Source organism: Micromonospora lupini str. Lupac 08, assembly GCF_000297395.2.
GTDB classification, from domain to species: Bacteria; Actinomycetota; Actinomycetes; order Mycobacteriales; family Micromonosporaceae; genus Micromonospora; species Micromonospora lupini.
Map to the genome: position 1 here is coordinate 3,401,425 of NZ_HF570108.1, position 55,527 is coordinate 3,456,951.

The following is a 55,527-nucleotide window of genomic DNA, read 5'->3' on the forward strand; positions in this document are numbered from 1 at the left end:
CCGGTACGGCGATCGCCCCGCTGATCGAGGCGCTGGACCGCTCCGGGGGCGACCCGGCGTTCGTACCGGCCCGGCACGAGGAGACCGCCTCGTTCATGGCCACCGGGCACGCCAAGTTCACCGGCGGCATCGGGGTCTGCCTGGCCACCCAGGGACCCAGCGCGGTGCAACTGCTCAACGGCCTGTACGACGCGAAGCTGGACAGCAAACCGGTGGTGGCGATCGTCGGCGAGGACGTCACCGGCCCGCTGGGCGGCGCGCACCAGCAGATCGGGTTGAGCCGGCTCTTCGGCGACGTGTGCAACCAGTTCGTCCAGTACGGCCGCAGCCCGGAGAGCGTACCGGCGCTGCTGGACCAGGCGTTCCGTACCGCGGCGGCGACCCGCAGTCCGACCTGTGTGGTGCTGCCGCGGCACCTGCAGGAGGCCCTGGTGCCCGACCTGGGCACGTACGCGGCCGGCGTCATCACGGCGACCCCTGGCGAGCCGCTGGCCCGGGTGCTGCCGCACGAGGTGGACCTCGACGCCGCCGCGCAGGTGCTCGGCAACGGCCGGCGCACGGCGATCCTGGTGGGTCAGGGGGGCCGGGGAGCGGCCGCCGAGATCATCGAGCTGGCCGACCGGCTCGGCGCGGGGGTGGCCACCTCGCTGCTGGGCAAGCCGGTCCTCGACGAGCGACTGTCCTTCCACGCCGGGGTGCTCGGCGAGGTCGGCACGCCGGCCGCCGCCGAGCTGATGGGTGGCTGCGACACGCTGCTGCTGGTCGGCACCAACGACCCGTGGACCGACTACTTCCCGATGCCCGACCAGGCCCGCACGGTGCAGATCGACATCGACGGCACCCGCATCGGCAGCCGGTACCCGGCCGACGTGCCACTGGTCGGGGACGCCGCCGAGACGCTGCGCGCGCTGCTGGCCCGGGTGCCCTCCCGAGCTCATCAGCAGTGGCGTGCCACGGTGGAGAGCGCCGTCGACAGGTGGCGGGCGACGGCCGCCGACCGGGCCGCCGCGCCCGCCGAACCGATCAACCCGCAGCTCGTGCTCCAGGAACTCTCCGCCCGGGTCCCGCAGACCGGCTCGGTCGCGGTCGACGTCGGCTCGGTCCTCTACTGGTACGCCCGGCACCTCGTGCTGCCGCCCGGGGTGAACGCGCAGCTGTGCGGCACCCTCGGCTCGATGGGCTGCGCCCTGCCGTACGCGGTGGCCGCCAAGCTCGCCGCGCCCGACCGGCCGGTGATCGCGCTGCTCGGCGACGGGGCCATGCAGCTCAACGGCCTCGCCGAGCTGATCACGGTGTCGCACCACTGGCAGCGGTGGGCCGACCCACGGTTGGTGGTGCTCGTGCTCAACAACCGCGACCAGAACGGCATGGGCGGTGGCCGGGAGCCGTCGTCCGATCCCACCCACCGTCGCCCGGACGTGCCGTACGCCGGCTGGGCCCGCCTGCTCGGGCTGCACGGTGTCCGGGTGGACCGCCCGGAACTGGTCGGCGCCGCCTGGGACGAGGCGCTCGCCGCGGACCGCCCGTGCGTCCTGGAGGCGGTAGTCGACCCGGCGGTGTCGTTGGCGCCGCCGGAGCCGGCCTTCGCCGACCTGCGCGGTCTGTACGCCGAGGGGGAGCCCGCCCGGCGGGTCCGCGAGCAGGTGGAGCAGGCCGTGGCCGTCGAGGATCTCGTTTAGGCGTATCCGACCGGGGCATCAGTAGCGGCCCGACGACGCTGGAGGTCACATGCCGGAGCCCGCCGACCGACGCTGGGGTCCCGCGTCGCTGCCGCAGCCGCGCGGTCCGCTGTCCGCCGCGGTGACCGATGCGCTGCGTCTGCCGCCGCACGACCTGCCGCCCGACCTGGGCGTCGACCTCGACCCGGCCGACGCGTTCGTCGACGAGGACCTGCAACTGACCCTGTTCCTCTGCTACGAGCTGCACTACCGGGGCTGGCGCGGGGTGGACGAGGGCTGGGAGTGGCAGCCCACGCTGCTGGCTCTGCGGGCCCGCGCCGAGCGGCCCTTCGAGGCGGCACTGCGCCGGCTGGCCGGCGCGCCGACGGTGCCGGCCGGCGGGGTCGCCGCCGGGCTGGGCGAGCTGGTCGCGGCCGACGACGGGCCGCCGCTGGCCGCCACGCTCCAGCGGCGCGCCGACCTCACCCAGTTCCGCGAGTTCGTCGCCCACCGCTCCGTCTACCACCTGCGCGAGGCGGACCCGCACAGTTGGGCGCTGCCCCGCCTCGGCGGTCCCGCCAAGGCCGCCCTCGTCGAGATCCAGACCGACGAGTACGGCAACGGCCGGCTGGACCGGATGCACGCCGAGCTGTTCCGGCGCACCCTCGACCGGTTGGGCATGGACACCGGCTACGCCGCCCACCTGGACCTGGTGCCCGCGGTGACGCTGGCGACCAACAACCTGATGTCGCTGTTCGGGCTGCACCGACGGCTGCGCGGCGCGCTGCTCGGGCACCTGGCGGCCTTCGAGATGACCTCGTCCCTGCCGAACCGCCGATACGGCAACGGCCTGCGCCGGCTCGGCCTCGACGAGGTGGCCACCCGCTTCTACGACGAGCACGTGGAGGCCGACGCGGTGCACGAGCAGATCGCCGCGCACGACCTGTGCGGCGGCCTGGTCCGTGCCGAACCGGCGCTCGCCCCCGACGTGCTGTTCGGCGCGGCGGCGGCGCTGGCGGTGGACCGGCTGTTCGCAGCGCACCTGCTGGACAGTTGGGCGGCCGGCCGCAGTTCGCTGCGGTCACCCGTGCCGCCGCCCGTGCCGCCGGGCGTTGCGCCGATCGTGCCGCCGACCGTCTCGCTCGCCGTGGCGGCGTCCGCCGCCGTGACGCCGTCGGCTGCCCGGCCCGTCGCCGTCTGACGGCCTCGACGGGCTTGCCGCAGCGGAGGCCGGAGAGGCACCCTGCCCGGCCCTTGTGTGCGTCCTTTGCTCTGCTTCAACCCACGCAACGGTTGCGGCCGCCCAGTGTTGCGTCCGTTGAAGCAGAGCAAAGGACGCGGCGCACCTGCCGGGGCCTCTCGTCCTCGCTCTGTGGTCACGGGCGCAACGCCGTCACGAGGCGCGCAACGCCGTCACGAGGCGCGCAACGCCGTCACGAGGCGCGCTCTGTCGTCACGAGGCGCGCTCTGTCGTCAGGAGGCGCGCTCTGTCGTCAGGAGGCGCGGGGCCCTCGCATCACGTCTCGCGACTGGTGCCCGCGCGGAAGTTGACCACCTTGTGCGTGCCGTCGCAGAACGGCTTGAGCGCCGACTTGCCACACCGGCACAGCGCGACAGTGCCCCGGCGCGCGTCGATCCGCTCGCCGTCCGGCGTGACCAGGGTGAAGTCGCCCCGGACCAGCAGCGGACCGTCCTCGTACGGGGTGATCGTGGCGGCGGACTCGCCGGTGTCCTCGGTGCGCATGGGCCCGGAAGTGCCCGCCCCGGCCGCGACGAAACCCGTGCGGACGTCGTGGGTTCCTGCGGTCCGATCGTCCCCGCCGGCCCGCTCCCGCCGCCCGGAGCCGATCGTCGCCGAACGCCGCTGACCTGTGGATTGTTGCCGCCGGGTGGGTGATGCCCCGTTTGAACCCCATCGGGACGGGAAGCCGGGCCGCGTGGTGAGCGAACGAGGCAAGGTGGGCCCGGTGCACAAGGTGCACAAGGGGCTGACGGCCGACGGCGCCGGTCTGGCCGGCGACCGGGTCGTGGCCCAGGGCAGCGCCGCCCGGGTGCTGGTCGCCGCCACCGCCCGGGCGCTGCGCGGTGAGGACTGCGCCGACCTGGGGCACACCGGACCCGCCTCGCGGTTCCCGGGAGCCCCCGAGCCGGTGCGCCGCGCCGCGGTGAGCCGGGCCGCCGGACGGGTCGCCCTCACCGTGGACCAGGTCGGCGAGGTGGACGCGGCCCGGGTCGCCCGCTGGTTCGTCGACCAGTACCCGCGCCGCAGCTACCCCGGAGTGCTCATCGGCTCCCCGCACGGCGCGGCGGCCCATCTCGCGGTGGCTCTCGGCGTGCCGTGGCTGCCCGCCGGCTTCGAGATGACCGCGCACTGGAGCGACGGCGCGGTGGACCGCCCGGAGGCGGCGCTGGAGCACGGCGGCGCGCTCGCCGAACGCCTGCTCGCCGCCAATCCCGACGTGCACCTGCGTCAGGTGCACTGCCCGGCCAGTCGGGGGCCGCTGACCGGGGTCACCGTGTCGCTGGCCGCCCGCTGGCGGGCGCTGCCGGCCGCGTACGCGCAGTTCCTGACCGACCGGCTGAACGCGGGCGCCCCGGTGCTGCTGGTGCGTGACGCCCGCACGTGGCCCGTGTCGGAGCGCGGCCCCGGGCACAGCTTCCAGGTCGGCTGCCCGGCCAGCGGGCTGGACCCGGTGGACTTTCACCCCGACAGCCACGCCCTGCGGCAGGTCCTGCGCGCCGTGGGCGGGAACGCCGCCCAGTGGGCGCCGCCGGAGGTGTCGGCGCCGTCGGGCGACGCCGAGCACGGCATGGAGTCCGGTTTCGAGCTGGCGGCGCGGGACTACGCGGCCCGGCACGGACATCCGCTGCACCAGGTGCTGGTGCCCCGGCCGGCGTCGCTGAGCGCGGGCGTGGCCGACCTGTACCGGCGGTGGCTGCGGGCCGCCGGCAAGACCGGTGACCGGTTGGTGGTCGAGTGCGGCCGGCTGCTCGATCCGTGGCAGGTGGTACGGGCGGGGCTGGTGCCGTACTGGTGTGAGAACGCCACCCGCCGCAGCGTCGACGAGGCCGAGTGGTGGCTGGCCGGCAGTGAGGCGTTCAGCTCGGTGGACGTCCTGCCCGAGCCTCCCGGGATGCGCTCACCCGCCCTGGCCGGGCTGCCGCAGTGGCTGGCCGTCGCGGGCTTCGGCCGACGGCGGCGGGCGCTGGACCGGACCTCGGCCCGGGGCTACCCGGTGACGTCCGTGCCGACGCGCCGGGCCACCGAGGTTCTGCGCGCCCAGCCGTACGACCTGCCCGCTCCGCCCCCGCTGGGGGCCGCTGAGGCCCTGTCGGTGCTCCGCGACAGCGGCGGCCACCAGGGGTTGCTCGTCTCCTGAGGGGAGCACGCCGAAACTTCCTCGCGAACCCGGGGTCCCGTGATTGAGTACCTACGGAGCGGGAACATCGCTGACTGCGACAGCCTGATTGCGCTGCGTAGAGGCGTTGTCGCCCGCTGGCATCCCAGTCACTGACCCACTTTCCGGCCCGGTGCGTGGCCCGACCACGCGCACGACCGGTTTCCCGATCCGGGCGGGGGACCTTCCTGAGGGAGGCGCGGATGTTCGGACAGACGAGCACGACCACGACCACACCACCACCCACCGAGCGTGGTCTGGAGGACCTGGACTCGGCGGCGCTGGCGTACGCGGCCCGGATCGCGGGGCTGCCGCCGGAGCGACGGGGGGAGGCCCGGGACGACCTGGTGCGCTTCGCGCTGCCGTTCGCCGGGCGACTGGCCCGCCGCTACCGGGGCCGTGGAGAGCCGCTGGAGGACCTGGAGCAGGTGGCCCGCCTCGGGCTGGTCAACGCCGTCGACAGGTACGACCCGGAACGGGGTTCGTTCACCGCGTACGCGGCGATCACCATCGTCGGCGAGATCAAGCGGCACTTCCGGGACCGCACCTGGGGCGTGCACGTGCCCCGGCGGCTGCGCGACCTGATCCTCGAGGTGGGGCAGGCCACCGCCGCGCTGACCAGCGAGCTGTCCCGGGCGCCGTCGGTGGCCGAGCTGTCGGCACGCCTGGAGACGCCGCAGGAGGAGATCCTCGCGGCGCTGGAGTCGGCGGCCGGCTACAGCCCGGCGTCCCTGAACGCGCCGGTCGGCGGGGAGAGCTCCGCGGAGTTCGGTGACCTCGTCGGCGAGTCGGACAACGCGTTGGAATCGGTCGACGACCGGGTGACGGTGAGCGGCCTGCTGCACCGGCTGCCCTGGCGCGAACGCCGCATCCTTGCCATGCGCTTCTACGGCAACCAGACCCAGGCGGAGATCGCCGCCCGGTTCGGCATCTCGCAGATGCACGTCTCCCGGCTGCTGTCGCGGGCGCTGACCTGGCTGCGGCAGGCCATGCTCGCCGACGCGCCGCCGCCGTGGCAGAACGGGGCCGCCGAACCGGACCCGGGCAAGACCCGCATCTCGATACGGCAGAACGGCGACGGGGTCGTCGTCGAGGTCGGCGGTGAGGTGGACCGGGACGGCGCGGACCAACTGCGCCGCGCGATGCTGGAGGCCGTCAACGGCCAGCCGAGCGAGGTCGTCGTCGACCTGGTCGGGGCGGGCGGCTTCGACGCCGGCGGAATCGCCGCGCTGATGGCGGGGCGGGACGCGGCGGAGCGTACCGGCGTGCCACTGCGGCTGACCCGGGTGCAGCCCGCGGTGCGCCGCTCGCTCACCGCCGCCGGCCTGGCCCCTGCCCGGGACTGACCGCACACGGACGAACGAAGGGCCGACACCCCGCGGGGTGTCGGCCCTTGCGCGCGTACCCCTGGTCAGCGCTCTTCGGTCTCGCCGTCGCTGTGCGGGTGCCGCCAGCGTTCGTGCGGCTTCGGCGCGTCCTCGGCGTCCTTCGGCGCGTCGCTCTCCTCGAAGCTCGGCCGGCGTACGCCCTCGGGCTCCGGCACGTCGACCGGACGGGCGCCGGACTCCGGCGCCGGCTGGTACGCGACCGCGTCCCGGGCGCCGTGCGCGCCCTCGGCGGCGGGTGACTCCGGCGCGTGGTGCTCCATGCGCAGCTCGTCGCCGAAGTGCTGCGGCGGCTTCGTGGTGCGTTGCGGCAGGTCCCGGCCCAGGTCGGCGACGAGGGGGCCGTACTTCAGGTCGAACGCCGGGCGTTCCGAGCGGATGCGGGGCATCTTGTCGAAGTTGCGCAGCGGCGGCGGGCAGGTGGTCGCCCATTCGAGGGAGTTGCCGAAGCCCCACGGGTCGTCCACCGTGACGATCGCCCCGTACCGCCAGGACTTCCACGCGTTGTAGATGAAGAAGAGCGTGGACAGGCCGAGGATGAAGGCGAAGATGCTGGAAATGGTGTTCAGCGTGGTGAAGCCGTCGGTGGGCAGATAGTCGGCGTACCGGCGGGGCATGCCCTCGGCGCCCAGCCAGTGGTGCACGAGGAAGGTGCCGTGGAAGCCGATGAACATCGTCCAGAAGTGCGCCTTGCCGAGCCGCTCGTCGAGCAGTCGGCCGGTTATCTTCGGCCACCAGAAGTAGTACCCGCCGAAGAGGGCGAAGACCACGGTGCCGAAGACCACGTAGTGGAAGTGCGCCACCACGAAGTACGTGTCGTGGGTGTGGAAGTCGACCGGAGGGCTGGCCAGCAGGACGCCGGTGAGGCCGCCGAGCAGGAAGGTGACCAGGAAGCCGATGGCGAACAGCATCGGTGTCTCGAAGGTGAGCTGCCCCTTCCACATGGTGCCGATCCAGTTGAAGAACTTCACTCCGGTGGGCACCGCGATCAGGTAGCTCAGGATGCTGAAGAACGGCAGCAGCACCTGGCCGGTGGCGAACATGTGGTGCGCCCAGACCGTCATGGACAGCACGGTGATCGCGATGGTGGCCAGGACGATGCCGGTGTAGCCGAACAGCGGCTTGCGGGAGAACACCGGGATGATCTCGGTGATGATGCCGAAGAACGGCAACGCGATGATGTAGACCTCGGGATGGCCGAAGAACCAGAAGAGGTGCTGCCAGAGCATCGGGCCGCCGGTGGCGGCGTCGTACACGTGCGCGTTGAGCAGGCGGTCGGCCGAGAGGGCCAGCAGCGCGGCGGCCAGCAGCGGGAACACCAGGATCACCAGCACGCTGGTGAACAGCATGTTCCAGGTGAAGATCGGCATCCGGAACATGGTCATGCCGGGCGCGCGCAGGGTGAGGATCGTGGTGATCAGGTTGACCGCGCCGAGGATGGTGCCCAGCCCGGAGAGGACCAGGCCGACGACCCACATGTTCGCGCCCACGCCGGGGCTGTTCTCGACGCTGCTCAGCGGGCTGTACGCGGTCCAGCCGAAGTCCGCCGAGCCGCCCGGGGCGAGGAAGCCGCCGACCACCATGAGGCCGCCGAACAGGTACAGCCAGTAGGCCAGCGCGTTGAGCCGGGGGAACGACACGTCCGGCGCGCCGATCTGGATCGGCACGATGAAGTTGGCGAATCCGAAGGCCGCGGGCGTGGCGAACAGCAGCAGCATCACCGCGCCGTGCGAGGTGAAGAGCTGGTTGTACTGCTCCGAGGAGAGGAACTGCAGGCCCGGTCGGGCCAGCTCGGCGCGCATCAGCATCGCCTGCAGGCCGGCCAGCAGGAAGAACCCGAAGGAGGTCAGCAGGTACAGCACGCCGATCTGTTTGTGGTCGGTCGTGGCCAGGAACTTGATCAGGGAGTTGCCGGGGACCGGCGCCCGCAGGGCTCCGGGGAAGCCCCCGAAGCGGGCCGGTGCAAGGATCGCCGGGCCCCGATCGCGACCGGGTTCCGTGGTTACCCGCTTGGGCATGGCTGCTCACCCCGTCGTGACGGCAGAAAGGACGGGCGTGCCTACCCGACCCTCGCACCATGTAACCAGGCTGAAGCGGTAATTTCGGTCAGATCGCCGGTACCGGTCGAAGCCGCCCTCGTGCCTCAGGTCGCCGGAAGCATCGCCCAGACGGCCTTGCCCTGACCCGCGGGCACGCTGCCCCACCGCTGCGCCAGCTCGCGGACCAGCAGCAGCCCTCGGCCGCCCTCGGCCCGCAGATCGAGGCCGGCCGGCTGGGCGGCGGCCCGGCTGCCGTCCACCACGGCCAGGTGCAGGTACGGCCTGCGCAGCGTCAACGTCACCTGCATCGGGGTGCCGGCGTGCCGCACCACGTTGCCGACCAGCTCGCTGAGCACCAGCGCGGCCGGGCCGGCCGCCACGGGCAGGTTCCACCTGGAGCACGCGTCACCGACCAGCTCCCGGGCCCGCCGGCAGGCCCCGGCCACCGGCTCCAGCCGGGCCCGCATCCGCAGCGTCCCGGTCGCGCCGGCCATCCGGGTCGCCTCCGCGCAGTCCTGCGACACCGGCACCACCCGGCACGTCGTCGACTCGGCCAGCCAGCGCGCGGCGGCCGGCGGCGGCGCGCACAGCACCACCGGCACCGCCGGCCACTCCTCGGCCCGCCGGGCCGTCGCCGCGAACACCGACAGCGCCAGCCGGTCCCGCACGGTCACCTGCGCGAGGTCGACCACCAGCGCCTCCGGCTGGGCGGCCAGGGCCCCGTCCAGCGCCTGGTGCACCGAGCGCATCGTGCCCAGATCGAGGGCGCCGGTGAGCCGGACGACCGCCACCGGTGCGACCTCGCGCACCTCGCAGGTGATCCGGCTGGCCATCGGCGTGCCCTCGATTCGCTGGTCGGTCGGGATCTGCCCACTACCCGAGGCCCCCCGGCACCAAACCGGACCGGTCCGTCAGGGGACGCAGGTCACGCCCGGACCCGCAGGTCAGCGGCGTGCCCGCCCGGTCAGCAGACCCAGCGCGATCAGGCCCAGCCCGAGGCCGAGGTGCAGCCAGCCGTCGGCGACGTTGACCGGCAGGACGTTCGCGCCGGTGTCGTGGTCGACAGCCAACCCGTAGAGCCAGAGCACCAGGTACACGGCGCCGCCGCCGATGAGGAAGGTCCGCGCGCCGCCGACCGTCCGCGCCAGCGCCAGGCCGGCCACCCCGAACAGCAGGTGTACGAGGTTGTGCAGCACCGAGACCTGGAAGGCGCCGAACAGGAACGCGCCCGAGCCGTGCCCGGCGAAGCGCAGATTGTCCGTACCGCTGGTGATCCCCGGGACGAAGCCGAGCACACCGACCAGCAGGAACAGCACGGAAGCGGCGCTCGCCGCCCGGCGTACCGGCGGCGTGCCGTCGGCCGGGTTGGCCCGGGCCCGGGAGTGCGCCATCGGTCCGACCATCACCGGCTCCTCGCTGCGCGACGGCGTGAGCGGTGCGTCTCCCCGTTGCCGCCGACGGCAAACGCGCCGGCGGCAACGGGTGCGCTCTCAGACCGGTTGCAGGCGGGGCGCGGTGGCCGGCTCGCGGACCCGCTGGTACAGCTCGACGTAGCGCTGGGCCATCACCGCGGGCGTGAACCGCTGCGCGGCCACCCGCCGGCACTCGTCCGGGTCGAGCAGGTCGGCGGCAAGCACGAGGTCGTCCAGCTCGGCCTCGTCGGCGGTGAGCAGGCCGGTGCGGCCGTGCTCGATCAACTCCGGCAGGCAGCCCCGGGAGGTGGCCACGACCGGCGTGCCCAGGGCCAGTGACTCGACCACCGCCGTGCCGCCCGGCTCCTCCCAGCGCAGCGGGAACAGCGACGCGCGGGCGCCGGCCAGCAGGTCGTCACGCTCCTGGCCGGCCACGGTGCCGATCCAGCGCACCAGGTCACCGTCGACGTGCGGCGCCACCTCGTCGAGGTAGAACCGCACGTCCGGGTTCTGCCGGGCCTCGTCGCCGGCCGCGGCCAGGTCGGCCGGGCGATGGTACGGCCCCACCGGACCGGCCAGCACCAGTGGTACGCCGATCCGGTGCGCGAGCCGCGCGCCCACGTCCTGCCCCTTGCCCGGGTTGATCCGCCCGAGGATGAGCAGGTGCTCGCCCTTCTCCGGGCGGGGCCGGCGGTCGGCGTCCACGGCGAGGGGCGTGGACAGGTGCACGTGACCCACGGAGTGCTCGCGCAGCGCCAGCGGGGCCCGGGCCAGCTGCGACGCCGAGACGCCGTTGACCCGGACCCGGTCGCCGCCGTCCAGGCTGCCGTACAGCGCGGGGTGCTTGGCCAGGTCCCAGTGCAGGGTGTGCAGGGTCGGCGGCCCGGACGGCCCCATCGCGGTGAGGGTGGCCAGCCCGACCGCCTCCACGTGGTCGTGGACCAGGTCGATGTCGTCGCGGGAGTGCAGCTCGCGGACCACCCAGGCCAGGTGCGCCTGGGCGATCCCGCAGACCTGGTTGTACGGCCGTTGCAGCGCCGCGAACTGCCCGTCGGCGAACACCGACACCTTCTCGTCCACCGGCAGACTGCTGCTCTCCACCGAGGCGAGGACCACCCGCACGCCGAGTCGCCGCAGCTCCGGCACCAGGGTGGCGATCACGTTCTCGATGCCGCCGTAGCCGGGCGGGGGAACCGACAGCCACGGGCCGGCGTTCATCAGCACGGTGAGGCTCATCGGTCGCCCTCCCGCGCCGCGGCGGACCGCGGCCGTGCCGCGGCGCTCACGCCGCGGCCACGCGTCGGCGGGGGACCCGGTGGCGCAACTCGGCAAGCGGCGGGCGCTCCTCGATGGACACGTCGCTGACCACGATCTCCCGGTCCAGGTTCGGCAGCGTGTCCGATCCGCCCCGGCGGAACTGCGTGAGCAGCGCCTCCGGCATCGTGCCGGGGCTCGCCCAGCCGCGTCGTTGCAGCCGGGACCAGGCCGTCAGCATGATCTGCGCGGACATCCGGCCGAGCGCCGCCGTGTCCTGGTGGCGGTGCTTGCGCTCGCCCAGGTCGACCTGCGCCAACGCGTCCAGGCCGACCAGGTCCAGCAGGTCGATCATCATCGCCGTCTCCACGCCGTACCCGGAGACGAACGGCACCTGGGACAACACGTCCCGGCGACCGGCGTACTCGCCGGCGAGCGGCTGCACGAAACCGGCCAGCTCGGGCCAGAAGAGGTTGAGCAGCGGTCGCGCCATCAGCTCGGTCACCCGGCCGCCGCCGTCCTGCTCCACACTGGCGGCGCCCACCAGGGGCCGGTGATAGAAACCCTTCACGAAGTCCACCGACGGGTCGGTGAGCAGCGGCCCCAGCAGACCGGTGACGAAGTGCGGGCGGAACTCCCGTAGGTCGGCGTCGATGAACGCCACCACGTCGCCCTCGGCGGCGGCCAGTCCGGCCCAGAGCGCGTCGCCCTTGCCGGTGAGCCGGGGCAGGCCGCGGGTCATCGCGTCCTGGCTGACCACCTCGGCGCCGGCGGCGCGGGCCACCTGAGCGGTGCGGTCGGTCGACCGTGAATCCACCACGATCAGTTCGTCGACGAGAGCGACCCGATCCATCAGGTGTTCCCGGATGGTCGACACGATCGCGCCGACGGTCGCCTCCTCGTTGCGTGCCGGCAGCACCACGCTGACCCGGCTCTCTCCCTTGGCGCGCAGCAGCCGGCGTGCCGGCCAGTCCGCCGCCGTGGTGGTCCGGTACGTGGCCCACGCCTCCACCACCGGTGACACGGTCGTATCCCGCACGGGCACCCCTCCGTTTCGTGCGTGGAACAAGCGGACTCTCTAATTCCCACTCGTCACCACGCGCTAACCGTTCCCAGCGCAACAGCTTGATCACGATGGTGACATCGCCGCGTTCCCAGGTGATGAACGTTTGATTGCGCACACCCCAGGGGACTGCTCCCAGCGAAGTCGAAACGTTCTCGAAAGAGGTTGTCGCATGGGTGGATGCCGGGTGGGTCTCGTGGGAGCCGGCGGGGTGGCACAACGCCATGCGCGGGTGCTGTCCGGGTTCGACGACGTCGAACTGGTCGGGGTGACCGACGTGGTGCCGGAGGCGGCGTCCGCGCTGGCCGCCCAGCACGGCGGGCAGACCTTCCGCGACGTCGCCGAGCTGCTGGCCGCCGCCCCGGACGCGGTGTACGTCTGCGTGCCACCCTTCGCGCACGGCCCCGCCGAGGAGGCGGTGATCGACGCCGGGGTGCCGATGTTCGTGGAGAAGCCCGTCGCCGTCGACCTGGCCACCGCCGAGCGCGTCGCCGACCTCGTCGCCCGGCGTGGGCTGCGCACCGCCGTCGGGCACCACTGGCGCTACCTGAGCGTGCTCGAACAGGCCCGGGAGCTGCTCGCCGACCGTCCGGTGCGAATGGTCAGCGGCGCCTGGCTCGACAAGGTGCCGCCGGTCGCCTGGTGGTCGCGCCGCGACCGCTCCGGAGGCCCCGTGGTCGAGCAGGCCGCCCACGTGCTCGATCTGATCCGGGTGCTGGCCGGCGAGGTCACCGAGGTCACCGCGTACGGCAACGGCACGCCACCGCCTGTCGACGGCGCCGACATCGACTCGGTGACCACCGCCGCGCTGCGCTTCGCCGACGGCGCGGTCGGCACCCTCAGCGCGGCCTGCGTGCTGGGCTGGAAGCACCGGGCGGGCCTGGAGATCCTGGCCGACGGGCTGGTCCTGGCGCTCACCGAGGACGGATTGCTGATCCGCGACGCCGACGGCGAGCGACACGTCCCCGCCGATCCGGAGGCGGCCCGGGTGGCGGTGGACCGCGCCTTCGTCGACGCGGTACGCGGTGTCGGTGACGACGTCCGCGTCCCGTACGCCGAGGCGCTGAAGACCCAGCGGCTGGCCCTCGCGGTGGCCGACTCGGCTCGCACCGGCCAGACGGTGCGGCTCGCCACTCCCGCCGCGCCGGTCGCGCTCACCAGCGGGGTGAGCGTCGATGCGTGATCGGGTCGTCACGGTAACCGCCCCCGGCCGGGTGGAGCTCGTCGAGCAGGAGGCCGCAGCGCTGCGCCCCGGCACCTTTCGCGTCGAGACGCTGTTCAGCGGCGTCTCCGCCGGCACCGAGCTGAGCTACGTCAAGGGCACGAATCCCTACCTGAACGTCACCTGGAACGCCGATCTGGGGCTCTTCCAGCCCGGTGAGGCCAGCACCCCGTACCCGGTGACCCGGCTGGGGTACATGCAGGTCGGCCGGGTGGTGGAGAGCGCCACCCCGGCCATCGCGGTGGGCACGGTCGGCGCGATGACCTACGGGCACCGCACCGGCTGGCTTGCCGACCCGGTCGCCGAGCGGTTCGTACCGCTGCCCGACGACCTGGACCCGCTGCTCGGCGTCTACGTCGCGCACATGGGCCCGATCTGCGCCAACGGCCTGCTGCACGCCGCCGCCGACCTGCACGGCGCGGACGTCCGCTCGCTCGGCGACGGCGTACGCGGCCGGCGGGTCGCCGTGGTCGGCGCCGGCGTGGTGGGTCTGCTGACCGCCCTGCTCGCCCGGCGACACGGCGCCGCCTCGGTGGTGGTGCTCGACCCCACCCCGCGCCGCCGCGAGGTCGCCGAGGCGCTCGGCCTGGAAACCCTCGACCCGGACGCGGACGACCCGGCCGTGGTGCTCAAGACCCGGTGGGCCCACACCGCCGGTGACCGGGGCGCCGACGTCGTGTTCCAGTGCCGGGGTCAGGCGTGGGCGTTGCAGCTCGCGCTGCGGACGCTGCGCCCGCAGGGCACCGTGATCGACCTGGCCTTCTACCAGGGCGGCGCGGACGCGGTCCGTCTCGGTGAGGAGTTCCACCACAACGGGCTGGCGCTGCGCTGCGCCCAGATCGGGCGGGTGCCGCGCGGGCTCGCGCCCACCTGGGACCGGGAACGGCTCTCCGCCGAGACCATCGACCTGCTGCGGGCGTACGGGGACGTGATCCGCAAGCACCTCGTCTCGGCGGTGGTGCCCTTCGACGACGCGCCCACCCTGCTCACCGACCTGGCCGAGCGCCGCCGCCAGGAGTTGCAGGTCGTCCTGTCCGCCTGACCTGCCGGAGCGCGCTCGCCGGGTGACACGGCGGGTTACCGTTCCCGCCATGAGCACCCCGAAGGACGGGCCGGTCGGCGACGCACCCGCGAGCCGGCCGGTCGGTCTGGCCGCGCTGCTGCCGTACCTGCGGGAGCACCGCGGCACCCTCGTCGCGGTGGGCGCGCTGTCGCTGCTCGGCTCGGCGGCGTCGCTGGCCCAGCCGCTGCTCACCCGGTCGGTGCTCGACCGGATCGGCGCCGAACGCCAGGTGTCCGCGCTGGTGGCGGTGCTGGTGGCGCTCGTGGTGCTCGGCGCGGCGATCGGCGGGCTGCGCGACTACCTGCTGCAACGCACCGCCGAGGGGCTGGTGCTGAGCACCCGGCGACGGCTGGCCGGTCACCTGCTGCGGCTGCCCATCGCCGAGTACGACAGGCGGCGCACCGGCGACCTGCTCTCCCGCGTCGGGTCGGACACCACGCTGCTGCGGGCGGTCGTCACCTCCGGGCTGTTCGAGACGGTCACCGGGGCGGTGATGGTGCTCGGCGCCGGCACCGCGATGGTGCTGCTCGACCCGCTGCTGTTCGGTGTCACCCTGCTCGGGGTGGCGCTGGGGCTCGGCTTCGCCGCCACCTTCGCCCGCCGGGTCCGGGCGCTTGCGCGCCTCGCCCAGGAGCGGATCGGCGAGATGACCTCGGCGGTGGAGCGGGCCATCTCGGCGTCCCGGACCATCCGGGCCAGCCGCGCCGAGAGCCGGGAGGCGGAGACCGTCACCGGCAGCGCCCGGGAGGCGTACGCGGCGGGGCTGCGGGTGGCCCGGGTGCAGGCGCTGATCGGGCCGATCGGCTCGGTCACCGTGCAGGGGGCGTTCCTGCTGGTCCTGGGGATCGGCGGGGCGCGGGTCGCCGCCGGGGCGATCTCCGTCGGTGACCTGGTCGCCTTCGTCATGTACCTGTTCCTCCTGGCCCTGCCGCTGGGCCAGGTGCTGCGCGCGTACACCCAGTTGCAGTCCGGTCTGGGGGCGTTGCAGCGGATCGAGGAGATCCTGGCCGTGCCGGCGGAGGGCGCGGCGGACCGACCGGCGGCCCCGACCGCCACGACGACCCCACGCCGGCCGGCCCCGATGATCGAGTTCGACCGGGTCGGGTTCGGCTACCCGGGCGGCGCGCCGGTGCTGCACGACGTCAGCTTCGCGGTGCCGGCCGGCACCCGTACCGCCCTGGTCGGCCCCTCGGGCGCCGGCAAGTCGACGCTGCTGGCCCTGGTCGAGCGCTTCTACGAGGTGAGCGCCGGCGCGGTCCGCGTCGACGGGGCCGACGTGCGGGAGCTGCCCCGCGACGCGCTGCGCGCCCGGCTCGGGTACGTCGAGCAGGAGGCTCCCGTGCTCGCCGGCACGCTGCGCGAGAACCTGCTGATCACCGCGCCGGACGCCACCGACGACCGGCTGCGCGACGTCCTCGCCGAGGTGAACCTGAGTCACCTGGTGGAGCGCACCGCGCAGGGCCTGGACGTCCAGGTGGGGGAGGGCGGGGTGCTGCTCTCCGGGGGTGAGCGACAGCGGCTGGCCATCGGGCGGGCGCTGCTGGCCGGCCCGCCGGTGCTGCTGCTCGACGAGCCGACAAGCAACCTCGACGCGCGCAACGAGGCCGCGCTGCGCCGGGCCATCGACGCGGTGGCCGTCCGCCGGACACTGCTGATCGTGGCGCATCGACTCGCCACCGTGGTGGACGCCGACCAGATCGTCGTGCTCGACGGCGGCCGGGTGGTGGCGGTGGGCACCCACGCCGAGCTGACCGTCACCGACCCCCTCTACCGGGAGCTTGCCACCCACCAACTGCTCGTCGCCTGACCCGGAGACGACGCGGAATCGACATGCCGGCGGATACCCGACCGGCCGGGCCGCGCAAGGCGGCCGGAATCGCGTACCGTTGCCGCTCATGGGTGTGTCGCAACGGTTCAAGAGCAAGTTCCGGCGGTTCCTCCAGCGCCCGGGATCAACCGTGGATCTTGCTCCGCTGGAGAAGCTGCTGCCGGCGATCGAGGCGCGCGAGGATGACCTCGCCGCGCTTGACGACGCCGAGCTGACCGAGGCCGCAGGCTCCGCCTCCGGCTACGAGGAGATCTGCGCCGTCGGCCGCGAGGCCGCCCGCCGGGGCCTCGACCAGCGACCGTACGACGTGCAGTTGCTCGGCGCGATGGCGCTGCTCTCCGGCAAGGTCGCCGAGATGGCCACCGGTGAGGGCAAGACGCTCACCGCCGCCATCGCCGCGTACGGGCACGTGCGGCTCGGCAACGGGCCGGTGCACGTGCTCACCGTCAACGACTACCTGGCCCGCCGCGACGCCCAGTGGATGGAGCCCATCTACACGCTGCTCGGCCTGACCGTCGGCTGGGTCAACGAGGCGTCCACGCCGCAGGAGCGGCGCGACGCCTACGGCTGCGACGTCACCTACGTCTCGGTGAGCGAGGCCGGCTTCGACTACCTGCGCGACCAGCTGGTCACCGACGTGGCCGACCGGGTGCAGCCCGCGCTGACCACCGCGATCATCGACGAGGCCGACTCGATCATGATCGACGAGGCCCGGGTGCCGATGGTCCTGGCCGGCGCGGTGCCGGGCGAGCAGGACCCGGTGCACGCCGCCGCCGCGCTGGTGCGCGGCCTGCGCAAGGGCAAGCACTACACGGTCGCCGAGGACGGGCGCAGCGTCGCCTTCACCTCCGCCGGCCTGGCCGCCGTCGAGGCCAAGCTCGGCATCGACCTGTACGACGAGGAGCACGTCGAGCAGCTCTCCGCGGTCCACGTGGCGCTGCACGCCCAGGCGCTGCTGCACCGTGACGTGGACTACATCGTCCGGGACGGCTCGGTCGAGCTGATCGACGAGATGCGCGGCCGGGTGGCCCAGCGCCGCCGCTGGCCCGACGGGCTCCAGGCGGCGGTCGAGGCCAAGGAGGGCCTGGACGCCACCGCCGAGGGCGAGGTGCTGGGCACCATCGCCGTGCAGGCGTTCATCGCGCTCTACCCGAAGGTGTGCGGCATGACCGCCACCGCGGTGCTGGTCGGCGACCAGTTGCGGGAGTTCTTCGGCCTCGAGGTCGCGGTGATCCCGCCGAACACCCCGTGTGTCCGCGAGGACGAGTCCGACCGGATCTACGCGACCCGTGCCGAGAAGGACGAGGCGCTGATCGACGAGATCCAGCGCTGGCACGCCAAGGGGCGCCCGGTGCTTGTCGGCACCCTGGACGTCAAGGAGTCGGAGGGGCTGGCCGCCGGGCTCAACGCGGCAGGCGTGTCCTGCGTCGTGCTGAACGCCAAGAACGACGACGAGGAAGCGGCGATCATCGCCGAGGCCGGCGCGTACGGCGCGGTGACCGTCTCCACCCAGATGGCCGGCCGGGGCGTCGACATCCGGCTCGGCGGCAGCGACCAGACCGACCAGGAGCGGGTGGCCGAGCTGGGTGGCCTCTACGTGATCGGCAGTGGCCGGCACGACAGCCGCCGCGTCGACGACCAGCTGCGCGGTCGCGCCGGCCGGCAGGGCGACCCGGGTGGCTCGGTCTTCTTCGTCAGCCTGGAGGACGACCTGGTCGTCCGGCACGCCGCCGACGCAATTCCCCCGTCGCCGCGGATGAACGCGGACGGCCTCGTCACCGACGAGCAGGTCGACTACGCGGTCGAGCACGCCCAGCGGGTCGCCGAGGGCGTCAACCACGAGATCCACCGCAACACCTGGCGCTACAGCGTGGTGATCGAGCAGCAGCGCATCGCCCTCGCCGCCCGCCGGGAGCGGCTGCTGACCAGCGACGTGGCCGCGCTGATGCTGCTGGACAAGGTGCCCGAGAAGGCCGGCGAGATGGACGAGGACCTGCTCGCCCGGGTGGCCCGCTCGATCGCGCTCTTCCACCTGGACCGGCTCTGGGCCGAGCACCTGGCCGAGCTGTCGGAGGTCCGCGAGGGCGTGCACCTGCGCGCGCTGGGCCGGCTCGACCCGCTGGACGAGTTCCACCGGGCGGCGGTCCCGGCGTTCAACAACCTCGTCCCGGAGATCGAGGCCCGCACCATCGCCACGTTCACCGAGACCGAGTTCGACGAGGACTGGACGCCCGAGGACGGCACCCTGATCCGGCCGACCGCCACCTGGACGTACCTGGTGCACGACAACCCGTTCGGCTCCGAGCTCGACCGGCTGATCGCCTCGATCGGGCGACGGCTCAGCGGCGCGTCGCGCTGACCTGGCCTTCGGGGCCTCTGCCACGCCCTCCGCGGTGTGGCAGAGGCCCCTCCTTACGCCGTTTCGATCCCGGTTTGCGAGGGTAGTAGGGCGGGTCGGTCACAGCGGAAAGAGGGCAGACCATGGCACAGGTGACGATGTCGGCGGGATGCGCGCGAGGGCGTACGAGGGCAGTGGAACGGTGAACGTGGACACGCGGGAACCGGTGGTCGAGCGACTTGGTGTGCTGGAGACCGCCGCGCTGTTGCGGGAGCTGACCGCCGGCCTGATCGCGCTTACCGATTTCGACGAGGCGCTGCTGGCGCTGGTCCGGGTCACCCGCGACGCGGTGGCCGGGGTGCGCTGGTGCGGCTTCACCGCCCTGCGGGCCGGCGAACCGGCCGGCGTGGCCGCCTCCGACGAACGGATGGCCAGTCTCGACGACCTGCGCCACGGGCCCGACTCGCCGGCGATGAGCGCGATCCGACGCCGCGAGATGATCCTCGCGGTGGACCTGGCCGGCGAGTCACGCTGGCCGGCCTGGACGCCCCGCGCCCGCGACCTCGGTGTCCGTGGGGTCATCTCCGCGCCGGTGGACATCGACGACCAGGTCATCGGGGCGATCAACCTGTACGCCGCCGCACCCGACGTCCTCACCCCGCAGCACCAGCTCACCGCGATGCTGCTCGCCGAGCACGCCGGCCTGCTGCTCGCCGCCGTCCGCGACCGACGCCGCCAGCAGGCGCTCGTCGGCGAGCGGGACGCCTCACTCCTGCACGACGGTGTCGTCGGGCAGGCCATCGGCGTGATCATGACGCAGCGCGGGTGCCCCCCGGCCGAGGCCCTCGACGTGCTGCGGACCGCCGCCTCGTCCCTGGACATCCCGCTGCGCGAGGTGGCCGAACGCCTCATCCGGACGGTCTCCCGCCCCCGCGAAACCTGACGCCGCCGCCGCCGCCGGCGGCGCGGCGCGGCGGGTTGATCGACTCGGTTTCCAGGAAATCGGGGTGTCCGAGCCGAGCGGACAGCGCGATTTCCTGCAACACGAGTGGATCACGTCGCCGGGTGCCCGTTCTCCCGGTCGGCGGCGAGTCGGGCGGCCTCGTTTCGTGCGACGGGGGGTCGGGTAGCACCCTGGTACTGGTGAGCTGCGCCGACCCTGGGGAGGACCGATGCAGAGCCGGCTGCGTGTGCAGGGGCATCCCATCCAACCGATGCTTGTGACGTTCCCGCTCGGGCTCTTCGTCAGCGCCACCGTCTTCGACCTCACCGACGTCGCCGGCGGGCCGACGTTCCTCGGCGAGGTCGGCTACTGGACCGGTGTCGCCGCCCTGTTCGCCGCCGCGATGACGGCGGTCGCCGGCATGGTCGACCTGTGGGACGTGCCGGTCGACGGCACCCGCCGCACCGCCATCGCCTTCAACCTCGTCAACGCGGCAATGGCCGGCCTGTTCCTGGTCACCTGCCTGGTGCGCGCCCACTCGCCGCATCGCGGCGCGACAGTCGCGATCCTGGCCACCGAGCTGGTCGCGCTCACCGCAGGTGGCGTGGGTGTGTACCTGGGCGCGCGGCTCATGCGCCAGTTCGACTCCGGCCGGGCCGACACCGGCAGCCTGGACGCCCTCGCCGGCGGCACCGTCGAGATCGCCCGCCCCCGCCCCTGACGGAGCCGTGCCGGTCGGTGCCGCGCTCGTCCGTGCCGCGCCCCGCGGCGACGTGGCCCCGTCCGTAAGGTGCCGTCCGAGGCGCGCCCGGCGGCGATGCGGCCCGTTCGTGGCGTGCCCGTCCGTGGTTGTGTCCGCCCGGAGGGGCCGGTGGCGGTCGCAAATGGGTTGCCCGTCGGGCGGCTGGCCGGTGAGGCTGCCTCCCATGAGCGCCGAACGGAACGTCGAGGAGTTGATCGCGGAGGCGGCCGCCGCGCCCGTCGACGGCTGGGGCTTCGCCTGGCTGGCCGGCCGGGCCACCGAGGAACGCCCACCCTGGGGGTACGCCAAGCTGGTCGCCGAACGGATGGCGCGCGCCGACGCCGCGCTGGACGTGGACACCGGGGGCGGTGAGGTGCTCGCCGAGGTTCCGTACCCGCCGAAGGTGTTGGTGGCGACCGAGGCGTGGCCGCCGAACGTCGAGGTCGCCCGGCGGACCCTGCGCCGGGTCGGCGCGACGGTGGTGGCGGTCGCCCCGGACTCGGCGCTGCCGTTCCGGGACGGGTCGTTCGACCTGGTGGTCAGCCGGCATCCGGTACGCACCGACTGGGCCCAGACGGCCCGGGTGCTGCGCCCCGGCGGCACGTACCTGTCCCAGCAGATCGGGCCGGGCACCATGCGGGAGCTGAGCGAGGCGATCCTCGGCCCGCTGCCCCCGCCGGACGGGCGGCACCCCGAGGCCGCGGTCGCCGCCGCCCAGGACGCCGGGCTGCGCGTGGTCGACATGCGCCGGGCCACGCTGCGCGCGGTCTTCCACGACGTCGGCGCGGTCGTCTGGTTCCTGCGCAAGGTGGTGTGGACCGTGCCCGGCTTCACTGTGGACCGCTACCGCCCGGAACTGCTCGCCCTGCACCGCCGCATCACCACCGAGGGCCCCTTCGTCGCCCACGCCCAGCGTTTCCTCATCGAGGCAACCTGTCCCACCTCGTGAGCGTCAGTGGCCGTCGCCCCCGGGGGTGCGGGTCAGTGCGGGTGGGCCTGGCGGTGGGTCGCCAGGATGTCGGCACCGAAGTCACTGGCGGGGCGGCGGAGCACGGTGTGCGCGTGGTTGCCGTCGTCGCTCGTGTTGTCGTACTCGATCAGCAGGTCGTCGCCCTGCACCCGGTAGTAGTGCCGCTGGCCGGGCCTCGTCGGGCCGGCCCAGGCGAAGTGCAGCTGGCCGTCCTTGACGCGGACCGCCTCGGCGACGGCCAGTTCGGGAGGCAGCCGGTCCAGGTAGAGCGCGACGACCTGGTCGAGCAGCGCGCGGCCGGTCGGGCCGAGCCGGTCGGCCGGTACGCCGAGCGGTTCGAGGGGCCCGTCGACCCGCCCGCGGGTGGCGCTGATGATGTCCGTCGGCGCCTCGTCGGCGACGATCGCGGCGGCCCGACCGGCCGGGCCGAGCGCGTCGAGCAGGGCGCGGGCCAGGTCCTCCTCGACGCCGAGCGGCCGGGAGACGGCGTGCCCGGCGTAGCGCACCGCCGCCGGGTTGGCGCCGAAGAAGATCGGCGCGGGGGAGACCCGGTCGTCGACCACGGTCATCGTCACCGACAGGTGGTGTCCTTCGAGCCGCCACGCCCAGCGGTCGTCGCGGGCCGGGTCCCCGAACACGGCGATCCAGTAGTCGCCGCTGTGCCGTCCACGGTGCCAGTCCTCGGCCCGGTCCAGGACCTCCTCCAGCGCGATGATCGCCATGGCCTGCGCGTACGCCGATGGGCTGAGCGCGGTGGCCAGCAGCCGGTGCGCGGCCTTGCGCCCGGCGATGTCCAGCTCGGCCAGGCAGACGCCGGGGCGGGGGCGGGGCCGGTACTCCAGCCAGCGCCGGGCCGGCTCGTCGTCGAACGGGTACACGGCGCCGATGCGGGTCGCGGGATCGAGCGCGGCCAGCAGCGCGGTGCCTGCGGCACGCATCTGTTCGGGCAGGGGATCTTCCACGGACCCTGTATACCGGCCCGCCGGGGGTCGCGTCAGCCGGCCCGCAGCAGCTCGGCCATCTCCGGCAGGTCGAAGAACTGCGCGGTCTCGGCCGCCGACGGGGTGCCGTGCGCCGGATCGGCCCCGGCGGCGAGCAGCGCGCGGACGGCGTCGGCGCTGCTGCGGAAGACCGCGGCGGCGAGCGCGGTCTGCCCCCGGTCGTTGGCACGGGTGTGGTCCGCGCCGCGCGCCAGCAGAGCGGCCACCGTGTCCGGGTGGGAGTGGTAGGCGGCCAGGATCAGCAGCGTGTCGCCCTTGTCGTTGGTCAGGTTGACCGGCAGGCCGGCGTCGACCTGGGCGGCCAGCTCCTCGGTGGAGCCCGCGCGGGCCAGGTCGAACATCCGGTGCGCGAACGCCAGCGTCTCGGCGTCAAGGTCATCGGTCACCGGTCCAGGGTAGTCGCCGAGGTCCTGATAGGTTGCTCGGCCGGCGCGGTGGGGGAGGGGTCCGATGGGTGAGACGGTCTACGTGGGCAACGCGGGCGTCGACGGCGCCGGCAACGGCGGCTGGCTGCTCGGGCACTTCGCACCGCCGGACGAGATCCGGCACAGCACCGACGTCGAGGTGAAGTGGGGCGTGCATCCGCCCGGTGAGGCCCGCTCGCGGTGGGCGACAGGTGAGCGTCGGACCACCCTGCTGGTGCTCGTCGACGGGTGCTTCCGGGTGGAGCTGCCGGACCGGACGGTGCGGCTGGCCACTCCCGGCGACTATGTGGTGTGGGCGCGGGGAGTGGATCACTCCTGGTACGCGGAGCGGGCCTCGGTGGTGCTCACCGTGCGGTGGCCGTCGCTGCCCGGTTACCGGGTGGACCCGCCGGTCCTGCGCTGAGCCCGCGCGGTCGCGGGATGGCCTCCCGGCATGTGGAATTACCTACTAAACCTATAGGGTTTGCCGGCTAGAGTACGGGGGCACCCCGCCGAACGACCCGCTGAGGAACCACCGATGACCCACTATCGCCCGGCCACCGACCTGCTCGCCGTCGCCGCCCGGTGGGCCGACCCGGCCGGCTGGCCGGTCACGCTGCGCTTCGATCCCAGCGAGCGCTGGTACGCCCGGCTCGCCACCGCCGACGACCACGAGGTGTGGGCCCTGAGTTGGCTGCCCGGCCAGGGCACCGACCTGCACGACCACGGCGGCTCCGCCGGCGCGTTCCGGGTGGTCGCCGGTGCCCTCACCGAGGAGACGGTCAGCCGGGGAGAGCTGCGCCCCCGTCTGCTGCCCGCCGGCGCCGCCCGCCGCTTCGGCCCCCGCCACGTCCACCAGGTCACCAACCGCGGCCCGGTGCCGGCGGTCAGCGTGCACGTCTACCGCCCGGCGCTGCGCCGGATGACCCGCTACGACCTCCTCGACGGGCGCCTGCGGGTCGCCGAGGTCGCCGAGGCCGGGCGGTCCTGGTGAGCCTCTCGTTCGCACCGCCCTCTCGTTACCGGAAGGAATCGATCATGCAGTTCACCGCCGAGCACTGTCCGGCACCCGTGCCACCGCCGGGCTCCCGGGGCATCGACGACATCCTGGCCGCCGCGCGAGCCCGCCTCGACCGGCTCGACCCGGAGCGGGCGCACCTCGCGGTCCGGGCCGGCGCGTTGCTCGTCGACATCCGGCCGGCCGCCCAGCGCGCCGCGCACGGCGTCGTGCCCGGCTCGCTCACGGTCGAGCGCAACGTGCTGGAGTGGCGGTTCGACCCGCGTTGCCCGGCCCGGCTGCCCGAGGCGGTCGACTACGACGTGCCGGTGGTGATCATCTGCCAGGAGGGCTACACCTCGTCGCTGGCCGCCGCCGCGTTGCAGGACATCGGCCTGCGCCGGGCCACCGACGTCGACGGCGGGTTCGCCGCCTGGCGCATCGCCGGCCTGCCGGCGCTCGGCCCCACACCGCTGCACCGCGCATCCCCCCTCGCGCCCCCGGTCACCGCCGGCTGGGCGCGCCGCTGACCCCCACGCCGCACCCGGCGTGGCGGCGTACCGCCATCTCAGGAGGCACGATGTCCGTCGTCGCGATCCCCACCCGTCCCTACTCGCCGAGTCACCCGGGCCGGGCCGCCGTCCGCCCCCGCACCGGCCCGACCCTGACCATCACCCTCGACCTGGCCCCCGGGCCGATGAGTCCCCGGCTGGCCCGGCTGGTGCAGCTGCTCGGTGAGCTGGCGGAGTCCGGGGAGGGTCGGCTGCGCCCCGCCGAGGACGTGCCGGCGACACCGCGCCCGCTGCCCCGCCCCGCCATCGCCGAGGCGCCCGCCGCCGACACCGACGGGGCCGACGTGCGCATCATAGGCCGGCACCCGGGTGGTCCGCCGCGGCGACCGGGTGGTCGCGCTGACCCGCATCGAGTACGACCTGCTGCTCTTCCTCGCCGAGCGCCCGCACCGGGTCTTCACCCGCCTCCAGCTGCTGTCGAACGTCTGGGGCTACGAACACGCCGTGGCCCGCACCGTGGACGTGCACGTCCGACGCCTGCGGGCCAAGCTGCCCGGGGCGGAGGTGGTCACGACCGTCTACGGGGTCGGTTACCGGCTGGGCGACGAGGCGCGGATCAGCGTCGACCACACCCGCTGAGCAGCGCTCCGACGGCGGTCCGCAGGCGATGCGCGACGGCACGGTGAACAGGACGGGGACCCCCGTAACGGGGCATCCCGGTGGCTCTGCTGTAATCATCTGGCTTCGTACGCAGAGCGAGCGTCTGGCTCCGATGTGTTCGTCAATTGTCACATTCATGCAACGCAGCCGCCTCTTGACCCTCGCCCGGGCGCCGGGAAGCATCGATGAAGCGGCGTCCCGGGCCGTGGGGAGATACCCGGACCAGCCCAAGGAGGACCATGTCGGTCAGCCCCGCCTCGTCGCGCGCCGGATGGCATACGTCCCAACCCGCGGTGCCCGGTCGACCCCCCGGCGGTCAACGCCGCCCGGCGAACACCGCCGCGCCCATGCTCACCGTGACGCTGTCCATCCCACTGGCGTGTGAGGAGTCGCTGACCCCGCCGGCCCGACGGCTGCTCGAAGCCGCCCGGGAGATGCTGGAGCGGGGCGAGGGCGTGATCACCAGCTCCGCTCCGGCCGAGCGTCGCGCCGACGGGGTGCCGGCCAACCGGGCGCCCGCCCGAGCCCTCACCCCGACGATCCCCGCCCTGCACATCCTCGCGTCGTCCCGGTCGGTGCTGCGCGACGACGAGCCGCTGCCGCTGACCCGGCTGGAGTTCGACCTCCTGCTGCATCTGGTCGCCCACCCCCGCCGGGTGTTCACCCGACTGCAACTGCTCAACGCCGTCTGGGGCTACGAGCACGCCGGCGTCCGCACCGTCGACGTGCACGTACGTCGGCTGCGCGGCAAGGTCGGCGTGGACGTCCCCCTGGTCACGACCGTCTACGGCGTCGGCTACCGGCTCGCCGACGACGCCCGCGTCACCGTCGACCGCACCGGCTGACCGCCGCCACCCAGCCGGCCGGCGGCCCCGAGCGGCGCGACGGCGGCTCGGCAGCTGCGGGGCCGCCCACGCCGACGAGGCAGGATGGTTCGGTGCGCATCCGTCCCATCTCGCCCGACCGGCTCGTCGCCGAACTGACCGGCCGGCTCGACGACGCCTCCCGCACCGTCGAGCCCGCCCGGCTGCGAGTGGCGGTCGACGGTGCCCCCGCAGCCGGCCCGGACGAGCTGGCCGCCGCTCTCGTCGATCCGCTGCGCGCCCGAGGCCGCCCGGTCCTGCACGTCCGCGCCGCCGACTTCCTCCGCCCCGCGTCGCTGCGCTTCGAACTCGGCCGGACCAACCCGGACGCCTACTACGAGGGCTGGAACGACGAGACCGGCCTGCGCCGCGAGGTGCTCGACCCGGCCGGCCCCGGCGGCGACGGGCGGGTGCTGCCGTCGCTGTGGGACGCCGCCGCCGACCGGGCCAGCCGCGCCCGGTACGTCGACCTGCCACCCGGCGGCATGGTCCTGGTCAGCGGCACGCTCCTGCTCGGCGGGGCGCTGCCCTTCGACGTGACGGTCCACCTTCAGCTCTCCCCGGCGGCGCTGCGCCGCCGCACCGGACCGGCCGACGAGTGGACCCTCCCGGCCTTCGACCGCTACGCCGAGGAGGTGGTCCCCGCCAGCTTCGCCGACGTGGTGGTACGCGCCGACGACCCCCGGCACCCCGCGCTCGTGGAGGCCGGCGACAGCTGAGAAATCGCCTGTTTGCGTGGCGCGTCCGGCGGGTACTCGCCCGGCTCACAGAGCGCGGGTGACCGCCCGCGTACCGGATGCGACCGTTGACCGGGGCCCACGCCGCCGGCACCCGGTTCACCTTGAGCCACCAGGCCAGGAAGGCAGGCAGCGATGCTCGTCCACGACACGGTCGGTACCGGCCGATCCCAGACGGAGATCGACCAGATCCGGCACTCCCTGCAGGCGCGCTACGACGAGCTGACCGCCGAGTACGAGCAGGCCGTGCTGCAGAGCCAGGTGCTGCGTCTGGTGGAGGTCGGTGACACTGCCGGCGACGACCAGGCCGACAGCGGCACCAAGACCGCCGAGCGGGACACCGCGCAGTCCCTGCTGCGGACCATCCTCGACCGGCGCACCCAGTACGAGCACGCCCTGGGCCGCCTCGCCGAGGGCACGTACGGCTGGTGCGAGGGCTGCTCGGCGGCGATCCCGGTGGAGCGGCTGGAGATCTTCCCGGCCGCCACCACGTGCGTCACCTGCAAGCAGACCCGCGAGCGGCGGGCGGCCTGAGCGACGGCAGCGGTTGCCGGTCGGTCCACGACACGATGGACTTTCGCCATGGGTGACATTCTGGTGGGCACCGCGTCCTGGACCGACCGCACGCTGCTCGACTCGGGCTGGTACCCGCAGACCGCGGACAACCCGGAGAAGCGCCTGGCGTACTACGCCCGGCAGTTCCCGCTTGTCGAGGTGGACGCGACCTACTACTCGCCGCCCGCCGAGGCGACCGCGCGGCTCTGGGCCGACCGCACCCCGGCCGGCTTCACGTTCAACATCAAGGCGTTCAGCCTGCTCACCGGGCATCCCACCCGGGTCAGCGCGCTCTACAAGGACCTGCGCCCCGAGACGGAGAAGAAGAACGTCTACCCCGACGACCTGCCCGCGCAGGCGTACGAGGACGTGTGGACGCGCTTCCTGTCCGCGCTGGACCCCCTTGTCGAGGCGGACAAGCTCGGCGCGCTGCTGTTCCAGTTCCCGCCCTGGTTCACGATCAAGCGGGCCAACAAGCAGTACCTGCTGGAGGTGGCGAAGCGCTGCGCGCCGCTGCGACCGGTCTACGAGTTCCGCCACGCGTCCTGGTTCGACGGCGACAACGCCGACGAGACCCTCGCCTTCCTCCGCGAGCACCGGCTGTCGTACGTCTGCGTGGACATGCCGCAGGGCCACCGCTCGTCGGTGCCCCCGGTGCTGGCCGCCACCGGGGACCTCGCGGTCATGCGCTTCCACGGCCACAGTGACAAGTGGACGAGCAAGGACATCCACGAGAAGTTCGGCTACCACTACTCGAAGCGGGAGCTGGCCGACTGGGCGCCGAAGCTGCGCGAGCTGGCCGACTCCGCCGGGCAGACCCACGTTCTCATGAACAACTGTTACCGCGACTACGCCCAGACCAACGCGAAGACCCTCGCGGGTCTCCTCGACGCCGGCTGACCTCACCCGATCCGGGTGGGGCCGGCTCACCCGCCCGACCGGCACGGTGGACACGGTGGGTACGGCCGCGCGGAGGCGGCCGACGCCGGAGACGACACGGAGGTGACGGGCGATGACGGTTCGACTGGTGACGGATCGACGGCGGGGCGCCGTCCTGCACGTGGTCGGCACGGCCGACAACGCCAGGCGCGCACCACAGGGCACCCCGGTACGGGCCAGACGAGGCCCGGTGGGACCGCCGCGACGCGCCGACGACCGACGGTGGGACACCACGGAACGGGGGTCGACCGATGGCTGACGCGATGATCTCCGCCTTCGAGAGCTCGCTTGACAAGACGAACCTGATCCTCAAGGACATCGAGACCGCCTACGGGTGGCCGAAGGAGCGACGCAACCAGTCGTACGCCGCGCTGCGCACGGTGCTGCACCTGCTGCGCGACCGGTTGGCGGTCAACGAGAGCGTCGAGTTCGCGCAGCAGTTGCCGGTGCTGGTCCGGGGGATCTACTTCGACGGATGGAACCCGTCGGACGTGCCGATCAAGCTCAACCGCGACGACTTCCTCTACGAGGTCCGGCAGGGCTTCCCGTACGACGCCGAGGGCGGCGCGGAGCGGGTGACGCAGGTGGTGCTGGACACGCTGCGTCGGCACGTCACCCAGGGCGAGTGGCAGGACGTGAAGGACACCATGCCGAAGGACCTCGCCACGTTCATGCCGTGACGCCGTGACGCCGTGACACCGTGGGCCCGTCCGACGACGCCGTCGGGCGGGCTCAGCGCTGGGACGTGTCGGCCTCGGCGGGGGACGGCACCCGCGACACCGGATGACCGGCCGCGCGGGCCAGCGCCGCGAAGGTGACGGCGTCGGTGACGGCCGCACCGCCGGGGTCGTTGTTGAAATAGACGTACGCCGGCTCGTCCGCGTCGAACGCGTCGGTGAGCCGGCGGACCCACGAGCCGAGCGCGGTACGCCCGTAGTGCGGCCACGGCCGGGCCCGCCCCTCGTGCAGCCGCAGATAGCCGAAGTCGGTCGTACGCCAGCGGGGCGCCACCGGACGACCGAGGCGATCCGCCCAGACCAGCGCCGCCCGCCGCCGTTCCAGCACGGCACGGGTGGCGTCGGTCCACCAGGACGGGTGCCGTGGCTCCACCGCCACCCGAACCTCCGCCGGGAACAGCCGCAGAGTCGCGTCCAGCGCGTCGACGTCCGCCCGCAGGTTGGGTGGCAGTTGCAGCAGCACCGGCCCGAGCCGGTCGCCGAGGGCCGTGGCCCGGCCGAGGAACCGCGCCACCGGCTCGGCCGGATCCCGCAGACGCTTGATGTGGGTGAGGTAGCGGCTCATCTTCACCGCCACGCAGAAGTCTCCCGGCGTCCGCGCCCGCCACGCCGCGAACGTCTCCCGCTCCGGCAGCCGGTAGAACGCGTTGTTGACCTCGACGGTGGCGAAGCCCGCCGCGAAGTGCTCCAACCAGAGTCGCTGTGGCAGCTGCTGGGGGTAGAAGCGGCCCCGCCAGTCCCGGTACTGCCAGCCGGAGGTACCCACCAGGATCACCTTCCCATCCTGACACCGACCGCCACCGCCCGCGAACCGCCCGTGTCGCCCCGGTTCGGCGTCTACGGTGTGGGTTAGAGAAGATCGCGCGTGGGGTACCACCCGCAGCACGACGGACCCCGGCGTACGGCGGGGCGGCACACCCGAGGGAGTACCGATGGCACTCAACGACGATGACATGCAGACCACGGGCGGCGGCGGCCTGGAGGGTCCGGCCGACGGTGGCGCGACCCCGGGTCACCAGGACGGCGGCGCGGACGGTGGCGCGGAGGGTCCGGCCGACGGTGGCGCGACCCCGGGTCACCAGGACGGCGGCGCCGATGGTGGCGCGGAGGGTCCGGCCGACGGTGGCGCGACCCCGGGTCACCAGGACGGCGGCGCCGATGGTGGCGCGGAGGGTCCGGCCGATGGTGGCGCGACCCCGGGCCAGCAGGACGGCGGCGCCGACGGCAGCGCCCGGTAACGGACCGTCATGACGCACCTCGACCCGCCGGGCGGCCACGGCCGCCCGGCGGTTCCGTCCCCGGATGCCACCGCCGCGCTGGCCCGCTGTGTGTCGGTCGAGCCGGCCAAGTTCGCCGCCGCGCACTGGGGGCACACCCCGCTGCTGTCCCGCGCCGCCGAGCTGCCTGACCCGGCCGGCTTCACCGACCTGTTCAGCCCCGCCGACGCCGACGAGCTGCTCAGCCGGCGCGGTCTGCGTACCCCGTTCCTGCGGGTCGCCAAGGACGGCCAGCTCGTTCCGGCGGCGCGCTGGACCGGCGGTGGCGGCGCGGGCGCGGAGATCGGCGACCAGGTGCTCGACGAGCGGGTCCTGGAGCAGTACGCGGCGGGCGCCACCCTGGTCCTGCAGGGCCTGCACCGGATCTGGCCGCCGCTCGTCGACTTCGCCCGCGACCTGGGCCTCGCGCTCAACCAGCCGCTGCAGATCAACGCCTACCTCACCCCGGCCGGCAGCCAGGGCTTCGCCACCCACTACGACACCCACGACGTGTTCGTGCTCCAGGTCGACGGCCGCAAGCACTGGCGGATCCACCCACCGGTGCTGCCCGACCCGCTGGAGAAGCAGACGTGGGGCGGTCGCGCCGACGAGGTCTCCGCCACCGCGCAGGGTCCCGCCGCGCTGGACGTGGTGCTCGCCCCCGGCGACGCCCTCTACCTGCCCCGCGGCTGGCTGCACAGCGCGCAGGCCCAGGACGCCAGCTCGCTGCACCTGACCGTGGGCATCCGCGCGTTGACGCGCTACGCCCTGGTCGAGGAGCTGCTCGCGCTGGCCGCCGAGGACCAGCGGCTGCGCGCCAGCCTGCCGTTCGGCACCGACGTGGCCGACGCCGACGCCATCGAGCCGGAGCTGACCGAGACGGTCGAGGCGCTGCGCGACTGGCTGCTACGCGCCGACCCGGCCGCCGTCGCGGCGCGACTGCGTCAGCGCGCCTGGCCCGCCGCCCGGCCGGCGCCCATCCGGCCACTCGCCCAGGCCGGCGCCGTGGCCGCGCTGGACGCCGACTCCCGGGTCACCCTGCGGCCGGGTCTGCGCTGGCAGCTCGTGCCGCACGGATCGGACCAGGTGGCGCTGCGCCTGTTCGACCGCACCATCACCCTGCCGGCGGACTGCGCGCCGGCGGCCCGCGCCCTGCTCAGCGGCACGGTCACCCGCGTCGGTGACCTGCCCGGCCTGCCCGACGACGCCGACCGGGTCACCCTGGCCCGTCGCCTGCTGCGCGAGGCCGTCCTGATCCCGGCCTGAGGCCGCCCGTCGGCGTGCGTGCGCTGGCGGGTGCCCGCTGGCGGTGGTCGGCGCGCCCCCGTCGGCGTGCGCCCGGTCGGCGTGCGCGCGCCCCTCGGTGTGCGCCGGGCGGCCTACGCGCGCTGGCATGCGCCCGGCGGCGTGCGCCCGGCGGCGGTGATCGACTCGGTTTCCCTGAAGTCGCCGTGTCGGAAGGGCTTGGACGCCGCGATTTCCAGGAAACCGAGTTGATCAAGGCGGCGAGCGGCGCAGCGCCATGCCGGCGGGACCTGCGCGGCGGGGACCTGCGCGGCGGACCTGCCCGGCGGGGGTGCCCGGGGCAGGGGTCAGCGGCCGAGGACCAGCAGCAGCGCGGTGGCCACCAGGCCGGCGCCGAGGACCACGGTGATCGGGCGCGGCCCGAGGACCGCGTGCCGGCGGTCGGCCAGCACCCGCGCCGGCACGAGGCCGATCAGCGGGCCGAGCAGTGTCACCACCAGCGCCAGCACCGGCAGTCCGACCGCGAGGTCTCCGCCGTACCCGACGCCGAGCGCCCGCGCGCCGGAGCCCAGCGCGTACGCCACCACCGCGCCGGCCACCCCGCAGAGGGCCAGCAGCGGGTTGACCGAGCCCGGCAGCTCACCCGGTTGCCCGGCCCGGTCGAGCAGGTCCCGGGCCCGGCCGAGCAGCGCGACCGGCTCGCCGGCCGCACTGCCGTTGGTCGGTGTCGGCGGGGCGCCGAGGCGGCGGACGCCCAGCCGGGCGCGGACCTGCTGCCACAGGTGCGCCACCTCGGCGTCGACGCGTTCCTGCTCCTCGCGGGCCGCGACCAGCTCCTCCTCGGCCCGGCGCACCTGGTCGGCGGCGTCGGTGACGGCCCGCTCGGCCGCCGCGCACTGCCGCTCGTACCACGTGTGCGCCTCGGCGCGCTGCTCGCGGACCCGGGCGGTCAGCTCGGCCAGTCGCCGTAGCTGCGCCGTGTACGTGTCACTGCTCACCGGCTGGTTCATCGCGACGGTCCATAGGGGATGAGCACCTGGCCGGTGCGGTGCACCGCCCGGTCGAAGAAGAGCCCGCGCCACGGTCGGGGATACCAGTCCGGGCCGCCGGTGCCCGGGTAGAGCGAGGCGCCCAGCTCGCCGCCGTGCGCGTCGAGCGCCACCCAGGCGCCGATCTGGTCGGTGCGGGCGGCCGGGCCGCCCAGGTCCGCGCGCATCCGCGCCACGCCCCGCCACCAGGCCAGCACGTGGGTACGCCGTTCCGGCCCGTCGTGCAGGATTCGGCGCAGCTGCTCCAGGCCGGTACGTCGACCGGTGCGCGCGGCGAGGGCGCCGGCCGCCGCGTCGACCGCGAACAGCAGCAGGTAGTGCGGGCTGCCCGGGCCGGGCAGTCCGTCGGCCGTCTCGGTCATCAACTCGCCGACGGTCTCCTCGTCGTACCAGGCGGCGTCGTCGGCCAGGTCGTCGTAGAGCGCGCGGGCGATCGGGTCGGCGTCCGGGTCGAGACAGGCGATGGAGAACCGGGCGGTGCCCGGCGGGTGCTGGCGGGCCAGCGACCGGGCGGCCGAGTCGAGCACCGCGCACGCCTCGTCCACCCGCGTACCCAGCACCGCCAGGTTGCGTCCGGGCGCGCGAGGCAGCCGCAGCGCCGCCGAGCGGGACTGCACGTCGATGATCTCGCCGAGCAGGGCCACCGGGTTGCGGGGCGCGCGGCCGTCCGTCGGGGCGGCGAGCGCCCGGAAGTCCGGGGCCTCGTCGAGTCGGGGGATCGCGTCACCGTCGAAGAGCCGGGCCGGCGCGGCGTCCGGGGGGCGCATCCGCCACAGCCGGTGTTGCAGGCCGCTCCATGTCTCCCAGTCGCTGGCCGACGGGATCCGCGCGACCTCGTTGCCCTCCACCATGCCCGACTCGGCGTTGACCACGGCGTGCCAGCGGGGCAGCGACTGCGCCGCGTCGTTGCGCTCGGCCAGGATCCGCAACGCCTTGGGCAGCGCGATCCGCAACGTGAACTGGGCGACAAGCGCCGGACGGCCCCACAGCGCCTCGATGCCCCGTACGTCCTGGGAGGCGAGCACCAGGTGGATGCCCTGCGACCGGCCGCGGCGGGCCAGGTCCTCCAGCAGGTCGGCGGCCTCCCGGGCGACCACGTCCCGACCGGCCAGCAGCATCTGGAACTCGTCGACCACTGCGACGATCCGGGGCCAGTGCCCGGTCGGGTCGACCGCGCGCAGCTCGGCCAGCTTGGTCACCTCGTGCTTCTTGGCGGCGTCGGCGCGGCGACGCAGCTCGTCGGTGAGGAACCGCAGCAGCGCCAACCCGAACTCCCGGTCGGTGTTGACGTTGATGCCGACCAGGCGCATGTGCGGCAGCCAGCTCGGGTCGCGTCGGCCCTGCGCGAACCGGGCGAAGGACACCCCCTCCTTGAAGTCCAGGAGATAGAACTCCAGCTCGGCGGGGGAGTAGCGGGAGGCGAGGGCGCCGATCCACGCGAAGATCAGGTTGGTCTTGCCGGTGCCGGACGGGCCTCCGATCAGCGCGTGCGGTGGATAGTCGCCCAGGGTCAGGCGCACCGGTCGGCCCTGCGGCCCCTCGCCGATCGGGGCGGTCAGGCCGCTTGCCGAATCCTCCCGCCACATCTCCTCCGGTGGGGGCAGCAGGTCGGCGAACGGCGTCGGCGGCGGGCCGGCGTTGACCTGGGCCGCGATCTCCCGGCAGGTCTCGGTGACGAGCGTCGCCGGTGGCGGCGGGTCCAGGCGGACCGACAGGCCGGACGGCCCGCCGATCCACGCTCCGGACGACTCGGTCACCACCCGCGTCACCGTCGGGTCGTCCGGCAGGGCGATGCCCCGGACCACCAGGTGCACCCCGCAGGCGGCGCCGGCGCGGACCACCCGTTCGAGCTGCCCGCGCTCGTGCCGGTTCAGCTCGTCGCCGCCGAGCAGCACCGCCACCCGCCACGGCTCGGGCCGGCGGCCGGTCGCCGAGGCCAGCTCCCGCAGTGAGCCGTGTTCACCGGCCAGCACCGTCTCGTTGATGCGGCGGATCTGCTCGACCAGGTCGTCCAGCAGCGGCCCCAACCCGCCGGGGCCGACGAAGGTGAGCAGCCCCGCGGTGCCCAGGGGCGCGAACCCGGCCAGGCCGCCGCCGAGGTGCTCCGGGTCGTACCCGACCAGTCGTACCCCACCCGGGTCGGCGCGGCCGACGGCCCGCAACAGCAGCGCGGACACGACCGCGTCGCAGCCGGCGCGGTCGTCCCCGGACAGGTGCACGTGCCCGGCGTCGAGCAGCGGCACCAGCGCGGGCACCGGGTCGACGTCGTCGATCCGGACGGTGCCGACCCGCAGCGCGCCGGGCGGCTCGGCCCGGCGGGTGGGCGTCGGCGTCCAGCCCGGCCAGTCGGCGCCGGCGCAGCCGGGCGCCTCCCGGCGGGCGGCCTCGGCGGCGTGGCGGGCCAGCTCGGCGATCCGGGTGGCGTGCCGGTCGTCGATCTCGGCGAGGCGACGGTCCCGTTGGGCGCCGACCCGCTGGGGTACGACGGCGGCCGCCCGGCCGGACCCGGGTCAGCCGTTCGCGGCCCGCGGTCAGCTCGGCCTGGGCCGCCGACAAGCGGGTACGCGTGGCGCCCAGCGCCTCCCCGAGGGTGTCCCGGATCCGGGTGGCCAACTGGCCGCGCCGGTCAGCCATCGGAACCCCGACGGGCCGGCGCGTCCCGCCACGGGCTGCCCGTGCGCGGCGGCGGTCCGGCGCTCCGCTGCGGTACGGCCTCGCCGGACGCCTGCCCGGTACGACCGCCCACCCGACCAGGACGCGCATCCACGCCGCCGGAGGGTGCTTCGGCGGCCGCTCTCCCGGGCCGCTGCTCGGCGGGGCGCGTGCCCGGGCGTTGCTCGGCGGGGCGAGGGCTCGCGCCGCCGGAGTCCTGGCCACCGGTGGCCTGCGGCGTGCCGGTGGCGACGGGCAGGTCCCGGCCGAGGCGGGCGAGCAGCAGCCCGGTCGCCACGCCGGCGGCGACTGCGGAGTCGGCGGCGTGTGCGGGCTCTCCCGACGCGCGTGGTGGCGGCATCCGGCACACCCGGGTCAGCAGTGTCTCCAGCACCGGCGGCGGCAGGCCGGGCAGCAGGTCCCGGACGCGCCCGTTCAGCTCGCCGCGCAGCCGGCCGAGGTCCGCGGCGCGGGGCGGATGCCCCAGCAGCTCGCCGGCCAGCTCCCGCAGCAGCGGCGGCGCGAGCGCGGCCATTCCGAGCCCCACGTCGGCCGAGGCCCGGCGCAGCTCGGTGCGCAGCCGGTCCCGGTCACCCGCGCGTACCCCGCCGACGACCCGGCGCAGCAGCTCCTGGGAGTCGCGCAGCCGCTCGTCGGGCTCGTCGGCGCCGCCGTCGCGCCCGCCGGTCAACTCCGCCACCCGCACCGACCACCAGCGGCGCATCCGCACCTGTTCGGGCTGCTCCGGCGCCACTGTGGTCGGCCCGTCCGGCGGGGCCGCGTCGTGGCGCGGGTCGCGCTGCTGTGGGCGGGGTGGCGGGGCGCCGTCGCCGGCCAGCCCGATCGCGGCCAGGTACGCCGACAGCTGCTCCTGCGCCACCCGCAGCGCGTAGTTGGCACTCTCGGCGTGCTCGGTCGCGGCGGACAGCTCGGGCACCCCCATCGGGTTGGCCGACTCCTGTCGTACCCAGCGCAGCCGTTCGGCGGCCAGGCCGAACTTCTCCAGGGCCTGCCCGAGCAGGCCGACCGGGAACTCCTCGCTTGCCGCGCGGACCTGCCCGCCGATGTCCTCGATGATGGACACGGTGGCCTACAGGGTGGAGACGTAGAGCTGTGCCTGCTCGACCGCGACAAGTGTCGCGGCGAGACATTCCTCCAGCTCCTGGCTGGCCTGGGTCAGCGACGCCTGGGCCGCCTCGACCGTCTCGTGGCCGCTGCCCTCCAGCGCGCCGGCCAGGGTCTGCTGCGCCTCGGCGAGCTTCTCACCTGCCGCCTGGACGGCTGTCTGCCCGTCGCCGATCTGTTGGAGGGCGACATCGATGGCAGCCTTCAGCTCGGCGACGCTCGCCACGGCGGAACCTCCTGGGGGCGGGGAGATCTCCATTAGAGCCTACTGGCGTCCGTGGGAGAACATCCGCCCTGTCGGTGTTCCTGCCCGGCTGACCGTTAACCCCCCGGAAGTGCCGGGAGTCCGTTCTGTGGGAACTCCCAGGATGAGAATCTCTCAATTATCCCGGAGCCAGCGTGGGCCGTACACCTCAGCGCCCAGGGCGGTGACCCGCTCGCGCAGCTCCCGGTCGGCGGTGACCACCAGTCGACGGCGCTGCGGCGCCGCCTGCACCAACTCGACCACCGTGTCGTCGCCGGAGCCGGGGGCGGAGACCACCCGGACGTCGTCGGTGCCGGGCACGTCCCGGGCGGCGCCCTCGACCACGAGCACCACCTCGACCGGGGCGGTCAGGCGGGCGGGCAGACCGGTGGCGGCCACCGGGGCCAGGGAGTCCCGCAACCGGGTGGCGGCCCCCGCCCGGTCCCGCCACCATCCGTTCGGGCGGGAGCCCACCACGTTGGCGCCGTCCACGATCAGCAGCGGGTTCTCAGTCATGCCGCCAGCCTGCCACCCGGGAGCGGCGTCGGCCGGACGCCACTCCACAACGCGGGTTGCGCCGCCGCGTGCGGCGTTTGTCGGGCCGAGCGCCGGGTAGCCCCTGGCGACCGTGCCGCGCCCGACTGCGGAGGACAGACATGATGGGACCCGGTGACCTCGGCTCCGACCCGTGGGACGAATTCCTGGCCCGGTACTTCGGCCGGGGTGAGGGAGGACGCCGACCGCCGCACCGGGTCGACATCACCCGCCTGATGACCGCCGACGCCCGGGAGATGCTTGCCGACGCGGCCCGCCGCGCCGCGCAACGGCAGAGCAACGACCTGGACACCGACCACCTGCTCTGGGCGGCCCTGCAACGCGAACCCCTGCGCGACCTGGTACGCCGGGCCGGCGCCGACCCGGACACGCTGCTCAACGCGTTGGGCGGCAAGGGTGACGGCGCCCCGCGCGGGGAGGTGCCCCCCAACCTGTCGCTGACCCCGGCGGCCAAGCGGGCGCTGCTCGACGCCCACCAGTTGTCGCGGGCGATGGGCGCCAACTACATCGGCCCCGAGCACATCCTGATGGCCCTTCCGCTCAACCCGGAGTCACCGGCCGGGCGGATGCTGGCCGCCGGCCGGATCCAACCCGAGTCGTTGCAGGCCGCCAACGCCGAACGCGGCCCGATGACCGGGCCGAAACCGGACCGCGGCACCCCGACCCTGGACCAGTACGGGCAGGACCTCACCGACCTGGCCCGCGCCGACCAGATCGACCCGGTGATCGGGCGGGCCGACGAGATCGAGCAGGCCGTGGAGATCCTGTCCCGGCGAACCAAGAACAACCCGGTGCTGATCGGCGAGGCCGGAGTCGGCAAGACCGCGATCGTCGAGGGCCTGGCCGAGCGGATCTGCGACGGCGACGTGCCGCAGACCCTGCTCGGCAAGCGCGTGGTGCAGCTCGACCTCGCCGGCCTGGTGGCGGGCACCCGCTACCGGGGTGACTTCGAGGAGCGCCTCAAGAAGGTGATCGACGAGATCCGGGCGCACCGGGACGAGCTGATCATCTTCCTGGACGAGATCCACACCCTCGTCGGCGCCGGTGGGGCCGGCAGCGAGGGCGGAATGGACGCGTCAAACATGCTCAAGCCCGCCCTCGCGCGGGGCGAGCTGCGGGTGATCGGCGCGACCACGCTCGACGAGTACCGCAAGAGCATCGAGAAGGACGCCGCCCTGGCCCGCCGGTTCCAGCCGGTGCTGGTGCCCGAGCCCAGCGTCGACGACACGATCGCCATCCTGCGCGGCCTGCGCGACAGGTACGAGGCCCACCACCAGGTGCGCTTCACCGACGAGGCGCTTGTCGCCGCCGCCGAGCTGTCCGACCGGTACGTCACCGACCGCTTCCTGCCGGACAAGGCCATCGACCTGATCGACCAGGCCGGCGCCCGGGTCCGGCTGCGCACCCGCACCCCGGCCTCCGACGTGCGGGAGCTGGAGCAGGAGCTCGACGACGTACGCCGGGACAAGGAGCAGGCCGTCACCGACGAGCAGTACGAGCGGGCCTCGGCGCTGCGGGACCGGATCTCCGAGCTGGAGGAGGAGATGCGCCGCGCGAACGGCGCCGACGGCTCGTCCTCGCAGGTGCCCGAGGTGGGCCCGCAGGAGATCGCTGAGGTGGTCTCCCGGGCCACCGGCATTCCGGTCAGCCAGCTCACCGAGGAGGAACGCGACCGGCTGCTGCGCCTGGAGGGCCACCTGCACGAGAAGGTGGTCGGCCAGGACGACGCCGTCACCGCGGTGGCCGAGGCGGTGCGCCGCTCCCGCGCCGGGCTGGCCGACCCGGAACGGCCGATGGGCAGCTTCCTGTTCCTCGGCCCCACCGGCGTCGGCAAGACCGAGTTGGCCCGGGCCCTGGCCGAGGCGTTGTTCGGCGAGGCGGACCGGATGGTCCGGGTGGACATGAGCGAGTTCCAGGAGCGGCACACGGTCAGCCGGCTGGTCGGCGCCCCACCCGGGTACGTCGGCTACGAGGAGGCCGGCCAGCTCACCGAGGCGGTGCGCCGCCGCCCGTACGCGGTGGTGCTGCTCGACGAGATCGAGAAGGCGCACCCGGACGTGTTCAACATCCTGCTCCAGGTGCTCGACGACGGGCGGCTCACCGACAGTCAGGGCCGTACGGTGAACTTCAAGAACACCGTGCTGATCATGACGAGCAACCTCGGCTCCGAGCTGATCACCGGGGCCCAGCGGGCCGTCGGTTTCGGCACCGGGGACGTGGGCAGCGAGCAGGAGAACGACGAGCTGCGCGAACGGCTGATGCGTCGCCTCCAGGAGAACTTCCGGCCGGAGTTCCTCAACCGCATCGACGAGGTCATCATCTTCCGTCGGCTGGAGGCCGAGCAGTTGCGCGACATCACCGCGCTGCTGCTGGAGGAGACCCGCCGTCGGCTGCACGCCCAGGACATCCAGGTGGAGTTCACCACCGCCGGCATCGACTGGCTCGCCGAGCACGGCTACCAGCCGGAGTTCGGCGCCCGCCCGCTGCGCCGGGTCATCCAGCGGGAGGTGGACAACCACCTGTCGCGGATGCTGCTGGAGTCGGCGATCTCGCCCGGGCAGAAGGTCACCGTGGACGCCCGTGACGGGCAGCTCACCTTCGACGTGACCGCGGGCGAGCGGGGGTACACCGCCGCCACGACAACGCACCCGCGATGACGCCGCCCGCGCGACGAGACGACCACGAGGACCCGCACGAGGACGCGGAGTCCGGGAAACACCGGGACGAGGACGACGACCATCCCGACCCGATCCTGGCGCCCCCGACCGCGAACCCGCGCCGCACGCGGGTGCCCGCCGAGGGCCTGCATCCGAAGACCGACCAGGACGACCCGGAGACGTCGGGTCACCATCGTCGAGAGGAGACCTGATGGTACGCGACACGCGGATCGACCCCGAGGTGGAAGTGCTCTGGGAGGACTTCCACGCCGAGGTCAACGTCCCGTCGGAGCAGCTGCGCACCTGGCTGCTGACCCGGGGCTCCGGCGAGGAGTCGTTCAGCCCGAACCCGGACCTCGACCTGCCCCAGCCGGGACGGGAGATCCTCAAGGTGCTCAACAAGCGCAAGGTCGACCTGACCCCGGAGGACATCGAGGTGATGCAGGAGGCGGTCGAGCGCATCCGCGAGCTGATGGACGCCAAGCCCAAGCGCGGCAACGCCGACGACGAGTGGCGACACTCGCTGCTCGACCTCGGCCACGACCCTCTCGTCGAACGCTGAGCGCTGCCGTACGCGACGGTGCCGCCCCGGTTCGGGGCGGCACCGTCGCCTGCCGCTACTGGCCCTGGTCGGGTTCCAGGCTGCCGATGGTCAGCCCCGCCGCGTCGGCGGCGGCGTCGCGCTCGCCCCGGGTCTGGTCCTCCCGGGTGAGCAGGTTGGCGTACTCGGTGACGTCGGCCGGGTCGGGCACCTCCGGCAGCCGGCGCAGGAACGCCTCCACCTGGCGGGTGGCGGCGGTGTGCGCGGCGGCGGCCTGGCGGAGCAGCTCCCGGTCGTCGGAGGGCGGGTAGAGATCGGTCATGTCCGCCAGATACCCCGACAGCGGCCGTTCGCACCGCCATCGACCTGCCAGTAGCCCCCGTCCCGGTCGCGGCCCGCCCGTGGAGCGCCACAGCGACACGCGAGTCCCGCGACGGACGTCCCCGCGCCGCTCGCGGGGGGTCAGACCCCGCTGGGCTGCCGGACCCCGAAGCCCGGATTGCGCACCAGCCAGTCCAGGTAGGTGGGGTGCGGCGCCAGCGAGTCGGTGTACGCCGCCTTCGCCGTCGCCAGCAGCAGCTCCGCGTCCCCGGCGGCGGGCGAGTCCGGGTGCCAGCCCAACAGCAGCCGCCAGCGCAGCGGGACACCGGCCAGCCGCCGGGTGACCAGACCGGTGACCGGGCGGAACGTCGCTTGGCAGAGAGCCACCGCCACACCCGCCTCCACCAGGTCGACGCAGCCGCGGATGTCGGTCTCGTACACCTTGCGGGGTGTGAAGCCGGCGCGGGCGCACGCGGCGGCGAAACAGTCGCCGAAGCAGCCGTCGCCCGGCGCGGCCACCCACTGCTCGTGACCCAGGTCCGCCAGGCGCACCTCGGCCCGCTCCGCGAGCGGGTGCGTCTCCGGCAGCAGCACCAGCACCGGGTCGATGGCCACCTCCCGCCAGCTCAACCCGAACGCGGCCGACGGGGTGGCGTCGCCGCACACGCCGGTGAGGGCGAAGTCCAACCGCCCGCCGGCCACCAGCTGCGCCAGCTCGTCCACCGACCACGAGGCGTACGTGGTGATCTGGGCCGGTGGCTGCTCGGCGGCCAGCCGGTGCACCAACCGGCCCAGGATCGGGCTGTTCACCCCGCCGAGGCGGTAGCAGCGGGGCGCCGCGCCCGCCCCGGCGAGCCGTGCCGCCTCGTCCTGCAGGCCCTTCATCGCCGGCAGCAGCACCCGGGCCCGGGCGAGCACCAGCTCACCGAGCGCCGTGGGTCGAGCGCCGCGCCGATCCCTGTCGAACAGCGGCCCGCCCAGCGTCCGCTCGATCCGCTGGAGCTGGGCGGTGAGCGCCGGCTGGGCGAGCCCGAGCGCCGACGCCGCCTTGGTCACACTCCCTGTCTCCGCGATCGCGCAGACCACCCGCAGGTGCCGCAGCTCCAGGTTCATACGGTGACGGTAGGACCACGCCGCAGCCTGCGGAAGGGGCCGAGCGGATCGGTGACATTGAATGCATTGTGGGGTGCGGCCCGCGTTCTCAGTCGCGCGGCGGCTCCGGCAGGTCCGCCAGGTACGTCGGCCGCCGCGTCACCGCGTCGCGGACCTTGTCCACCACACCCACCGCCGGCTCGACGATCCGGTTCCACGGCGGCGTGGCCGGGGTGCCCGGGTGCGGCCGGGTCGGCGCGGCCTCCTCGGCGATCTCCAACCGGTTGCCCAGCCGGATCAGCTCCTCGGAGCTGGCCACCGCGCGCAACTCGGCCACGAGCGCGCCCACCCCGTCGACGTGGCGGCGGACCCGCTCCGCGACCTCGGTGAGGGTCTCGTCGGACAGACCCTTCAGGGCGGCCAGCAGCGCCGCGTCGGCGTCGATCTCGGCATCCACCCGGCCGGACTCCGCCGGCAGCGCGGCCCGCACCGCCGGCAGCAGGTACTGCTCCTCAGCCGAGATGTGCCGGGACAGCGCGGCGGTGAGCACCGCCAGCCCCTCCTGCGGCGTGGTGTCCGGGCCGTTCAGCTGCTCCACGAGAGCCAGCAACTGCCGGTGCTCGCGGTCGACGATGTCGGCGACGCTGCGGCCACCGGGCCGGTAACCCGCCTCGGGTGCGGGGGCGGGCGGCAACGGGGGCAGGGGGACGGCGGACATGGTGCCCTCCTCGACTGGCGGGCGGAAGCGCCGGCAGGGGGATGTGCGGTCGTGGGCGGCGGTACCCGAACGCGGACGCCGCGAAACCGACGCGGGGATCCGCCGACCTGTTTGCCGGCCCCGTCACGTCGGTGCGCCGGCCCGCCGGTCATCCCGGGCTGGTATGAAGGGGCGATGACGAGCGACGCCGCCTCCGCCCGACCGGACCCCACCGCGGAGGTCGTGGACCTCTGCCGCGACCTGCTGCGCATCGACACCACCAACACGGGGGACAACGACACGAGCGTCGGCGAGCGCCGCGCCGCCGAGTACGTGGCGGAGAAACTCGCCGAGGTGGGCGTCGAATCGGTCCTGCACGAGTCCGCGCCCGGCCGGGCCAACGTGGTGGCCCGCATCCCCGGGGCCGACCCGAGCCGGGGCGCGCTGCTGGTGCACGGCCACCTGGACGTGGTGCCCGCCGACGCCGACGAGTGGTCCGTGCACCCGTTCTCCGGCGAGGAGCGCGACGGCTACCTGTGGGGCCGCGGCGCCATCGACATGAAGGACTTCGACGCGATGGTGCTCGCCGTGGTGCGGCACTGGCAGCGCACCGGCGTTCGGCCCCCGCGCGACATCGTGCTCGCGTACACCGCCGACGAGGAGGCGGGCAGCGACTACGGCGCGCGCTTCCTGGTGGAGAACCACCGCGACCTCTTCGACGGCTGCACCGAGGCGATCGGCGAGGTCGGCGGCTTCTCCTACTCGGTGAACGACAGCCAGCGGCTCTACCTCATCGAGACCGCCGAGAAGGGCATCGACTGGCTGCGCCTGCACGCCAAGGGTCGCCCCGGGCACGGGTCGATGGTGCACGACGACAACGCGGTCACCGCCCTCGCCGAGGCCGTGGCCCGCATCGGCCGGCACCGTTTCCCGGTGGTGGTCACCGACACCGTACGGGCGTTCCTCGAGGAGGTCTCCGACCTGCTCGGCATCGAGCTGGACCCGAACGACCCGGAGACGGCCATCGCCAAGCTCGGCCCGATCGCCAACATCATCGGGGCGACCATCCGCAACACCGCCAACCCGACCCGGCTGGCCGCCGGCTACAAGGACAACGTCATCCCCGGCCGCGCCACCGCCACCATCGACTGCCGCAGCCTGCCCGGCCAGTCCGAGCTGCTGGAACGGCAGCTGCGCGAGCTGGTCGGCCCGGACATCGCCATCGAGTACGTCCAGCGGCAGCCGGCGCTGGAGACCACCTTCGACGGCGACCTGGTCGAGGCCATGTCGGCGGCGCTGCGCGCCGAGGACCCGGGCGCCCGGCCGGTGCCGTACATGCTCTCCGGCGGCACCGACGCCAAGGCGTTCTCCCAGCTCGGCATCCGCTGCTTCGGGTTCGCGCCGCTGCGGCTGCCCGCCGACCTCAACTTCTCCGCGTTGTTCCACGGCATCGACGAGCGCGTTCCGGTCGACGGACTACAGTTCGGCGTGCGGGTTCTCGACCGGTTCCTCCGCACCTGCTAGCCGTTTTCCATCGTGAAGGGACTGCCCCACATGACCGACCAGCACGGTGAGCTGGACGCCGCTCTCGAGCGGGTGATCGAAGCGGCCCGCCACCACCTGACCGCCGTTCGCGCCGCGCAGGGCCGCGTCGACGACGACGACGTCTGGCAGGCGTACGTGGCGTTGAACAACGCGTCCTTCGCCTACGACGAGCAACTGCTCGACGCCTTCGGCGAGGTGACCCCCTGGGACGTCGACTCGATCGACCCGGACGAGGCCGACGAGCGCTTCGGCGGCGAGGGCGCCGAGGCCAGCGACCCTCACCCGCGGGTGATCTCGGTGCGGCAACGCCGCGACTACCGGGTGCCGAGCATCTCCGCGCTGCTGCGGGCGGCCGAGGCGGCCCGGCGCGAGGGCACCCCGGAGGACGACGAGCCGGCGCCGGTGGAGGGCGTCGGCGAGGCGGTGCTGGAGCTGCTGCAGAGCGGCGACGGCTCGCTCGGCGCGCTGGACGTCCCCGAGCTGGAGCCCCTGGACGGGGTGGTCATGGTCAGCGAGGTGGGCACACCCGTGGACCTGGAGTCGTTCGACGACGACGACGCCGTCGGCCCGTTCCAGCCGGCGGGCGACGACCGGCTCGTCGGTCGACTCGACGAGCACCCGTTCCTGGAGCTCGACGACGACCACGACCACGCCGGACACCAGCACTAGAACCGACGTCCCAGGCGCCACGCGAGGCCGGGGCCCGAACCGTTCGCGGTTCGGGCCCCGGGCGTGTCACCGCCCGTTCCGGCCCGGCGTCAGTACGACAGGCCCGGCTGCGGCTGGTTGACCCGTCGACGGCGCAGCATGACCTGCCGTGTGCCGTCACGGAACAGCCGCACCCGGGCCAACTCCCATCCGGAGAACTCCGCCTGGATCGCCAACTGCGCCGCGGCGGTCAACCGGTCGACGTTCGGCGGCAGCCGCAGCGGCGCGTACTCGTAGTCCATGCCCTCCATGCTGCCCAGCCCAGCGGCCGTTCGCCACCCCCTCCGGGGTGACCAACGCCGCTGCCGCGCGTGGTTTCTGCCGTCCCGGGCGCTGCCGCGAGGTCTTCGCCGCGCGCAGGCCGCCCGCGATCCGGTCGGCGCCGATCCGGTCGGCGCCGATCCGGTCGGCGCCGATCCGGTCGGCGCTGATCCGGTCGGCGCCGATCCGGGAAGCGCCCCGGTCGGCGCCGATCCGGTGGACGCGCCGGTCAGCCGTCGCGCTCGGGGTAGCCGATGGGCACCGACGAGACGTCGTCCAGCGCGGTGGTGATCTCCTCGGGCAGGGTGATCCGCTCCACCTGCAGCGCGCCGAGCAGCTGCCCGACCGTCCGGGCGCCGAGGATCGGCGCGGTCACCCCCGGCCGGTCCCGGATCCACGCGAGCGCCACCTCCAGCGGCGACACCCCCAGGCCGCCGGCCGCGGTCGCCACCGCCTCCACGATGCTGGAGCAGCGTGGCTCCAGGTACGTGGAGACGAACCGCTCGAAGTGCGGCGAGGCGGCCCGCGAGTCCGCCGGGCGGCCGTGCCGGTACTTGCCGGTGAGCACGCCCCGACCCAGCGGCGACCAGGGCAGCACGCCGAGGCCCAGCGCTTCGCACGCCGGCAGCACCTCCCGCTCCACGCCCCGCTCCAGCAGCGAGTACTCCACCTGGGCGGCGACCACCGGCGCCCGGCCCGGCCAGGCCGTCTGCCAGGATGCGGCCCGCGCGGTCTGCCAGCCGGAGAAGTTCGACACTCCCACGTAGCGGACCTTCCCGCTGGCCACGGCGTGGTCCAGCGCCGCGAGGGTCTCCTCGAGGGGGGTGTCCGGGTCGTACCCGTGCACCTGGAACAGGTCGACGTGGTCGGTGCCGAGCCGGCGCAGCGACGCCTCCAGGGTGCGCAGCAAATGGCCCCGGGAGCCGTCGCGACGCCGGCCGCTGCCCGGGCGCAGCCCCGCCTTCGTGGCGATCAACAGCTCGTCGCGCGGTACGAGGCTGCCCAGCAGCGACCCGATCACCGACTCGGCGTCGCCGTCGCCGTACACGTCGGCGGTGTCGATCAGGTTGCCGCCCGCGTCCAGGTAACTCTTCAGCTGGGCGGCCGCATCGTCGGCGTCGGTGTCCCGGCCCCAGGTCATGGTGCCGAGCGCGAGCCGCGAAACCGCCAGCCCGCTTCGGCCGAGCGGTCGCTGTTGCATGGGTGAACCTTATTTCGAACCCGCCGCCACGGATATCCTCGCTCCCGTCATCTCTGCCGGTTCTGCCGGTTCCGCCTCCCTGGGGCACCGCGACGGACGGGGGATCATTGGCGGTGAGCCGGTGATCGGGTCCGTTTTCGGCATTGCGTAACCTGGTGCGACCTGTGCCACGGATGGGGGAGGACCAGTGCGACTCGGGCTCAACCTTGGATACCAGACGGCGTGGAGCACACCTGCCGACCACCTGGCGTTGGCCCAGGAGGCGGATCGTCTCGGCTACTCGGTGGTGTGGGCGGCGGAGGCGTACGGCTCCGACTCGCCGAGCACGCTCGCCTGGATCGCCGGACAGACGCAACGGATCGACGTGGGCTCGGCGGTGATGCAGATCCCCGCCCGTACGCCGGCGGCCACCGCGATGACCGCCGCCACCATCGACGCGCTCTCCGGCGGCCGGTTCCGGCTGGGCCTCGGCGTCTCCGGCCCGCAGGTCTCCGAGGGCTGGCACGGTGTGCGGTTCGCCAAGCCCCTCGGCCGGACCCGCGAGTTCGTCGACATCGTCAAGCTGGCCGTCGCCCGCAAGGAGGTGGCGTACGACGGCGAGCACTACACGCTGCCGCTGCCCGACGGCCCCGGCAAGGCGCTGCGGTTGAGCTTCCACCCACCCCGCGAGCACATACCGATCTACCTGGCTGCGGTCGGCCCGAAGAACCTGGAGCTGGCCGGCGAGATCGCCGACGGCTGGCTCGCCGTGTTCTACGCCCCGGAGTTCGCCGACGAGCACCTCGCCGCCGTGACCGCCGGGCGGGCCAAGGCCGGCAAGGAACTGGCCGGCTTCGACGTGGTGCCCTCCGTGCCTGTCGTCATCGGCGACGACGTGGCGTCCTGCGCCGAGCTGGTGCGCTGGTACGCCGCGCTCTACGTCGGCGGCATGGGCAGCCGGACGCAGAACTTCTACAACCAGCTCGCCACCCGGATGGGGTACGGCGACGCCGCGCGCGAGGTGCAGGACCTCTACCTGGCCAAGCGGCAGCGCGACGCGGCCGCCGCGGTGCCGATGGAGTTCATCGACCGCACCTCACTGCTCGGACCGAAGGAGCGCATCGCCGAACGGATGCGGGAGTACGCCGCCTCCGGCGTCACCACGCTGTCGGTGACCCTGTTCGTGGCCGACCGGGACAGCGGCGTGCAGACCCTGCGTACCGTCGCCGAGGCGCTCGACCTCTCCGGAGTCGGCGAGTGACCTGGATCGAAGCCATCGTCCTGGGCATCGTCCAGGGGCTGACCGAGTTCCTACCGGTCAGCTCGTCGGGGCATCTGCGGATCACCTCGGCGATCTTCTTCGAACGCGACGCCGGCGCGTCGTTCACCGCCGTCACCCAGCTCGGCACCGAGGCAGCCGTGCTGATCTACTTCGCGAAGGACATCTGGCGGATCACCCGTACCTGGCTGGTGGGGTTGCGCGACCGTTCGGTGCGCTCCAGCCTCGACTACCGGATGGGCTGGTACGTGATCGTCGGCTCGATCCCGATCGGGCTGTTCGGGTTCCTCTTCAAGGACCAGATCAAGACCGCCGGGCGCAACCTGTGGGTCGTGGCGACGACCCTGATCGTGTTCGCGTTCGTGTTGGCGTTCGCCGAGTACTGGGGCCGGCAGACGCGCACGCTGGAGAACTTCCGGATGAAGGACGGCATCGTGATGGGCTTCGCCCAGGCCATGGCGCTGGTCCCCGGGGTGTCCCGCTCCGGCGGCACGCTCACCGCCGGCCTGCTGCTCAACCTGACCCGGGAGGCGGCGGCGCGCTACTCCTTCCTGCTGGCCATCCCGGCGGTGGTGATGTCCGGGGTGTTCAGCCTCGGCGACGTCTTCGAACCGTCCGCGCCGGGCACGTCCGTGCCCACCGTGGCCCAGACGATCGTGGCCACCGCCATCGCCTTCGGCATCGGGTACGCGGCCATCGCCTGGCTGCTGCGCTACGTCGCCCACCACACCCTGTACGTCTTCGTGCTGTACCGGGTCGCGCTGGGCACCCTGGTCCTGGCCCTCCTGCTGACCGGCACGATCACCGCCACCTGACCACCCGGGACACGCCGATGGCCGGCACCCCATGTTCGGGGTGCCGGCCATCGTTGCGGTGTGGGTCAGCTGTTCCAGTGCTGGCCGACCAGGTCGGTGGCCTGCTGCTCCCACTGGGCGTACGCGTCGGGGTACGCCGAGACCTGCACGGTCTGCGCGGCCTCGGTCAGGGGCATGTCCTGCCAGCCGTCGACCTGCTTGAGGCCCTTGAGGAACGCGGTGGTGGAGTACTCGGGGTTGGTGATCTGCTCCGGCGTGCCCCAACCCGAGGTCGGGCGCTGCTGGAACAGGCCCAGCGAGTCGTGGTCGTTGGCGTCGCCGAGGTGGCCCAGGTTCTCCAGCTTCGACTCCTGCAGGCTGGTGGCGATGGAGATGACGGCGGCGCGTTCGGGCAGGCCGGCCTTCTTCGTGGCGGCGATGATCGCCTTGACGTTGGCGGTCTGCTCGTCGTTGAGGGTGATGTGCGACTGGTCGCCCTGCGGCTTCGGCGCCGCGGCCTGCACGGCTACCGCGACGGGCTTGGCGTCAACGGGGTTGGCGTGGGCGGCGATCGGGCCGGCGAAGACACCACCGGCGAACGCGAGACCAGCAACGGACAGCATGCTCTTACGGAAGATCGTGTTCATGGGGGTAGCTCCTTCGGGGGTAGGAACACCCACGCCACCGATGGGGGTCGGTACGGCGGGGTGTGAGCACCTCGTCCGGCGCTGCACAAAGCGGGGGGAAAGTCTGGGGGCGGCCTGCGAGCGGAGGGCTCGCGGCGCCGTGGAGGCCTGCGAGCGAAGGCTCGCGGGGGTGGCGGCCTGCGAGCGGGGGGCTCGTGGCGCCGGGACCGTGTGTAACGACCGCCGGGGCGGGGTCATTCCCGGGGCCCGGCCCCTGACCGGAGGGCACCGGATCGGGCCGGTCGGTCGGGCCAGCGGTCGTTCGGGGAGTCTGCAACGACCCGGCCCGGCCGGCCATTCCCACCCCCGACGGCGGGGGCGGGTGGCCGTGGTCCTGCGATCGTCAGGGTATGTAACGACCCCCGGCCCGCCACGATTCCGGCCCACGGATGCACCCGGTCACACCCGGGCGACCCTAAGAAACGGACATCCCGCCCAGCCAGGCGCGAACCGGCGGATCCCGCAGAAACGTCCCGGGTGATCGACTCCAGAGCGGCGATATCGCGGTATCCAGCCGGCGTGACACCCCCACATCGCCGACACCGTGTCGATCACGCTCACTCCCGGCAGTCCAGCCCCAATGACGTCGGCGGGTCGGTCAGGCCGCCGGGAGGGTGTTGGCACCTCGGCGGCTCGTGATCGACTCGGGTTCCTGGAACCCGTGGTATCCGGACAACCGGGACACCCCGGTATCCAGGAACCCGAGCCGATCACGGGTCCGCACACGACAGAGGCCGGGCGGGACGCGACAGGAGCCAGCCGGGACAGAGGTCCGGGAAGGATCCCGGGGGCGGCCTGGAGGGTGGTGCGGAGCCCACGGCGGTCGAGGGTGCGGCGTAGGCCCTAGGGTGATCGGTGTGGCGACCCTTCTGCTTCTGCGACACGGCCGTACGACGGCGAACGCCGACGGTGGCCTGGCCGGTCGGCAGCCGGTCGAGCTGGACGACACCGGGCGCGCCCAGGCCACGGCGGTGGGCGAACGGCTGCGGGCGGTGCCGCTGGCCGCCGTCGTCACCAGTCCGTTGATCCGCTGCCGGCAGACCCTGGAGCTGGCGTTGCCGCAGGCCACGCCGGTGGTCGAGGACGGGCTGATCGAGTGTGACTACGGCAGCTGGGAGGGGCAGCCGCTGAAGAAGCTCGCGAAGGAGCCCCTCTGGCCGGTGGTCCAGCAGCACCCGAGCGCGGCGGTCTTCCCGGAGGGGGAGGCGATGGCGGCGATGGCGGCCCGTGCGGTGGCGGCGGTCCGCGCGTGGGACGCCCGGGTGAGCGCGGAGCACGGGTCCGAGGCGGTCTGGTTGGCGTGCAGCCACGGCGATGTGATCAAGGCCATCGTGGCGGACGCTCTCGGCGTACACCTGGATGCTTTTCAGCGGATCGTGGCCGATCCGGCGTCGGTCACGGCGATCCGGTTCACGCCGCTGCGACCGTTCCTGGTCCGGCTCAACGACACCGGCGGTGACCTCGCCGCGCTGGTTCCGGCGCCGCGCAAGCGGCGGCGGCGGACGGCCCGGGCGGCCGACTCGGACGCCGCCGTCGGCGGCGGGGCGGGTGCGTCCCGATGAGGTACGCCACGACACCGCCCTCTGCGTCGGAGCACGCCAGGACGGCCGCCACGCCCGGGTGTGGCGCCCGCTACACCGGGCGCGTTGCCCCTGCGGCGATTCGGGTCGGTGGGGTGCGCGACGCCATGGCGGGCCGGATAGGGTCGTGGGTATGACCCACCAGGTGCACGCCTTCGAACCGCCGGAGCGGTTCGTCGCCGGGACTGTCGGGCCGCCGGGGGAGCGCACGTTCTTCCTGCAGGCCCGCGGCGGCGGCAGGCTGGTCAGCGTCGCGCTGGAGAAGGTCCAGGTGTCCCTGCTCGCCGAGAAGCTGGAGGAGTTGCTCACCGAGGCGCAGCGTCGCTTCGGGGTGGACCTGCCGGAGCTGGCGCCGGTGGTCGGCGACAACGAGCCGCTGGACACTCCGGTCGACGAGGAGTTCCGGGTCGGGACCCTCGGGCTGGCCTTCGACGTGGACACCGCGACCGTGGTGATCGAGGCGATCGCCGCCGGCGAGGTGGAGCCCGAGGTCGAGCTGGGCGACGAGGACGACGAAGACGACGAGGACGAGGACGAGGAGCCGGACGAGGACCTGGACCGGCTGCGGGTCCGGCTCACCCCGCAGGCCACCCGCCAGTTCATCGAGCGGGCCCGGCGCGTCGTCAACGCGGGTCGGCCGCCGTGCCCCCTGTGCGGCCAGCCGTTGGATCCCGCCGGGCACCTGTGCCCGCGGCACAACGGTTACCACCGGTGACCTTGTCCGGCCTCGAGCCTCTGCGCGACGGTGACGCCGCGCTGCGGCTGCTGCGCGACGGCACGCTCGACCTGGAGGGCCGGCTGGTCGACGCGTCGAACACCACCCTGCGGGGCATCCTGACCCTCGACGGCGTCACGGCCCGCTGCGTCTACAAGCCGGTGCGCGGCGAGCGCCCGCTGTGGGACTTCCCGGACGGCACCCTCGCCGGGCGGGAGGTGTCGGCGTTCCTGGTCTCCGACGCCACCGGTTGGGGTCTGGTGCCACCCACCGTGCTGCGCGACGGGCCGTTCGGTCCCGGCTCCTGCCAGCTCTGGATCGACGAGCCGGACGACGCCGAGCCGCTCGTCGGGTTCGTGCCGGCCGACGAGCTGCCGCCACGCTGGTTCCCCATCGCGGCGGCCCGCGACGACGACGGCGTCGCGTACGCCCTCGCGCACGCCGACGACCCCCGGCTGGCCCGCCTCGCGGTGCTCGACGCGGTGATCAACAACGCGGACCGCAAGGGTGGCCACGTGCTGGTCGGCGCGGACGACCGGATCTACGGCGTGGACCACGGGGTGAGCTTCCACGTCGAGGGCAAGCTGCGGACGGTGCTGTGGGGTTGGGCGGGCAAGCAGTTGCCGCCGGACGCCGTGGAGATGCTCGACGGGCTTGCCGGGCAGGTCTCCGGGGCGCTCGGGGACGAGCTGGCCGATCACCTGACGATCAGCGAGGTCGCCGAGCTGGCCGCCCGCATCGACGTCCTGCGGGAGACCGGTCGCTTCCCGCAGCCGCCGGAGGACTGGCCGGCGGTGCCCTGGCCGCCGATGTGACCCGCTGTCATCTTGATCACCCGTGGGGCGGCCCGGTGCCGCCTGAGGGCTGGTTAGGCTGAGGTCATGGAGTCTTGGGCGGGACACGAGGTGCCACGGCTGCCGGGCAGGGGCGAGCCGTTGGCGTTGTACGACTCGGCGCGGCAGGGTGTCCACCCGAGCGAGCCGGCCGACGCGGGGAGCATGTACGTCTGCGGCATCACCCCGTACGACGCGACCCACCTCGGCCACGCCGCCACCATGATCACGTTCGACCTGGTGCAGCGGATGTGGCGTGACGCCGGCCGCCCGGTGCGCTACGTGCAGAACGTCACCGACATCGACGATCCGCTGCTGGAGCGTGCCGCCCGCGACGGCGAGGACTGGGTGGTCCTGGCGATGCGGGAGACGGCGCTGTTCCGCGAGGACATGGAGGCGCTGCGGATCATCCCGCCGGAGCACTACGTGGGCGCCGTCGAGTCGATCCCGGACATCGCCGACAAGGTCGAGGTGCTGCTCAAGGACGGCGCCGCGTACCGGCTCGACGACGGCACCGGCGACGTCTACTTCGACGTCTCTGCCACCGGCCGATTCGGCTACGAGTCCAACCTGACCCGCGAGCAGATGCTGGAGATCTTCCCCGAGCGCGGCGGCGATCCGGACCGCGCCGGTAAGCGGGATCCTCTCGATCCGCTGCTGTGGCGGGGTGCCCGCGAGGGTGAGCCGTCCTGGCCGGGCGGGGAGCTGGGGCCGGGCCGGCCGGGCTGGCACATCGAGTGCGCGGTCATCGCGCTGAACCTGCTCGGCGACCGGATCGACGTCCAGGGTGGCGGCAACGACCTGCTGTTCCCGCACCACGAGGCGTCCGCCGCGCACGCCGAGCGGCTCACCGGCCAGGCGCCGTTCGCCGAGCACTACGTGCACGCCGGGATGATCGGCCTGGACGGCGAGAAGATGTCCAAGTCGCGCGGCAACCTGGTCTTCGTCTCCCGGCTGCGCGCCGACAAGGTCGACCCGATGGCGATCCGGCTGGCGTTGATCTCCGGGCACTACCGCGGTGACCGCACGTGGACCGACGAGCTGCTCACGACCGCGCAGGAGCGCCTGGACCGCTGGCGGCGGGCCGCCGCCGCGCCCGCCGGGCCGTCCGGGGCCGAGCTGCTGGCCGGGGTACGCGAACGCCTGGCCGACGACCTGGACACCCCGGGCGCCCTGGCCGTGGCGGACCGTTGGGCCGACGCGACCCTGGCGGGCGCCACGGATGACCCCGAAGCGCCCGCCCTCTTCGCGAACACGGTCGACGCCCTTCTGGGCATCCGCCTCTAGCCCACCGCGCCCGGCGGACGGCCGCACGCCGCCCTGGCAGGTTGATCGACTCGGTTTTCAGGAAGTCGCGGTGTCCAAACGCGTGCAACGCACCGATTTCCAGGAAGCCGAGTCGATCAATGCGTCACGGAATGAACGCCACCTCGGGGAAGGCCCGGCTCGGGCCGCTCAGGAGGCGACCGCCCCGGTGCCGCAGGTGCAGGTCGAAGAACGCCAGCGGGTACGCCTGCCCGATGCGGACCGCGCGGGCGGGGTCGAGATTGCCGATCAAGCCGACGAGTTCCTCGTCGCTCATCCCGATGACCCGTGCCAGTTGCGGAATCAGCCACTGATTGTCGCCGTAGGACGAGTGGAGAGCTTCGGCGGCCTGGATGTTGAGTCGCCATCCGCGTAGGTGCGTGAAGAACTCGGCGACGGCGGGCTCCGCGGCCTGCGTGTATGCCGCCGTCATCAGCATGAACGGCCGGTACAGGTCGGCGGTGGGCATCGGCTGTGACACCATCGGGCCGTCCAGGCTCAGCCCTGCCCGGATCCGCTGGTCGGTGCCCATGGTCAGGGCCGTCGCGGTACCGCCCTTCGACCAGCCGAACATGCCGATCCGGCTCAGATCGAGGGCTGCGCCCAGCCCAGCCGGCAGCGCCGCGTGGTCGACGTCGGGGTTGGTCCCGGCGGCCAGGTCGGCGATCTGGTCGAGGACGAATCGAACATCGCGGGTGTAGGTCCACGGCGTGGAGTCGAAGTCCTCCTCCTGGACGGTGACTCGGCCGTCGGGGAATTCGCTGAACCCGTCGTACGTGTGGTCCACGGTGACCACCACGTACCCGTGGCTGGCGAGTTCCTGCACCACGATTGTGGTGTCCGACCGGTGACTTCCGGCGCCGTGCGAGTACAGCACCACCGGCAGCCGTCGACCCGAGTGCCGCACCGGGGCACCCGCGTGGCCGGCGGTCAGGGGCGCCAGCACGGCGTCGGGGTCGAATCCGGCGGATTGCAGCAGCGTGCGCATCGAGGCGGCGGTCATCCACGGGGCGAGCGGGTACCGCCGCACGTCCCGGGCGGGGTACCAGATGCTGACCATCAGCTCCCGGTACCGCCCCGGCCCGGCCAGCGGTTCCGGCCGTGACCGGTCGACCAGGTGCAGCGGCACCGTGCCCACGCGGTAGGGCCCGGTCGGCCGGGGGAGAGTGAGCCGGACCGGACCCGAGTCGGCGGTGGCCGCCGTGGCGCGGCCGGCGATGCCCATCGGTACGCCGACCCCCACCGCCAGCGCGGCTCCGACAAGGCCACGGCGCGTCATCCCCTGTGCACCAACAGGTTTCACGGTTGGCATTGGTCCTCCCCTGGGTTGCTCGACGCCGGAACCGGCGGCCCGGCCATCGATATACTCGCAGTATATATACCGAGTGTATAGATGCAACGGTTGCGGCCAACTCCAGAGGCGCCTGGCGATGTCTCGCAGATCTCCGAGCGGTCCGCGAGGCGACCGCTAGCCCAGGACCAGGCCGGGGTCGGGTTCCGGGTCGGGGGTCGGGCCGGGGATCTTGTACTCCTCGGTGAGGGTGGTCATCGGGCCGGGCCAGGTTGCCTGGGCCACCTCGATGGGCTTGCGGTTCGCGTCGTACGCCACGTGCAGCAGGTGCAGCACTGGGGTGTCCGGCCGGATCTGGAGAGTCTCGGCCTCCTCCCGGCTGGGTTGACGGGCGCTTATCGTGTCGGTGGCCGAGACGTACCGCCGGCCGGTGGCCTCCTCGGCCTCCTGGTAGAGCGGCCGGCCGAACGCCTCGGCGCGCTCCAGCGAGGTGCCTGCGGTGTCGGCGGGCAGGAACCAGGAGGCGCCGACCTCGACGGGGGAGTCGTCGGTGCGGACGAGGTGGCGGCGGCAGAGCAGGTCGGTGCCGTCGGAGACGCCGAACGCGTCGGCGACCTCGGCGGGGGCGGGGGAGCGCCCGACCGAGACGAGCTGCTGACGGTACCGGGCGGCCAGGTCGGTGTGGTACCCGCGGAAACCGCCGTACCGGCCCCGGGAGAGCCGGTTGAGTCGGCGCCGGGTGCCCCGGACGTACGTACCGGAGCCGGGTTTGGTGATCAGGATGCCCTCGACCCGCAGCTGATCGACGGCGCGCTGCACGGTCTGCTTGGCGACGCCGAACATCTCGGCGATGGCCGGGATGGACGGCAGGCGTTCGCCCGGCCCCCAGTCACCGCGGCGGACCTGGGCCTTGAGCTGCGTGGCGATCTGCCGGTGGGGGAACTCGGCCGCGCCGGGGTTGATCTGCACACCCGCCTCCTTGATCACATCTAGGTTCCTAGGATGCCCCAGCGGGTGTGACGGCGCCACCCCGGACACGCGAAAACGGGCCCCCGGACCGAAAAGGTCCAGAGGCCCGCGGCGAAACGGTGCTACCAGGAGCCGGCAGTGGGACCGGCCGAGCCGCCCCGACGCCGGAGGTACTTCTCGAACTCCTGCGCGATCTCGTCGCCGGTCAACGGGGTGATGCCCTCGTC

Annotated in this window: 54 protein-coding genes and 2 pseudogenes (2 of these 56 cut by a window edge); 33 read left to right on the forward strand and 23 right to left on the reverse strand. The window is 73.6% G+C overall.

Annotated features, from left to right (window positions below; genetic code table 11):
• Positions 1–1,679, forward strand: partial view of a thiamine pyrophosphate-requiring protein gene (locus tag MILUP08_RS16665; protein ID WP_007459691.1) — the 3' portion only. The gene continues 76 nt to the left of window position 1, outside the view; the window shows 1,679 of its 1,755 coding nt (coding positions 77–1,755); the start codon falls outside the window, past its left edge; the stop codon is at positions 1,677–1,679.
• A gap of 49 nt (positions 1,680–1,728) precedes the next feature.
• Positions 1,729–2,859, forward strand: coding sequence for an iron-containing redox enzyme family protein (locus tag MILUP08_RS16670; protein WP_007459693.1), 1,131 nt, complete (start codon positions 1,729–1,731; stop codon positions 2,857–2,859).
• A gap of 315 nt (positions 2,860–3,174) precedes the next feature.
• Here the strand turns inward: MILUP08_RS16670 and MILUP08_RS16675 are convergent, their stop codons facing one another.
• Positions 3,175–3,402 (reverse strand): CDGSH iron-sulfur domain-containing protein, encoded by a 228-nt coding sequence (locus MILUP08_RS16675; RefSeq protein ID WP_007459695.1) that lies wholly within the window; start codon positions 3,400–3,402, stop codon positions 3,175–3,177.
• Between the two features lie 223 nt (positions 3,403–3,625).
• On the opposite strand from MILUP08_RS16675, the gene MILUP08_RS16680 reads away from it, so the two are divergent.
• Both MILUP08_RS16680 and MILUP08_RS16685 read left to right on the forward strand, forming a co-directional pair.
• Positions 3,626–5,038 carry a hypothetical protein gene (locus MILUP08_RS16680; RefSeq protein WP_007459697.1) on the forward strand — a complete coding sequence of 471 codons (1,413 nt, stop codon included), beginning with the start codon at positions 3,626–3,628 and terminating at the stop codon, positions 5,036–5,038.
• A gap of 221 nt (positions 5,039–5,259) precedes the next feature.
• Positions 5,260–6,402, forward strand: a complete 1,143-nt coding sequence (locus MILUP08_RS16685) for a SigB/SigF/SigG family RNA polymerase sigma factor (RefSeq protein WP_007459699.1) — start codon at positions 5,260–5,262, stop codon at positions 6,400–6,402.
• 65 nt (positions 6,403–6,467) lie between these two features.
• On the opposite strand, the gene ctaD is transcribed toward MILUP08_RS16685, so the two are convergent.
• The 5 genes from ctaD to MILUP08_RS16710 all read right to left on the reverse strand — a co-directional run bounded on the left by ctaD (position 6,468) and on the right by MILUP08_RS16710 (position 12,158).
• Positions 6,468–8,459, reverse strand: coding sequence for an aa3-type cytochrome oxidase subunit I (gene ctaD / locus MILUP08_RS16690; RefSeq protein WP_007459701.1), 1,992 nt, complete (start codon positions 8,457–8,459; stop codon positions 6,468–6,470).
• A gap of 125 nt (positions 8,460–8,584) precedes the next feature.
• Positions 8,585–9,313, reverse strand: coding sequence for an STAS domain-containing protein (locus MILUP08_RS16695; RefSeq protein WP_007459703.1), 729 nt, complete (start codon positions 9,311–9,313; stop codon positions 8,585–8,587).
• Between the two features lie 111 nt (positions 9,314–9,424).
• Positions 9,425–9,883, reverse strand: a complete 459-nt coding sequence (locus MILUP08_RS16700; RefSeq protein ID WP_007459705.1) for a DUF4383 domain-containing protein — start codon at positions 9,881–9,883, stop codon at positions 9,425–9,427.
• An 87-nt stretch (positions 9,884–9,970) separates the two neighbouring features.
• Positions 9,971–11,128: a glycosyltransferase gene (locus MILUP08_RS16705; protein WP_007459706.1), complete on the reverse strand. Its 1,158-nt coding sequence runs from the start codon at positions 11,126–11,128 to the stop codon at positions 9,971–9,973.
• Between the two features lie 46 nt (positions 11,129–11,174).
• Positions 11,175–12,158: a glucosyl-3-phosphoglycerate synthase gene (locus MILUP08_RS16710; protein WP_237747261.1), complete on the reverse strand. Its 984-nt coding sequence runs from the start codon at positions 12,156–12,158 to the stop codon at positions 11,175–11,177.
• 223 nt (positions 12,159–12,381) lie between these two features.
• Here MILUP08_RS16710 and MILUP08_RS16715 point away from each other — a divergent pair, with 223 nt between their 5' ends.
• The 7 genes from MILUP08_RS16715 (at position 12,382) to MILUP08_RS16745 (ending at position 21,294) form a co-directional block, all read left to right on the forward strand.
• Entirely contained in the window at positions 12,382–13,392 is a 1,011-nt protein-coding gene (locus tag MILUP08_RS16715; protein ID WP_007459710.1) for a Gfo/Idh/MocA family protein, read from the forward strand.
• A complete protein-coding gene (locus MILUP08_RS16720) occupies positions 13,385–14,473 on the forward strand; it encodes a zinc-binding dehydrogenase (protein ID WP_007459711.1) in 1,089 nt (362 codons plus the stop codon). Before MILUP08_RS16715 ends, MILUP08_RS16720 begins: the two co-directional genes overlap by 8 nt.
• Before the next feature lie 49 nt (positions 14,474–14,522).
• Positions 14,523–16,301 carry an ABC transporter ATP-binding protein gene (locus MILUP08_RS16725; protein WP_007459713.1) on the forward strand — a complete coding sequence of 593 codons (1,779 nt, stop codon included), beginning with the start codon at positions 14,523–14,525 and terminating at the stop codon, positions 16,299–16,301.
• An 88-nt stretch (positions 16,302–16,389) separates the two neighbouring features.
• Positions 16,390–18,681: an accessory Sec system translocase SecA2 gene (gene secA2, locus MILUP08_RS16730; protein WP_007459715.1), complete on the forward strand. Its 2,292-nt coding sequence runs from the start codon at positions 16,390–16,392 to the stop codon at positions 18,679–18,681.
• 181 nt (positions 18,682–18,862) lie between these two features.
• Positions 18,863–19,603 (forward strand): GAF and ANTAR domain-containing protein, encoded by a 741-nt coding sequence (locus tag MILUP08_RS16735; protein ID WP_039908196.1) that lies wholly within the window; start codon positions 18,863–18,865, stop codon positions 19,601–19,603.
• A 229-nt stretch (positions 19,604–19,832) separates the two neighbouring features.
• Entirely contained in the window at positions 19,833–20,324 is a 492-nt protein-coding gene (locus tag MILUP08_RS16740; protein ID WP_007459718.1) for a DUF2231 domain-containing protein, read from the forward strand.
• 205 nt (positions 20,325–20,529) lie between these two features.
• Positions 20,530–21,294 carry a class I SAM-dependent methyltransferase gene (locus MILUP08_RS16745; RefSeq protein WP_007459720.1) on the forward strand — a complete coding sequence of 255 codons (765 nt, stop codon included), beginning with the start codon at positions 20,530–20,532 and terminating at the stop codon, positions 21,292–21,294.
• 32 nt (positions 21,295–21,326) lie between these two features.
• Here MILUP08_RS16745 and MILUP08_RS16750 read toward each other — a convergent pair whose 3' ends face one another.
• Positions 21,327–22,277, reverse strand: a complete 951-nt coding sequence (locus MILUP08_RS16750; RefSeq protein WP_007459721.1) for a DUF3500 domain-containing protein — start codon at positions 22,275–22,277, stop codon at positions 21,327–21,329.
• Positions 22,278–22,309: 32 nt separating this feature from the next.
• Positions 22,310–22,702, reverse strand: a complete 393-nt coding sequence (locus MILUP08_RS16755; RefSeq protein WP_007459723.1) for an ankyrin repeat domain-containing protein — start codon at positions 22,700–22,702, stop codon at positions 22,310–22,312.
• Positions 22,703–22,766: 64 nt separating this feature from the next.
• Between MILUP08_RS16755 and MILUP08_RS16760 the strand changes: the two genes are divergently transcribed.
• The 9 genes and pseudogenes from MILUP08_RS16760 to MILUP08_RS16800 all read left to right on the forward strand — a co-directional run bounded on the left by MILUP08_RS16760 (position 22,767) and on the right by MILUP08_RS16800 (position 28,663).
• Positions 22,767–23,144, forward strand: a complete 378-nt coding sequence (locus tag MILUP08_RS16760; RefSeq protein ID WP_007459725.1) for a cupin domain-containing protein — start codon at positions 22,767–22,769, stop codon at positions 23,142–23,144.
• A gap of 114 nt (positions 23,145–23,258) precedes the next feature.
• On the forward strand, positions 23,259–23,714 hold the full coding sequence (locus tag MILUP08_RS16765; protein ID WP_007459727.1) for a cysteine dioxygenase: 456 nt from the start codon (positions 23,259–23,261) through the stop codon (positions 23,712–23,714).
• Between the two features lie 44 nt (positions 23,715–23,758).
• On the forward strand, positions 23,759–24,247 hold the full coding sequence (locus tag MILUP08_RS16770; protein ID WP_039906145.1) for a rhodanese-like domain-containing protein: 489 nt from the start codon (positions 23,759–23,761) through the stop codon (positions 24,245–24,247).
• Between the two features lie 134 nt (positions 24,248–24,381).
• Positions 24,382–24,868: pseudogene (locus tag MILUP08_RS37315) on the forward strand (winged helix-turn-helix domain-containing protein).
• A gap of 260 nt (positions 24,869–25,128) precedes the next feature.
• Positions 25,129–25,734, forward strand: coding sequence for a winged helix-turn-helix domain-containing protein (locus MILUP08_RS16780; protein WP_007459734.1), 606 nt, complete (start codon positions 25,129–25,131; stop codon positions 25,732–25,734).
• A 92-nt stretch (positions 25,735–25,826) separates the two neighbouring features.
• A complete protein-coding gene (locus tag MILUP08_RS16785) occupies positions 25,827–26,471 on the forward strand; it encodes a nucleoside/nucleotide kinase family protein (protein WP_007459736.1) in 645 nt (214 codons plus the stop codon).
• Positions 26,472–26,624: 153 nt separating this feature from the next.
• The gene (locus tag MILUP08_RS16790) at positions 26,625–27,023 is read left to right on the forward strand and encodes a TraR/DksA family transcriptional regulator (protein ID WP_007459738.1); all 399 of its coding nucleotides are present in this window, start codon (positions 26,625–26,627) and stop codon (positions 27,021–27,023) included.
• A gap of 48 nt (positions 27,024–27,071) precedes the next feature.
• Positions 27,072–27,944 carry a DUF72 domain-containing protein gene (locus MILUP08_RS16795; RefSeq protein WP_007459740.1) on the forward strand — a complete coding sequence of 291 codons (873 nt, stop codon included), beginning with the start codon at positions 27,072–27,074 and terminating at the stop codon, positions 27,942–27,944.
• Between the two features lie 290 nt (positions 27,945–28,234).
• A complete protein-coding gene (locus MILUP08_RS16800; RefSeq protein ID WP_007459741.1) occupies positions 28,235–28,663 on the forward strand; it encodes a DUF2267 domain-containing protein in 429 nt (142 codons plus the stop codon).
• A 52-nt stretch (positions 28,664–28,715) separates the two neighbouring features.
• Here MILUP08_RS16800 and MILUP08_RS16805 read toward each other — a convergent pair whose 3' ends face one another.
• On the reverse strand, positions 28,716–29,495 hold the full coding sequence (locus MILUP08_RS16805; RefSeq protein ID WP_007459744.1) for a DUF72 domain-containing protein: 780 nt from the start codon (positions 29,493–29,495) through the stop codon (positions 28,716–28,718).
• Between the two features lie 157 nt (positions 29,496–29,652).
• Between MILUP08_RS16805 and MILUP08_RS16810 the strand changes: the two genes are divergently transcribed.
• Both MILUP08_RS16810 and MILUP08_RS16815 read left to right on the forward strand, forming a co-directional pair.
• Entirely contained in the window at positions 29,653–29,958 is a 306-nt protein-coding gene (locus MILUP08_RS16810; RefSeq protein ID WP_007459745.1) for a hypothetical protein, read from the forward strand.
• 9 nt (positions 29,959–29,967) lie between these two features.
• The gene (locus MILUP08_RS16815) at positions 29,968–31,242 is read left to right on the forward strand and encodes a cupin domain-containing protein (protein WP_007459747.1); all 1,275 of its coding nucleotides are present in this window, start codon (positions 29,968–29,970) and stop codon (positions 31,240–31,242) included.
• A gap of 326 nt (positions 31,243–31,568) precedes the next feature.
• On the opposite strand, the gene MILUP08_RS16820 is transcribed toward MILUP08_RS16815, so the two are convergent.
• The 5 genes and pseudogenes from MILUP08_RS16820 to MILUP08_RS16840 form a co-directional block, all read right to left on the reverse strand.
• Entirely contained in the window at positions 31,569–32,231 is a 663-nt protein-coding gene (locus MILUP08_RS16820) for a hypothetical protein (protein WP_007459751.1), read from the reverse strand.
• Positions 32,228–34,904 (reverse strand): annotated as a pseudogene (locus MILUP08_RS16825) (FtsK/SpoIIIE domain-containing protein). The gene MILUP08_RS16820 and the pseudogene MILUP08_RS16825 overlap by 4 nt, the downstream one beginning before the upstream one ends.
• Positions 34,897–36,006, reverse strand: a complete 1,110-nt coding sequence (locus MILUP08_RS16830; RefSeq protein WP_007459756.1) for a hypothetical protein — start codon at positions 36,004–36,006, stop codon at positions 34,897–34,899. Before MILUP08_RS16830 ends, MILUP08_RS16825 begins: the two are co-directional and overlap by 8 nt.
• 6 nt (positions 36,007–36,012) lie before the next feature.
• Positions 36,013–36,273, reverse strand: coding sequence for a hypothetical protein (locus MILUP08_RS16835; protein WP_007076395.1), 261 nt, complete (start codon positions 36,271–36,273; stop codon positions 36,013–36,015).
• A 153-nt stretch (positions 36,274–36,426) separates the two neighbouring features.
• Positions 36,427–36,807 (reverse strand): PIN domain-containing protein, encoded by a 381-nt coding sequence (locus tag MILUP08_RS16840; RefSeq protein ID WP_007459760.1) that lies wholly within the window; start codon positions 36,805–36,807, stop codon positions 36,427–36,429.
• Positions 36,808–36,947: 140 nt separating this feature from the next.
• On the opposite strand from MILUP08_RS16840, the gene MILUP08_RS16845 reads away from it, so the two are divergent.
• The 3 genes from MILUP08_RS16845 to MILUP08_RS16855 are packed head-to-tail and all read left to right on the forward strand — an operon-like array spanning position 36,948 to position 40,065.
• Complete coding sequence (locus MILUP08_RS16845) at positions 36,948–39,503, forward strand: ATP-dependent Clp protease ATP-binding subunit (protein ID WP_007459762.1); 2,556 nt, start codon at positions 36,948–36,950, stop codon at positions 39,501–39,503.
• Complete coding sequence (locus MILUP08_RS16850) at positions 39,500–39,715, forward strand: hypothetical protein (protein WP_007459763.1); 216 nt, start codon at positions 39,500–39,502, stop codon at positions 39,713–39,715. Before MILUP08_RS16845 ends, MILUP08_RS16850 begins: the two co-directional genes overlap by 4 nt.
• Positions 39,715–40,065, forward strand: a complete 351-nt coding sequence (locus tag MILUP08_RS16855) for a DUF3140 domain-containing protein (RefSeq protein ID WP_007459766.1) — start codon at positions 39,715–39,717, stop codon at positions 40,063–40,065. The genes MILUP08_RS16850 and MILUP08_RS16855 overlap by 1 nt, the downstream gene beginning before the upstream one ends.
• A 55-nt stretch (positions 40,066–40,120) precedes the next feature.
• Here the strand turns inward: MILUP08_RS16855 and MILUP08_RS16860 are convergent, their stop codons facing one another.
• The 3 genes from MILUP08_RS16860 to MILUP08_RS16870 all read right to left on the reverse strand — a co-directional run bounded on the left by MILUP08_RS16860 (position 40,121) and on the right by MILUP08_RS16870 (position 42,175).
• Positions 40,121–40,366, reverse strand: a complete 246-nt coding sequence (locus MILUP08_RS16860) for a hypothetical protein (RefSeq protein ID WP_007459767.1) — start codon at positions 40,364–40,366, stop codon at positions 40,121–40,123.
• 140 nt (positions 40,367–40,506) lie between these two features.
• Positions 40,507–41,478, reverse strand: a complete 972-nt coding sequence (locus tag MILUP08_RS16865; protein ID WP_007459769.1) for a LysR family transcriptional regulator — start codon at positions 41,476–41,478, stop codon at positions 40,507–40,509.
• A gap of 88 nt (positions 41,479–41,566) precedes the next feature.
• A complete protein-coding gene (locus MILUP08_RS16870) occupies positions 41,567–42,175 on the reverse strand; it encodes a hemerythrin domain-containing protein (RefSeq protein ID WP_007459773.1) in 609 nt (202 codons plus the stop codon).
• Positions 42,176–42,349: 174 nt separating this feature from the next.
• On the opposite strand from MILUP08_RS16870, the gene MILUP08_RS16875 reads away from it, so the two are divergent.
• The gene (locus MILUP08_RS16875; RefSeq protein WP_007459774.1) at positions 42,350–43,678 is read left to right on the forward strand and encodes a M20/M25/M40 family metallo-hydrolase; all 1,329 of its coding nucleotides are present in this window, start codon (positions 42,350–42,352) and stop codon (positions 43,676–43,678) included.
• A 30-nt stretch (positions 43,679–43,708) separates the two neighbouring features.
• Positions 43,709–44,368: a hypothetical protein gene (locus MILUP08_RS16880; RefSeq protein ID WP_007459776.1), complete on the forward strand. Its 660-nt coding sequence runs from the start codon at positions 43,709–43,711 to the stop codon at positions 44,366–44,368.
• An 89-nt stretch (positions 44,369–44,457) separates the two neighbouring features.
• Here MILUP08_RS16880 and MILUP08_RS16885 read toward each other — a convergent pair whose 3' ends face one another.
• Positions 44,458–44,649 carry a DUF5703 family protein gene (locus MILUP08_RS16885; protein ID WP_039906151.1) on the reverse strand — a complete coding sequence of 64 codons (192 nt, stop codon included), beginning with the start codon at positions 44,647–44,649 and terminating at the stop codon, positions 44,458–44,460.
• Positions 44,650–44,897: 248 nt separating this feature from the next.
• The gene (locus tag MILUP08_RS16890) at positions 44,898–45,869 is read right to left on the reverse strand and encodes an aldo/keto reductase (protein ID WP_007459780.1); all 972 of its coding nucleotides are present in this window, start codon (positions 45,867–45,869) and stop codon (positions 44,898–44,900) included.
• A gap of 187 nt (positions 45,870–46,056) precedes the next feature.
• Between MILUP08_RS16890 and MILUP08_RS16895 the strand changes: the two genes are divergently transcribed.
• Both MILUP08_RS16895 and MILUP08_RS16900 read left to right on the forward strand, forming a co-directional pair.
• Positions 46,057–47,109 carry an LLM class F420-dependent oxidoreductase gene (locus MILUP08_RS16895; RefSeq protein WP_007459782.1) on the forward strand — a complete coding sequence of 351 codons (1,053 nt, stop codon included), beginning with the start codon at positions 46,057–46,059 and terminating at the stop codon, positions 47,107–47,109.
• Entirely contained in the window at positions 47,106–47,942 is an 837-nt protein-coding gene (locus tag MILUP08_RS16900) for an undecaprenyl-diphosphate phosphatase (RefSeq protein WP_007459784.1), read from the forward strand. The genes MILUP08_RS16895 and MILUP08_RS16900 overlap by 4 nt, the downstream gene beginning before the upstream one ends.
• A 65-nt stretch (positions 47,943–48,007) precedes the next feature.
• Here the strand turns inward: MILUP08_RS16900 and MILUP08_RS16905 are convergent, their stop codons facing one another.
• A complete protein-coding gene (locus tag MILUP08_RS16905) occupies positions 48,008–48,568 on the reverse strand; it encodes a hypothetical protein (protein WP_007459785.1) in 561 nt (186 codons plus the stop codon).
• Between the two features lie 887 nt (positions 48,569–49,455).
• On the opposite strand from MILUP08_RS16905, the gene MILUP08_RS16910 reads away from it, so the two are divergent.
• The 4 genes from MILUP08_RS16910 (at position 49,456) to mshC (ending at position 53,022) form a co-directional block, all read left to right on the forward strand.
• The gene (locus MILUP08_RS16910) at positions 49,456–50,169 is read left to right on the forward strand and encodes an MSMEG_4193 family putative phosphomutase (RefSeq protein WP_007459790.1); all 714 of its coding nucleotides are present in this window, start codon (positions 49,456–49,458) and stop codon (positions 50,167–50,169) included.
• Positions 50,170–50,320: 151 nt separating this feature from the next.
• On the forward strand, positions 50,321–50,902 hold the full coding sequence (locus MILUP08_RS16915) for a DUF3090 domain-containing protein (protein ID WP_007459792.1): 582 nt from the start codon (positions 50,321–50,323) through the stop codon (positions 50,900–50,902).
• Entirely contained in the window at positions 50,899–51,717 is an 819-nt protein-coding gene (locus MILUP08_RS16920; protein ID WP_007459794.1) for an SCO1664 family protein, read from the forward strand. The genes MILUP08_RS16915 and MILUP08_RS16920 overlap by 4 nt, the downstream gene beginning before the upstream one ends.
• Before the next feature lie 66 nt (positions 51,718–51,783).
• Positions 51,784–53,022, forward strand: a complete 1,239-nt coding sequence (gene mshC / locus MILUP08_RS16925; protein WP_007459796.1) for a cysteine--1-D-myo-inosityl 2-amino-2-deoxy-alpha-D-glucopyranoside ligase — start codon at positions 51,784–51,786, stop codon at positions 53,020–53,022.
• Positions 53,023–53,146: 124 nt separating this feature from the next.
• Here mshC and MILUP08_RS16930 read toward each other — a convergent pair whose 3' ends face one another.
• From MILUP08_RS16930 to MILUP08_RS16940, 3 genes are all read right to left on the reverse strand, one after another.
• Positions 53,147–54,319: an alpha/beta hydrolase family protein gene (locus tag MILUP08_RS16930; protein WP_237747097.1), complete on the reverse strand. Its 1,173-nt coding sequence runs from the start codon at positions 54,317–54,319 to the stop codon at positions 53,147–53,149.
• A 189-nt stretch (positions 54,320–54,508) separates the two neighbouring features.
• A complete protein-coding gene (locus MILUP08_RS16935) occupies positions 54,509–55,300 on the reverse strand; it encodes a GntR family transcriptional regulator (protein WP_039908197.1) in 792 nt (263 codons plus the stop codon).
• A gap of 122 nt (positions 55,301–55,422) precedes the next feature.
• Positions 55,423–55,527 carry the end of a PAC2 family protein gene (locus MILUP08_RS16940; RefSeq protein ID WP_007459801.1) on the reverse strand. Its footprint extends 765 nt past the window's final position, so only the last 105 of its 870 coding nucleotides appear in the window; its start codon lies off the right edge, out of view; its stop codon occupies positions 55,423–55,425.

What these genes read in the sequence shown, in the direction of transcription:
- MILUP08_RS16670 (WP_007459693.1), top strand. Translation starts at nt 1,729, where the DNA reads ATGCCGGAGCCCGCCGACCGACGCTGGGGTCCCGCGTCGCTGCCGCAG.
- MILUP08_RS16675 (WP_007459695.1), bottom strand. Translation starts at nt 3,402, where the DNA reads ATGCGCACCGAGGACACCGGCGAGTCCGCCGCCACGATCACCCCGTAC.
- MILUP08_RS16685 (WP_007459699.1), top strand. Translation starts at nt 5,260, where the DNA reads ATGTTCGGACAGACGAGCACGACCACGACCACACCACCACCCACCGAG.
- ctaD (WP_007459701.1), bottom strand. Translation starts at nt 8,459, where the DNA reads ATGCCCAAGCGGGTAACCACGGAACCCGGTCGCGATCGGGGCCCGGCG.
- MILUP08_RS16695 (WP_007459703.1), bottom strand. Translation starts at nt 9,313, where the DNA reads ATGGCCAGCCGGATCACCTGCGAGGTGCGCGAGGTCGCACCGGTGGCG.
- MILUP08_RS16700 (WP_007459705.1), bottom strand. Translation starts at nt 9,883, where the DNA reads ATGGTCGGACCGATGGCGCACTCCCGGGCCCGGGCCAACCCGGCCGAC.
- MILUP08_RS16705 (WP_007459706.1), bottom strand. Translation starts at nt 11,128, where the DNA reads ATGAGCCTCACCGTGCTGATGAACGCCGGCCCGTGGCTGTCGGTTCCC.
- MILUP08_RS16715 (WP_007459710.1), top strand. Translation starts at nt 12,382, where the DNA reads ATGGGTGGATGCCGGGTGGGTCTCGTGGGAGCCGGCGGGGTGGCACAA.
- MILUP08_RS16720 (WP_007459711.1), top strand. Translation starts at nt 13,385, where the DNA reads ATGCGTGATCGGGTCGTCACGGTAACCGCCCCCGGCCGGGTGGAGCTC.
- MILUP08_RS16725 (WP_007459713.1), top strand. Translation starts at nt 14,523, where the DNA reads ATGAGCACCCCGAAGGACGGGCCGGTCGGCGACGCACCCGCGAGCCGG.
- secA2 (WP_007459715.1), top strand. Translation starts at nt 16,390, where the DNA reads ATGGGTGTGTCGCAACGGTTCAAGAGCAAGTTCCGGCGGTTCCTCCAG.
- MILUP08_RS16740 (WP_007459718.1), top strand. Translation starts at nt 19,833, where the DNA reads ATGCAGAGCCGGCTGCGTGTGCAGGGGCATCCCATCCAACCGATGCTT.
- MILUP08_RS16745 (WP_007459720.1), top strand. Translation starts at nt 20,530, where the DNA reads ATGAGCGCCGAACGGAACGTCGAGGAGTTGATCGCGGAGGCGGCCGCC.
- MILUP08_RS16760 (WP_007459725.1), top strand. Translation starts at nt 22,767, where the DNA reads ATGGGTGAGACGGTCTACGTGGGCAACGCGGGCGTCGACGGCGCCGGC.
- MILUP08_RS16765 (WP_007459727.1), top strand. Translation starts at nt 23,259, where the DNA reads ATGACCCACTATCGCCCGGCCACCGACCTGCTCGCCGTCGCCGCCCGG.
- MILUP08_RS16770 (WP_039906145.1), top strand. Translation starts at nt 23,759, where the DNA reads ATGCAGTTCACCGCCGAGCACTGTCCGGCACCCGTGCCACCGCCGGGC.
- MILUP08_RS16780 (WP_007459734.1), top strand. Translation starts at nt 25,129, where the DNA reads ATGTCGGTCAGCCCCGCCTCGTCGCGCGCCGGATGGCATACGTCCCAA.
- MILUP08_RS16790 (WP_007459738.1), top strand. Translation starts at nt 26,625, where the DNA reads ATGCTCGTCCACGACACGGTCGGTACCGGCCGATCCCAGACGGAGATC.
- MILUP08_RS16795 (WP_007459740.1), top strand. Translation starts at nt 27,072, where the DNA reads ATGGGTGACATTCTGGTGGGCACCGCGTCCTGGACCGACCGCACGCTG.
- MILUP08_RS16800 (WP_007459741.1), top strand. Translation starts at nt 28,235, where the DNA reads ATGGCTGACGCGATGATCTCCGCCTTCGAGAGCTCGCTTGACAAGACG.
- MILUP08_RS16810 (WP_007459745.1), top strand. Translation starts at nt 29,653, where the DNA reads ATGGCACTCAACGACGATGACATGCAGACCACGGGCGGCGGCGGCCTG.
- MILUP08_RS16815 (WP_007459747.1), top strand. Translation starts at nt 29,968, where the DNA reads ATGACGCACCTCGACCCGCCGGGCGGCCACGGCCGCCCGGCGGTTCCG.
- MILUP08_RS16820 (WP_007459751.1), bottom strand. Translation starts at nt 32,231, where the DNA reads ATGAACCAGCCGGTGAGCAGTGACACGTACACGGCGCAGCTACGGCGA.
- MILUP08_RS16840 (WP_007459760.1), bottom strand. Translation starts at nt 36,807, where the DNA reads ATGACTGAGAACCCGCTGCTGATCGTGGACGGCGCCAACGTGGTGGGC.
- MILUP08_RS16845 (WP_007459762.1), top strand. Translation starts at nt 36,948, where the DNA reads ATGATGGGACCCGGTGACCTCGGCTCCGACCCGTGGGACGAATTCCTG.
- MILUP08_RS16850 (WP_007459763.1), top strand. Translation starts at nt 39,500, where the DNA reads ATGACGCCGCCCGCGCGACGAGACGACCACGAGGACCCGCACGAGGAC.
- MILUP08_RS16855 (WP_007459766.1), top strand. Translation starts at nt 39,715, where the DNA reads ATGGTACGCGACACGCGGATCGACCCCGAGGTGGAAGTGCTCTGGGAG.
- MILUP08_RS16860 (WP_007459767.1), bottom strand. Translation starts at nt 40,366, where the DNA reads ATGACCGATCTCTACCCGCCCTCCGACGACCGGGAGCTGCTCCGCCAG.
- MILUP08_RS16865 (WP_007459769.1), bottom strand. Translation starts at nt 41,478, where the DNA reads ATGAACCTGGAGCTGCGGCACCTGCGGGTGGTCTGCGCGATCGCGGAG.
- MILUP08_RS16870 (WP_007459773.1), bottom strand. Translation starts at nt 42,175, where the DNA reads ATGTCCGCCGTCCCCCTGCCCCCGTTGCCGCCCGCCCCCGCACCCGAG.
- MILUP08_RS16875 (WP_007459774.1), top strand. Translation starts at nt 42,350, where the DNA reads ATGACGAGCGACGCCGCCTCCGCCCGACCGGACCCCACCGCGGAGGTC.
- MILUP08_RS16880 (WP_007459776.1), top strand. Translation starts at nt 43,709, where the DNA reads ATGACCGACCAGCACGGTGAGCTGGACGCCGCTCTCGAGCGGGTGATC.
- MILUP08_RS16885 (WP_039906151.1), bottom strand. Translation starts at nt 44,649, where the DNA reads ATGGACTACGAGTACGCGCCGCTGCGGCTGCCGCCGAACGTCGACCGG.
- MILUP08_RS16890 (WP_007459780.1), bottom strand. Translation starts at nt 45,869, where the DNA reads ATGCAACAGCGACCGCTCGGCCGAAGCGGGCTGGCGGTTTCGCGGCTC.
- MILUP08_RS16905 (WP_007459785.1), bottom strand. Translation starts at nt 48,568, where the DNA reads ATGAACACGATCTTCCGTAAGAGCATGCTGTCCGTTGCTGGTCTCGCG.
- MILUP08_RS16915 (WP_007459792.1), top strand. Translation starts at nt 50,321, where the DNA reads ATGACCCACCAGGTGCACGCCTTCGAACCGCCGGAGCGGTTCGTCGCC.
- mshC (WP_007459796.1), top strand. Translation starts at nt 51,784, where the DNA reads ATGGAGTCTTGGGCGGGACACGAGGTGCCACGGCTGCCGGGCAGGGGC.
- MILUP08_RS16930 (WP_237747097.1), bottom strand. Translation starts at nt 54,319, where the DNA reads ATGACGCGCCGTGGCCTTGTCGGAGCCGCGCTGGCGGTGGGGGTCGGC.